At 41.2% G+C, this 42650-nt stretch carries 34 protein-coding genes and 2 tRNA genes; 18 read left to right on the top strand and 18 right to left on the bottom strand.

The genetic code is table 11. The features are described from left to right. Positions 1-113: 113 nt before the first annotated feature. The 5 genes from FWE23_06370 to FWE23_06350 all read right to left on the bottom strand — a co-directional run bounded on the left by FWE23_06370 (position 114) and on the right by FWE23_06350 (position 6442). On the bottom strand, positions 114-299 hold the full coding sequence (locus FWE23_06370) for a hypothetical protein (GenBank protein ID MCL2845058.1): 186 nt from the start codon (positions 297-299) through the stop codon (positions 114-116). 177 nt (positions 300-476) lie between these two features. Beyond that, positions 477-4370, bottom strand: a complete 3894-nt coding sequence (locus tag FWE23_06365) for a hypothetical protein (GenBank protein MCL2845057.1) — start codon at positions 4368-4370, stop codon at positions 477-479. Positions 4371-4667: 297 nt separating this feature from the next. After that, on the bottom strand, positions 4668-5108 hold the full coding sequence (locus FWE23_06360; GenBank protein MCL2845056.1) for an Hpt domain-containing protein: 441 nt from the start codon (positions 5106-5108) through the stop codon (positions 4668-4670). A gap of 72 nt (positions 5109-5180) precedes the next feature. Further along, complete coding sequence (locus FWE23_06355) at positions 5181-5885, bottom strand: DUF1573 domain-containing protein (GenBank protein ID MCL2845055.1); 705 nt, start codon at positions 5883-5885, stop codon at positions 5181-5183. A 35-nt stretch (positions 5886-5920) separates the two neighbouring features. Then, positions 5921-6442 carry an adenine phosphoribosyltransferase gene (locus FWE23_06350; GenBank protein ID MCL2845054.1) on the bottom strand — a complete coding sequence of 174 codons (522 nt, stop codon included), beginning with the start codon at positions 6440-6442 and terminating at the stop codon, positions 5921-5923. 99 nt (positions 6443-6541) lie between these two features. On the opposite strand from FWE23_06350, the gene FWE23_06345 reads away from it, so the two are divergent. From FWE23_06345 to FWE23_06325, 5 genes are all read left to right on the top strand, one after another. Further along, the gene (locus FWE23_06345; GenBank protein ID MCL2845053.1) at positions 6542-7663 is read left to right on the top strand and encodes a 4-phosphoerythronate dehydrogenase; all 1122 of its coding nucleotides are present in this window, start codon (positions 6542-6544) and stop codon (positions 7661-7663) included. A gap of 93 nt (positions 7664-7756) precedes the next feature. Then, positions 7757-9841, top strand: a complete 2085-nt coding sequence (gene pnp, locus FWE23_06340) for a polyribonucleotide nucleotidyltransferase (GenBank protein MCL2845052.1) — start codon at positions 7757-7759, stop codon at positions 9839-9841. Between the two features lie 81 nt (positions 9842-9922). After that, positions 9923-11347 carry an aminotransferase class I/II-fold pyridoxal phosphate-dependent enzyme gene (locus FWE23_06335; protein ID MCL2845051.1) on the top strand — a complete coding sequence of 475 codons (1425 nt, stop codon included), beginning with the start codon at positions 9923-9925 and terminating at the stop codon, positions 11345-11347. Further along, the gene (lptB, locus tag FWE23_06330) at positions 11347-12078 is read left to right on the top strand and encodes an LPS export ABC transporter ATP-binding protein (protein ID MCL2845050.1); all 732 of its coding nucleotides are present in this window, start codon (positions 11347-11349) and stop codon (positions 12076-12078) included. The genes FWE23_06335 and lptB overlap by 1 nt, the downstream gene beginning before the upstream one ends. Before the next feature lie 13 nt (positions 12079-12091). Beyond that, positions 12092-13381, top strand: a complete 1290-nt coding sequence (locus tag FWE23_06325; GenBank protein MCL2845049.1) for a VWA domain-containing protein — start codon at positions 12092-12094, stop codon at positions 13379-13381. Positions 13382-13418: 37 nt separating this feature from the next. On the opposite strand, the gene FWE23_06320 is transcribed toward FWE23_06325, so the two are convergent. The 7 genes from FWE23_06320 to lepB form a co-directional block, all read right to left on the bottom strand. Beyond that, positions 13419-14186: a 16S rRNA (uracil(1498)-N(3))-methyltransferase gene (locus FWE23_06320; protein ID MCL2845048.1), complete on the bottom strand. Its 768-nt coding sequence runs from the start codon at positions 14184-14186 to the stop codon at positions 13419-13421. An 18-nt stretch (positions 14187-14204) separates the two neighbouring features. Next, positions 14205-14289, bottom strand: a tRNA-Ser gene (locus FWE23_06315). Positions 14290-14305: 16 nt separating this feature from the next. Further along, positions 14306-14388, bottom strand: a tRNA-Ser gene (locus FWE23_06310). A gap of 73 nt (positions 14389-14461) precedes the next feature. Further along, the gene (locus tag FWE23_06305; protein ID MCL2845047.1) at positions 14462-16069 is read right to left on the bottom strand and encodes a methyl-accepting chemotaxis protein; all 1608 of its coding nucleotides are present in this window, start codon (positions 16067-16069) and stop codon (positions 14462-14464) included. 135 nt (positions 16070-16204) lie between these two features. Beyond that, positions 16205-18139, bottom strand: a complete 1935-nt coding sequence (locus FWE23_06300) for a methyl-accepting chemotaxis protein (GenBank protein MCL2845046.1) — start codon at positions 18137-18139, stop codon at positions 16205-16207. Positions 18140-18400: 261 nt separating this feature from the next. Next, positions 18401-19513, bottom strand: a complete 1113-nt coding sequence (hemW, locus tag FWE23_06295; GenBank protein MCL2845045.1) for a radical SAM family heme chaperone HemW — start codon at positions 19511-19513, stop codon at positions 18401-18403. 25 nt (positions 19514-19538) lie between these two features. Then, positions 19539-20615 (bottom strand): signal peptidase I, encoded by a 1077-nt coding sequence (gene lepB / locus FWE23_06290; protein MCL2845044.1) that lies wholly within the window; start codon positions 20613-20615, stop codon positions 19539-19541. Between the two features lie 80 nt (positions 20616-20695). Between lepB and nadA the strand changes: the two genes are divergently transcribed. The 9 genes from nadA to FWE23_06245 all read left to right on the top strand — a co-directional run bounded on the left by nadA (position 20696) and on the right by FWE23_06245 (position 31734). Beyond that, positions 20696-21625: a quinolinate synthase NadA gene (gene nadA, locus FWE23_06285; protein ID MCL2845043.1), complete on the top strand. Its 930-nt coding sequence runs from the start codon at positions 20696-20698 to the stop codon at positions 21623-21625. Between the two features lie 312 nt (positions 21626-21937). Then, positions 21938-22741 (top strand): glycosyltransferase family 2 protein, encoded by an 804-nt coding sequence (locus FWE23_06280; protein ID MCL2845042.1) that lies wholly within the window; start codon positions 21938-21940, stop codon positions 22739-22741. After that, positions 22728-24269 (top strand): lipopolysaccharide biosynthesis protein, encoded by a 1542-nt coding sequence (locus tag FWE23_06275; GenBank protein MCL2845041.1) that lies wholly within the window; start codon positions 22728-22730, stop codon positions 24267-24269. Before FWE23_06280 ends, FWE23_06275 begins: the two co-directional genes overlap by 14 nt. Further along, complete coding sequence (locus FWE23_06270; protein MCL2845040.1) at positions 24266-25285, top strand: hypothetical protein; 1020 nt, start codon at positions 24266-24268, stop codon at positions 25283-25285. Before FWE23_06275 ends, FWE23_06270 begins: the two co-directional genes overlap by 4 nt. After that, complete coding sequence (locus tag FWE23_06265) at positions 25282-26205, top strand: hypothetical protein (GenBank protein ID MCL2845039.1); 924 nt, start codon at positions 25282-25284, stop codon at positions 26203-26205. Before FWE23_06270 ends, FWE23_06265 begins: the two co-directional genes overlap by 4 nt. A gap of 9 nt (positions 26206-26214) precedes the next feature. Next, the gene (locus tag FWE23_06260) at positions 26215-27459 is read left to right on the top strand and encodes an O-antigen ligase family protein (protein ID MCL2845038.1); all 1245 of its coding nucleotides are present in this window, start codon (positions 26215-26217) and stop codon (positions 27457-27459) included. Then, positions 27429-29894, top strand: coding sequence for a glycosyltransferase family 2 protein (locus tag FWE23_06255; protein MCL2845037.1), 2466 nt, complete (start codon positions 27429-27431; stop codon positions 29892-29894). The genes FWE23_06260 and FWE23_06255 overlap by 31 nt, the downstream gene beginning before the upstream one ends. Next, the gene (locus FWE23_06250) at positions 29887-30720 is read left to right on the top strand and encodes a glycosyltransferase (GenBank protein MCL2845036.1); all 834 of its coding nucleotides are present in this window, start codon (positions 29887-29889) and stop codon (positions 30718-30720) included. The genes FWE23_06255 and FWE23_06250 overlap by 8 nt, the downstream gene beginning before the upstream one ends. A gap of 21 nt (positions 30721-30741) precedes the next feature. Beyond that, positions 30742-31734 (top strand): NAD-dependent epimerase, encoded by a 993-nt coding sequence (locus tag FWE23_06245; GenBank protein ID MCL2845035.1) that lies wholly within the window; start codon positions 30742-30744, stop codon positions 31732-31734. Between the two features lie 47 nt (positions 31735-31781). On the opposite strand, the gene FWE23_06240 is transcribed toward FWE23_06245, so the two are convergent. Then, positions 31782-32672, bottom strand: coding sequence for a hypothetical protein (locus tag FWE23_06240; protein ID MCL2845034.1), 891 nt, complete (start codon positions 32670-32672; stop codon positions 31782-31784). A gap of 250 nt (positions 32673-32922) precedes the next feature. Here FWE23_06240 and FWE23_06235 point away from each other — a divergent pair, with 250 nt between their 5' ends. Further along, complete coding sequence (locus FWE23_06235; GenBank protein MCL2845033.1) at positions 32923-34350, top strand: capsule assembly Wzi family protein; 1428 nt, start codon at positions 32923-32925, stop codon at positions 34348-34350. Positions 34351-34423: 73 nt separating this feature from the next. Here the strand turns inward: FWE23_06235 and FWE23_06230 are convergent, their stop codons facing one another. The 4 genes from FWE23_06230 to FWE23_06215 form a co-directional block, all read right to left on the bottom strand. Further along, complete coding sequence (locus tag FWE23_06230) at positions 34424-35767, bottom strand: FAD-dependent thymidylate synthase (GenBank protein MCL2845032.1); 1344 nt, start codon at positions 35765-35767, stop codon at positions 34424-34426. Between the two features lie 27 nt (positions 35768-35794). After that, complete coding sequence (gene panB, locus FWE23_06225) at positions 35795-36586, bottom strand: 3-methyl-2-oxobutanoate hydroxymethyltransferase (protein ID MCL2845031.1); 792 nt, start codon at positions 36584-36586, stop codon at positions 35795-35797. A 104-nt stretch (positions 36587-36690) separates the two neighbouring features. Beyond that, positions 36691-38094: a ribosome biogenesis GTPase Der gene (gene der, locus FWE23_06220; protein MCL2845030.1), complete on the bottom strand. Its 1404-nt coding sequence runs from the start codon at positions 38092-38094 to the stop codon at positions 36691-36693. A gap of 111 nt (positions 38095-38205) precedes the next feature. Continuing rightward, positions 38206-39576: a leucyl aminopeptidase gene (locus FWE23_06215; protein MCL2845029.1), complete on the bottom strand. Its 1371-nt coding sequence runs from the start codon at positions 39574-39576 to the stop codon at positions 38206-38208. Between the two features lie 106 nt (positions 39577-39682). On the opposite strand from FWE23_06215, the gene FWE23_06210 reads away from it, so the two are divergent. Both FWE23_06210 and FWE23_06205 read left to right on the top strand, forming a co-directional pair. Then, on the top strand, positions 39683-39874 hold the full coding sequence (locus FWE23_06210; GenBank protein ID MCL2845028.1) for a hypothetical protein: 192 nt from the start codon (positions 39683-39685) through the stop codon (positions 39872-39874). A 25-nt stretch (positions 39875-39899) separates the two neighbouring features. Beyond that, positions 39900-40049, top strand: coding sequence for a hypothetical protein (locus tag FWE23_06205; protein MCL2845027.1), 150 nt, complete (start codon positions 39900-39902; stop codon positions 40047-40049). A 596-nt stretch (positions 40050-40645) separates the two neighbouring features. Here the strand turns inward: FWE23_06205 and FWE23_06200 are convergent. Next, entirely contained in the window at positions 40646-41050 is a 405-nt protein-coding gene (locus FWE23_06200) for a hypothetical protein (GenBank protein ID MCL2845026.1), read from the bottom strand. 412 nt (positions 41051-41462) lie between these two features. On the opposite strand from FWE23_06200, the gene FWE23_06195 reads away from it, so the two are divergent. Continuing rightward, positions 41463-42500 carry a PDDEXK nuclease domain-containing protein gene (locus FWE23_06195; GenBank protein ID MCL2845025.1) on the top strand — a complete coding sequence of 346 codons (1038 nt, stop codon included), beginning with the start codon at positions 41463-41465 and terminating at the stop codon, positions 42498-42500. Positions 42501-42650 lie beyond the last annotated feature (150 nt).

The raw sequence follows: 42650 nt of genomic DNA, 5'->3' as shown, positions 1-42650 counted from the left end.
CGCTAACTTTGCTGCTTCTCTCTGTTTTATTTTTTTGTCTGCAATAATTGCGCAAATGCCAACTATAAGACCACCTGCGAATGTTCCGCCGCCGAGTAAAATAAATCCCTCCATTACTTACCCCCTTTCAATTTGAAGAAACACCCCAAAAGCAAGAAAGACAAAGAAAGCACAACGCCAAAACCAGCAAACTGTAAATCCTGTCTCATACCAATAGTGTTAAATAACACACCGCCAATAAAAGAACCTGCACTCATAGCATTGCACCACGCCGCCAAATGTTCAAATAAACTCTTCATAGTCATTCCTTTCCATCTATCTTAAAATACCATATTCCAACACGTATTTTCACATTTATCTGCAATTTTTCGGTTTTTTTACGAAACGCTTGCATTTTATTGTTGAACTCTAATCCAAAACAAAAGAGAGACAAACGAAGTTGCCTCTCTTTTTGGGTTAAAACTATTTTTTGCAAGTTATAGCCACGGATTGTAGCGTACAGGTACCTCCCAACTCTGCGTATAATTGACTGCATTTCCGTCTTCACTTATGCCAGTTATCATCGCCGTTATTGTAGCCGTTTCCATAGTAGTTCCGGCAGGAAGATTTCTCCAATCAATTGTTAGCGTTCCCATACCGTTGGAGGTGATGGGGGTGGACGTTATACTATGCGGCGAAGAAATCTCCCACAGAACCTGCAGATTAGTCGCATTGCCGGGTATAACTTGAAAGGTATGCGTAGTCGGAGTTCCCGTTACAACTCCACCCGGGAAATCGACATCTATAGTAGGGTCAGTCGGATCATCACCGCCATCACCGCCGCTGACTACCGTCACTGTCCAACTCTGCACGTAATCGATTGCAACTCCGCCGGACAGCGCTCCTCCCGCAATCGTCGCGGTTATTACAGCCGTTCCCAATCTGTCAAAAACTACTGTAGGATTATTGCTGCCTGCAACTTGATTTATGGTTGCATTGTTGGCGCTCCAAGAAATTTGTCTGTTCGCGCTTTGAGGAAAAACTTGCGCATTCCCAAGATGAAACGATTGATTTAATTGCGCTGTCGTCGGAAACCCTTGAAATAATATCGTATCAACAGGAACAACGTTCGGCTGACCACCGCCGGGAAGCGTTAAATTCACCACCCAATCCTGCGTATAATCAACTCGACTATTGCCGTCATCGCTCCATGTTCCGTTTGGTATTGTCGCTGTTATAGTTACAGGTCCTGCATTCGGCATAGTTTGCCAATTGACAGTAATTAAATTACTACCGTCAGCAGCCGGTTGTATAACAGCTGCGTTTTGCGGATTAACAGTCCATCGTATATCGCCTATAGTTGCCGCGCCTCGCGGTTCAATATTCACCAATATAGCCGTTGTAGAAGTCCCCATTTGAGCTTGCGTCGGGAAAGGCATTGCGGTAGTGGCTAATCGTATTCCTGTGACAGGAACAAAGCCCGTACCGCTACCTGCGTCTCGTACGGTTACATTCCAACTTTCCGTAATAGCATTATCTACCATTTCTCCGTCGGCTGTCGTTTGGTAAATGACTGTTGCTGTTATTGTAACATCTCCCGCAGAAAGCCAGCTGATACTAACTGCATTACCTGTGGCTCCGGGAATACCGGCAGGATTGGAAACTATAGCGGCGATACTCGGATCAGAACTCATCCACTCAATTCCAATATACGTCGCACCGGCAGGAAGAACAACCTGAAATGGATAATTGCCCGTAGTTCTCGGAGTTGTCAGAGTAATCGTGCTCGGAATGTCTGCAGTTATACTCGGTCTGGGATCCGTGCCACCGCCGACTACCCTCACTGTCCAAGTTTGCGTGAAATCTGTGTTTGCGCCTGTTTCCGCTCTTCCGTTTGCAATTGTCGCTACTATCATAAAACTTAGATTGGGAACAGCAACGGTGGCAGGTAAAACAACTGTTTCGTTGTTTTCGACTTGCGCTCCGACAAGCGGATTGTTATTCATATCGAGAACGCTCCAAACTATGTTTTTATTAGTAGCATTTGCCGGCAAAACTTCAGAACTGCGAACAACTATTCGGTGAGAACCGGGCTGAATTGTCTGCGGAATAAATCTTCCTGCGTCTATGCTCTCAACAGGAACAAACGTCGAATCATCGTCGCCGCCGCTTGGTAATACTCTTACAGGCAAGAAAGCTGTCATACCTCCTGTTTCGTCCCCTATTGAAGCGGTAATTGTCGCAGTTCCTGCCGCAAGCCACGTTATTATATTGGCGCTTCCACCTTGCACAAGTCGTCCTACAGTCTCAGGCTCAACCGACACTGTCAACAAATGAGCGTTTGTCGCATTTTCGGGAATAACTCTAACAATAAATGTTGATGATGTCCCCTGTTGCACTTCTGCCGGGTGATTGATTATTATGTCTTCAACGGGGATAAAGTCCGGATCGCCGCCGTCAACTATCGTTATCGACCAAGTCTGTATGTAATTGCCTGAAATTCCGTCGGTCGGTGTTCCGGTCGCAGTTGTTCCGTTCGCTATCATCGCTGTTATCGCGATATTCGTGTTTATAAGGAGAGGCGGCTCAAAAACAATTGCTTCACCTACTATCCGTACTCCCGTAATACCCGTCGGCACAGTCCAAACTATGTTTTGATTGGTAGCATTTTCTGGCAAGACCGTTGCGGTGCTAAGGTCTATTCTTCCTCCCGTGGACGTAATAGTTTGCGGAATGTCCGCTCTTATTTCTCTGACAGGAACGAAAGTCGGCAGAGTATCGCCTGCGACCACTGTCGCGCTCCAAGTCTGCGTGTAGTTTCTGCCTTGTGCAGTTCCGTTTACTATTGTTGCGGTTATTCTGGCTGTTCCCGCGGAATGCCACTGAATCACAATACCTGCGTTACCACCGGCAGTACCTTGAGTATTGATTATTGTACCGATGTCCGCCGGAGAAATTGTCCAAACAATTTCCTGATTAGTCGCGGCGGCGGAAATAACGGAAACATTTGCCGTAGATACGCTTCCCACAGAAGCTTCCGACGGAATATTTGCGTTTATGTTGGTTACAGGAGTTATTCTCTCCTCCACCAATATGTCCCAAGAAGGATGCACATAATCTCTGCCTTGCGCTGCTCCGTTGGCTATCGTTGCAGTAATTGTTGCTCTTCCGAGCGTGTCAAATAAAATTCCCGTAACTACACCGGCAGTTGTTTGCAAAGTTGCTCCCTCTGCAGTCCAAGTTATTTGCCTGTTTGTCGCGTTTTCGGGAAGAACTCTCGCAGGATCAAGCGAAAATACGAGAGTATGATTTTGCCCTACGATATCCGGAATCGGAAATCTTATAGTCTCGACAGGAACAAACTCGTTTGCGGCAACTACTCTTACCGGCCAATTTTGAGTATAATTGGCGGCTTCCGAGCTTCCGCTTTCTGCTCTTCCGTTCGGAATAGTCGCCGTTATCCTAACGATACCGTTTGAAGGCGGTACCTGACCAAAGGTAATTACTCCTTGCGCGCTTATGCTTGCGCCACCATCAACCGTCCAGGTTATTCTTCTGTTTGTCGCTTCCATAGGAGAAACGCTTGCAAGCAAAGCAAGAGTGCTACCTGCTCTTACCGTAGTCGGAATATCAGCATTAATCCTTGTCACGGGAACAAATGTCGGTTGAGGAATGTTCGGGGTAGTCTCAAATTCTTCCCAGAAAATAAAATCTTCAAGCAAATCGACAGGGAGATCTACAGTTGCGCCTCCGCTTATCAATCGGAATGTTCCGCTTATTAAACGCCCGTTTTCAACCACAAGGTTATTAAATGCAATTTCACCTCTGAACGCGCCGTTAAAGCGTACCGTTCCGTTAACTCTTTGTGTTGTTGTAACACTGCTCGCATTTTTTGTTTGGGTAATTAAATACCCAACCGAGCCGCCCAAATACAAGCCATCCGCGTTAGAAAAGTCGAAAAACTCGTTGCCGATACTTTCAAACTCGTAATTACCCGTATTGATAATACCCGCTTTTTCGTGCGTTACTCTCACGCCGCCGTAAATATCGCCTCTAACGACGTATGTCCTTTGAGCTGCGGAACGCGCCGCTCTCCCCGACGTACCCGCCGACAATCTCATACCACCCATACCTATGGTAGCCCTATACAAATCTAAAAACTCCTGCACTTCGCGAGTATTAACAGTCGCATTTGCAGGAATCACTGTTGTAGGAATGTCTTCACCCCTTGTTAATTCACCGATACCGTCCACTGTCGGCGGCGCTTGAGGAACAGTCATTTGTTCTTCCTGTTCTTTGTTGTCGCCGTCGTCGTTGCTGCATCCCGCAGCAATCAATAAAAACAAAATACTCGCCAATGCCAGAAAAGCCGTCAATTTCCACTTTTCCATAACTACAAACTCCTTTTTTTAAGTTTCTTTGGGACACGGAAACAAAACCAAAACGCTACAAAATAACCACCGTTTTTTTGTAGCGTTTTTTTATCAAGATTTTTCATAAAACCCTTGCTTTATTTACAGGCATTTAGTATATTATGAAACGACGCAAAAAAACGGTCGTTTTTTTGTAGCGGGGGTGGGGTTGTGGAAATATGGTATTTTAGAGATTTGGCAAACAATGTTCGCCAAAATTAAGAAACCGTTTTTTCGATTTTCAAGGAGTTAACTCTTCAAAAACTCAAATAAAAACTATTCTTTTTCTTTAAGCTCTGTAAACTCTTTAATTTGGGTAATCGTTTCTTCCAAGAGTTCGATAAACTCGCCGTTTTTGCGTAAGACCTCGTCCAGATTTCCTGCTTTTGCCGCAAGTTCCAATTCTTGAGCCCGCGCTACGCAAGTGTTTGCCGAAATAGCAAGGCAACCGCCTCTTATTCCGTGAACGCTTATTGCGTAATCCGACAGGTTTTCCGCTGTCGGATTTTTGATTTTTTCTGTAAGTTCGGAAATGTTTTCGCAAAACGACTTCAAAATCCTCAAATACGATTTGAAATTATTGCCGAAGCGCATTGTTCCCTCCCTAACATCAATGCAGTCGGGTTGCCAATCGGGCGAACGGCTTTCTTTATTGTCGAGTGGCGCCGACTTTTTGCCGTCGCATTTTTTTATTTTGTCTATAATAAAATTCAGCAATTTAACCGCCTTTCTTCCTCTGAAGTTTATAGTGAATGTATTCACTGCTTTAATTTTATGTCCTTAGAAAAATCAATATACTGCGTCTCTAAGCGGTTCAATCGAAATATTTGAAGACACTGTCGGTCTTGCGGAAACGTTTGTGTTAAAAGTCAAGGTTCCGTTCTCAAATCTATCGACATTTCGGACAAAATGAAAGTCAAAATCGTATCTGAAATTGCCGTTTTCATCGGGACCGCTTCTGCTTGTTTGGGTCGTACTTACCACAATAGCGTCGGCACGGTCGGTGTTAGCCGTATATTGCGCAGAATTTATGACAAAATTAGTCTGTTGCGTCAAAAATGACACAGTTCCGCGCACTCTGCCTCTGTCGGAATGCAAACTCATCCATCTCTGGACAATATCGAGGGGCGCTGTAATAAAAGTAGCCATAGTCAGACGAATTTGCGGCTCTTCGGGGTCGTTTGAAATAACGGTCAGCGAATTTCTTTGCATACCTGTTCTGCCTCTCATATTAAATTCGCCGACAATTCTGCCCGTTCTGCCGGGAGCGATTATCGAGTCGAATTTGGCAACCGCGCAACCACAGCTCGGACGAATACTGTTTATTCGCAGAGTGTCGGTTCCTTGGTTCACCACCTGAAACGTATGGCGTAAAATTCTGTCGCCCATCTCAACCGTTCCCCAGTCGTGATCTCTGTTTTCCGTAAAAAATCTCGGATTTGCGAGCAAAATTGTCGCCGCCGAAATTAAAAATAAAATAATTTTCTTATTCATAAATAATCCTCCTTATACCCTTTGCGCAAAACGCGTTATTCTCCGTGATATTCCTGCAATACTACAGTTTTATATTTTCCGATTTTCTTGTCGAAACCTAAAAAAGGAAGCGCGATTATCGAAAATATGCCTGCAACATTCGACCCGCTTTTTTCCACCATTTTGGCAACCGCCTCCAATGTGCCGCCCGTCGCAATCAAGTCATCTATAATAAGGTAATTTTTGCCTGCTTCAATATCTGCCTTATGAATTTCCAAAGTCGCCGAGCCGTATTCGAGTTCATAACTTTCTTCTATGGTTTCGCACGGAAGTTTGCCTTTTTTACGGGCAAGTATCATCGGAACTTTCTTTTCTTTGGCGAAAATTGAGCCCATAACAAAGCCGCGGCTTTCCACGGCAATCACCGCGTCAATCTTGTCGTTTTCAAATTCTTCAAGCATTCTTTTTGTTGTAAAATCCAACGCCTGCGGGTTCATAAAAACCGATGTTATATCGTAAAACAAAATTCCCTGCTTTGGGAAATCCGGCACTTTTCTTATAACCGAGTCAAGGTTCATTTGTGTTTCCTTTCATAAAAGTTCGCTTTAAAATACAATATTTCCCTCTCTCGGCGCAATAGATACTGCACATAAATTATTTTTGCCTCGGAGGAACTCATGCAAATCGCAATTGACAAAAATATTTTATTCGCAAAAGAGGCGTTTGAAACGCTTGGAGAAGCGCAATTATTCGAGCAAAAGGACTTAACTTGCGAAAACATTCGCGATTTCGACGCGTTAATTGTCCGCTCCACAACAAAAATCGACGAAAATCTGCTTTCGGGCACAAATATAAAATTCGTAGGAAGCGCGGTAGGCGGAACCGACCACATCGACACCGAATATCTGCAAAAAGCGGACATAGCATTTTCGGCGGCGACAGGCTGTAATTCAAGAAGCGTCGCCGAATACGCATTAACGGCAATTTACGCGTTTTGCGAAAAAAAAGGACTACTGCCTCAAAACCAAACAGTCGGAATTATCGGCGTCGGAAATATCGGCGGAATGCTTGCCGAAATCCTGAAAAATCTCGGAATAAAAACCATTCTCAACGACCCTATTCGCGAAAAGACAGGCGAAAAAGGATTTTCATCATTAGATTTCCTTGCTCAAAACAGCGACATTATAACCGTTCACGTCCCGCTGACAAAATCGGGCGAATACAAAACACAAAATCTGCTCGACGGCAAATTTTTCGCGAAAATCAAAGACGGCGCGCTCTTAATTCAGGCAAGCAGAGGCACGGTTTGCGACGAAGAAGCCCTTCTTAAAGCGAGCCCCAAAATGGAAGCGCCCGTAATCGACGTTTGGGCAAATGAACCCGACATAAATATAGATTTGGCAAAAAATTGTATGTTTCACACCCCGCATATCGCAGGACATTCGTTCGACGGAAAAATCAACGGAACAAAAATGATTTACGACGCGTGTTGCGCACATTTTTCAAAAATGCCGATTTTCGATTTTGAAAGCAAGGTTTTTGCAAAAATTGAAACGCGAACCATAGAATTCGGTAATTCGATAAGCGAAATTTTGCTGAAATGTTGCCCATTGGACTGTGATACGCGAAGTTTTGAGTGCATTTTGAGTGAAAAAGATGTCGAAAATCGCAAGAAAATGTTTAAAAAATTGCGGCAGAACTATCAAAAACGCCTTGAATTTAAGCATTACTCAATAAAAAATGCTCCCGAAAAATTGAGGAACGAGTTGGAAATCTTAGGCTTTAATGTTTTGAAATAGCATTATTTACATCACAACAACGCATTTCCCTTTGGCAAATATTATTTTTACCCCCGAAAACAGCAGTTTATATATTTAATTAAGGAGATGTGAATGGCTATTCACACAAAGACAGTAAAAATCGGTGATGCGGAAATCACCTTAGAAACGGGCAGAATTGCAAAACAAGCAGGCGGCTCGGCAACTGTACGCATAGGCGACAGTATGATTTTAACAACGGCTTGCGCGGGACCCGAGGCTACGGGGCAGGATTTTTTCCCTTTAACGGTGGAATACATAGAAAAAGCATACGCGGCAGGTAAAATCCCCGGTGGCTTCCTCAAAAGAGAAGGCAAGCCGTCCGACGACGAGGTTTTGACCGCAAGAATTATCGACCGTCCAATTCGCCCGCTTTTCCCTGCGGGTTATGTAAGAGAAGTGCAATTGGTAAACACGGTTATCTCGGTTGACGACAAATATAAACCCGACGCTTGCGGCGTTATTTCGTCGTCATTCGCGCTTTGCATGTCGAAAGAATTGCCGTTTAACGAGCCTTTGGCGGGTATAAACGTCGGAAAAGTTGACGGACAACTTATTGCTTTCCCAACTCTTGAGCAAATGGCAAAAAGCGACTTGGAACTCATTGTTGCAGGTACTGCCGACTCAATTATGATGGTCGAGGGCGGCGCTTACGAGCTCCCCGAAGAAGATTTGATTGAGGCGATTATGTTTGCGCATTCGCACATCAAAACTCTCGTTAATATGCAAAAAGAATTGCTCGCCGAAATGGGAGTAAAACCGACCGAATACACCGCGCCCGAAGGCAGAGACAAGCAAATCGACGCAGACGTTGCGGAATATGTAGGCGCACGTTTGCACGAATATTCGTTCTTGGGAATAAAAGAAGAGCGCTACGGAAAAGTCGGCGAACTCAAAAAAGAAACGGTTGCGGCTCTTGCGGAAAAATATCCCGAGCAAGAAAAAGACATTAAAGCGGCTTTTGAAGACCTCGAATATACCGATATGCGCAACACCATTTTGGATACGCGCGCACGTATAGGCGGCAGAGGTTTGGATGTCGTTCGTCCTATCAACATAGAATTGGATTTCTTGCCCAGAGCGCACGGCTCGGTTGTCTTCACAAGAGGCGAAACGCAAAGTTTGGCTGCCTGCACACTCGGAATTAAGTCCGACGAAAAAATTATCGACGGCTTGCAAAGAGATTATCGCAAAACCTACTATTTGCACTACAATTTCCCTCCGTATTCGGTTGGCGAATGCAAAAGACTGGGAAGCGTAGGCAGACGTGAAATCGGACACGGAAACTTGGCGGAACGCGCGCTTGCACCCGTAATCCCCGGCGAGCAGCATTTCCCCTACACAGTCCGCATTGTCAGCGAAATTCTGGAGTCGAACGGCTCTTCTTCGATGGCTTCTGTTTGCGGCGGTTCGCTTGCGCTTATGGCTGCGGGTGTTCCGATTAAAGCGGCGGTTGCGGGCGTTGCAATGGGTCTTATTAAAGAGGGCGACAAAACAGCGATTTTGACCGATATTTTGGGAACGGAAGACCATTTGGGCGATATGGACTTTAAGGTAACAGGAACTTCTACAGGTATTACCGCTATTCAGATGGACATAAAAATCGACGGAATTACGCCCGAACTTATGCGTGAAGCATTGGCTCAGGCTCGTGATGCAAGAATGCACATTCTGGACATTATGAACAAGACGATTTCGGCTCCGCGTAAAAACGTAAGCAATTTTGCGCCAAGCATATTGACAACCAAAATTCCGGAAAGCAAAATCGGCGAACTTATAGGACCCGGAGGCAAAAACATTAAAGCATTGCAAGAAGCGACGGGCGCAACCATAAATATTGCAGAAGACGGAACAGTGCAAGTTGCGGGCAAAACTCGCGAAAACGCAGAAGCGGCTCTCAAAATGATAGACGCGCAAATGGAAGAGCCCGAAATCGGCAGAACATACACCGCAAAAGTGAAGTCAATCGTTGATTTCGGCGCATTTGTGGAATACTTGCCGGGCAAAGAAGGACTTGTTCACATCTCCGAACTCGACGACAAGCGCGTTCAAAACGTGAGCGATTACCTAAAACTCGACGACATCGTCGATGTGAAATTGGTAGGAATGGATAAAGGAAAGGTTCGCCTTTCGGTAAAAGCAGCAAAAGAATTGCAATAAGTTTTTGTCGTTTAAGAACAAAGGGGCGGGAGTAATTGCCCGCCCTTTTTGCAATTTAACAACTATAACAGGAGAAACAATATGCCGACGCAAGCAAATACTCCGATTTTTACTGCGTTAAAAAATTATGTCGATACCAAACCGACATCGTTTTATATGCCGGGACATAAACACGGCAGAGGATTTCCGCAGGATTTTATAGATTACATTCCACAAATTGACATCACAGAAATTCCGGGAACAGATAACTTGCATTTTCCCGAAGGAATAATAAAAGAAGCGCAGGAATTAACCGCTGAACTTTTTGGCGCAAAGCACTCCTTTTTCCTGATAAATGGTTCTTCTTGCGGAATATTGGCAACTGTTATGGCTCTTTGTAAACACGGCGACAAGCTTGTTGTCGGACGAAATTGCCACAAATCCGTGATTGCCGCGCTCACTCTTGCAGGAGCAATTCCTGTTTATATCTCACCCGAATACAACGAAGAATACGGAATTTCGGCTCACATCACGCCCGAAGCGGTAAAAAAAGCGCTCGGCGAAAATCCCGACGCAAAAGGCGTTCTCATCACTTCGCCCAATTTTTACGGAGTATGCTCGGATATTCGCGAAATCTCTAAAGTTTGCCACCAACACAAATTGCCGCTGATAGTTGACGAAGCGCACGGACCTCACCTTAAGTTTCACGCAAAACTTCCCGAAAGCGCAATGGAGGGCGGATCGGACATTTGTATTCAATCGGCGCATAAAACCTTACTTGCTCTTACGCAGGCTTCGTTTCTGCACGTAAATTCCGAACTTATTAACCTTACAACCTTGAAACATTATCTGGTAATGCTCCAATCAACAAGCCCGTCTTATATTTTGATAGCGTCGCTCGATATTGCGCGGCAAATAGTTGCAGAAAAAGGCGAAAAATTGCTCGGAGAACTGCAGGAAAACATAGACGAACTCAAAATAAAAATGAAAAATTTACCTAAACTTTCAATTGCCGACCAAAACGCCGATGTTTTTAATTTTGACCCTACGCGAATTGTAGTTCACAGCAGAAAACTTGGAATTTCGGGCTTTGAATTAAGCAAACAATTGATAGAGAGATTTAATGTTTACCCCGAACTTTGCGACGCGTTTAATGTTGTATTTATAACAACAATGGATAACAATAAAGCAGACTTTGAAGCGCTTTTTAATGCGCTTTCCGTTATTCACGAAGAAAACAAAAATCGACCGGAACTACCTATGAAAGACTTGCGTTTAGATATAATTCCCGAACGAGCATTTTTACCAAAAGAGGCGTTTGAAATGAAATCTGAGCGTGTTTCGTTAAGTAATGCGGTAGGACGAATTTCGACTGCGGCAGTTGTGCCCTACCCTCCGGGTATTCCTGTTTTATGCCCCGGTGAAAAAATCAGCAAACATTCTGTCGAGTACATACAAATGATACTCGATTTAGGCGGCAACGTAAATAATATCGACGCGGCGCGCACTATCGAAGTGGTGGCATAATGGAAAAAAGGACGATAAAAACCGAAAGTTTGCTTAAAGTTTACGGCAGAAAAACCGTCGTAAACAAGACATCGCTCGAAGTAAACCAAGGTGAAATCGTCGGGCTTTTGGGACCTAACGGCGCGGGAAAAACCACCACTTTCTATATGATAGTCGGAGTTGTGCGCCCAAACAGCGGAAAAATTTTTCTTGACAACAAAGAAATTACAAAAATACCTATGTATAAACGAGCGCGCCTCGGAATAGGTTATTTACCGCAAGACGCATCGGTTTTCAGGCGACTTTCGGTAGAAGAAAACATAATGGGAATTTTGGAACAAACAAGCATTCCGCGAAAACGCCGAAAAGAAAAAGTAGAGCAATTACTCGAAGAATTGCGAATTACACACGTGCGAAAAAGCCAAGGCTATATGCTTTCGGGCGGCGAGCGACGACGCGTCGAAATCGCGCGAACTCTTGCCATAGAGCCCGATTTTATTCTCCTCGACGAGCCTTTTGCGGGGGTTGACCCGATTGCAATCGAGGATATTCAGTCGGTAGTTTACGAACTGAAAGCGAAAGGATACGGAATTTTAATTACCGACCACAGCGTTCGCGAAACGCTTCGCATAACCGACAGAGCGTATATTATGGCAAACGGCGAAATTCTTGTTCAGGGAAGCGCCCAAGACCTTGCTCAAGACGAACACGCCCGAAAAATTTATTTGGGCAGAAACTTCAAATTAGATTGAAGGAGAATAAAAAATGAAAAAAACTACAATTTTTTTAATGATTTTCGGCTTTTTTGCAAGCGCTTTTTCGCTGGAAATTATGCCGACTTCCCGATACCGCGAATGGACGCAAAACGCCGAAACATTCCCGTTAATGATAACCGTTTACACCGATACATCACGCAATCAGAGCGGTGCGGAACCGCTTCAGGTATTGTATGCAATCGATGTCAGCGAGCGATTTGCAGGCACAGTTCGCCAAGAAATGATTATGGGCGGACGACACCTTGTCAGCCAACTTTCCGACCAAGATTTTTTCGGCATTATTGTTTACAGCGATTTTGCCCGCCTAATTCTGCCGATTTCGCCAATCGGATTTACGGGACGAGAGCGAATTAACAGTTTACTTACGGAGTTAAGCACCGAGAGAGGACGCGATGTACAGCCTGCTCTCAGAATGATTGTCGATGAATTTGAGCAAAATCAAGGACGACGAAACGGCGGTCGCTCGCTTGTGTTCTCGGTTCTCGGCGAAACTTTGGAAGACGGCTTCGGCAATTCTTACGCTCCTAAAATGATTGAAGAAATGAAAAAACTGGGCGTACAAGTTTATACAATCGGATACGGCGACGACTTTGATGAAATTGCCGCAATTTCAGTCGCAGAACAAACAGGCGGACGTGCGTATTTTGTCGGCAGAGACAGAGCCGATTTACTTCGGTCGCGCTTTGAAAGAATGGCGCCGCGAATTGCCTCCCCCGTGCATTCAAGCAACATAGAAATAGAACTTATGACTCGCGACGGAATGGAAATAAGACGTTTCGGAGACAGCGTTTATGTGCGAAGAGTGTTTCTTCCCAAACTAATCCCCGGCGATACGGCAAATTTGTTTTTTGAATTAAGAAACCGCCCGCGAAGAAACAGTGATATCGAAATCGACTTTAATTACGAAAATATAGCTATGCGCTCAAATTTGTCGGGAAGCGCGTCTTTCAGAGTGAGTTTGGCGAGAGGCAACAGTAGCCATTTCGCCGACAGAGCGGAAGAAATTATTAAATTTCAATTACTTTGGAATATGGCACAGACAATCGACGAATTAAAAGTCGGCAACCGCGCATTTCGCAGAGCATACGCCGAAGGATTTCGCACACTGCTCGAAACTCGCCTCGGGCATATCCGCAACGACATAAACACACGAAGCATACAATTTTTCTGGAATGAAATGATAGCGCTTCACGATATAATTAACGGCGGAACAACCACAAACGAATTTATCGCAAAAACAGTGCGTTATCACTTACACAACGTCCAATTCCCCGACTAATCGTAGGGGCGGGTTTCAAACCCGCCCCTACAGAAAATTATTCGCGTTTTTTTAGATTATCGCAGTTAAACTGCGATAAAACAACGCTTACCGCTTGCTCAACCCGTAAAATTCTTTCGCCCAAACTTGCAATTTTGGCGTTATTTTTCAGAAACATATCTATTTCATAATCGGTAAAACCACCTTCGGGACCGATAACGACACCACGCTGTAGGGGCGTATTGCATACGCCCTCAATCTTCGCGCAATTTGGGCGTATGCAATACGCCCCTACGTCGTCGCTCGGATGAAACACCACGCACGGGAAACTTTTCGCCTTTTCTGCAAAAATATCTTCTACAAAAATCTTGAACGATTTATGAAAATAAATTTTTGGAAAAACTGTATCTACTGCCTGCATAAGCGCGTTTTCGACAATTTCGTCAAGTGATTTTTGCGACAAAAACGGACTTTGCCAATATGATTTTTCTACCTTAAATGACTGAAAAAAGTGAATTTCTTTTACACCGAAACACACAGCGTTAAGCAAAACCCTGCGAAAGACCTTTGGTCGCGGCAGAGCGCAAAAAAGCGTCGCTGAATTTTTGGCGGGCGGATTTTTATCGAAAACCGTCTCTAATTTTACGCTTTTATCGCAGATTTGCACAATTTTTCCTGTGCCAATTTTGCCGTTCAACTCCCCTATTTTGAGAATTGCGCCAATTTGCACTTTCAAAACTACTTTGATGTGCTCAAAGCGGAAATCTGAAATTTCTGCAATATTTTCTGCAATATAATCGCTTGGTTTTATTAGTATTAAGTTCATAAGCACAAAGAAAAAAAATGGCGGAGAAACCGGGAATCGAACCCGGAAACCGTTGCCGGTCACGGTTTAGCAAACCGCTGCGATACCATTACGCGATTCCTCCGTTGGAAATCCATTAGTGGCGGAAGACGAGGGATTTGAACCCCCAAGCCTTGCGGCGACGGTTTTCAAGACCGCTGACTTACCATTAGCCTAGTCTTCCACAAATAACGGGGCTAAAATAGTATTTTACCAACCCCTCTGTCAAGGGGGTGCGGAGAAATACTAATCTTTAATCAATAAGCTCCAAAATTATCGTCGTCAAAGGGAATTAAATTATCCGCTTTTGCAGGAGACTTTGTTAAATTTGTTGTCGGTTTATAGGCGATTTTTGCTACAGGTTTTTTAGCGGCAATCCTGCCGCCGCTCTTTCCGTATGCGGCTTCGCCATCTACTATTTTTACAAGGTCGCCGACCAAATTGTTCAAAATCATTGCTTGGTTGCTTAAATCATCGCTGTTTGTCGCCAAATTTTCGGACGTATTCGCATTCGATTGCGTCAACTGCTCCATTTCCGCTACCGCATTGTTTACCTGCGAAACGCCTTTGGATTGCTCGGCGGTGGCAGAGGAGATTTCGCTGACAATTATGTTTATTTTTTTGGACGCTTCCGTTATTTTTTCTATTGCCGATGCTGTTTCTTCTGCAGAACTAACACCTTTTAAACTGCTTTGTTGCGCGCTTTCTATAAGAACGGCGGTTTTCTTTGCGCTTTCGGCGCTTCTCTGCGCCAAATTTCGGACTTCTTCGGCAACAACCGCAAAACCCTTGCCCGCTTCGCCCGCTCTTGCCGCTTCAACCGCCGCATTAAGCGCCAAAAGGTTGGTTTGGAAAGCAATATCGTCGATGTCCTTAAGTATTTTGGCGGTATCGTCGCTTGATTTTCTTATTTCGGCTACCGCTTCCTGAAGACGACGCATTGCATCTTGACTGCCTATCGCTTTTTCTACGCTGTCGTCGGCAACGGAGTTTGCGTTTTTTGAATTATCGGCGGTTTGCTTTGTCATTGATGTTATTTCGTTAAGAGAAGACGAGATTAAATCCAAACTCGACGCCTGCTCGCTTGCGCCGCTCGCCATTCCTTGCGCGCCCTGCGAAATTTCGTCGCTTGCCGCCGACAATCTGCTTGCAACTTCCGAAAGTCCCGAAATCGCCTTTTTGATTGTTCCTGAAGTCGCGTCTATCACAATTTTCGAGAAAACAATCGACAAAATTACCGCAATAAACAAACCAATCACCAAAATCAAGATTGTAAAAAACAGCGCGTCCGAAACATATTTTGCGTTTTCACTGCCTGCCATACTCGACGCGTAATAAAACTCGTTCAAATCATACAAAATGTATTTAACTGCCGTAAATCTCTCATAAGCGGCAGATAGATTTGCGCTGAATTGCGAACTTAACTCGATATTTTGGGACAGAAGACGATGCTTCTCGGTCTTTAAAACAATAAGCTCGGCAAAATTTCTTTCGGCTTCGTCTAACCTTCTTGCAAAAACGTCTATATGCCCCCTAATTTTAATGTTTGGAGCGACCGCAGACAAATCGCGAAGTTCTTGGATATGCGTCGCAAAACCTGTCGCCATTTCCAATGCTTTATCGCGAAATTCTTCACTGCCGTCAGACAAATAAAAATAATTTCCGTAAGCGATAAACGATGAAAGTTCGTCATACAGCTCGCCCAAAATGAAAACTTCGGGATTAAACTCATTAGCGACAATGTCAGACTTTTTGACCACACTCGCCAACCTTACGCTGACCACAGCAACCTGCAACAGCATTAAAAAGACAACGGCAAAAAAACCTACTGCAATTCTTTTACCAAGGCTCATATTCTTGAACATAACCTACCCTCCACCCTCCTAAAAAAATATAAAACTGATTTTTTAACAATAAATTTCAATATAAAATAATAAATAAAAAATAAAAAAAAAGCGGGAGATTTGACAAGTATCAAATCCCCCGCGACATTTAACGGATTAGTATCCGCCGAAATTATCGTCGTCAAACGGAATTAAGGTCTCCGCTTTTGCCGCCGCTTTCGGAGCGGAAGCTGTAGGTGTGTAGGAAATTTTCGCGGGTTGTTTACGTACAGCGCTACGAGATGTTTTTGTCATTTTCGCTACCGCCTCGTATTCTTTCTCGCCTTTTACTATTCTTACCAAATCGCGTACCGACTGGTTCATAGACATTGCTTGTGAGCTCAACTCTTCCGCGCTTGCCGCCAATTCTTCGGACGCGCTTGCATTAGACTGGGTAACAGTATCCAAATCGCTGATTGCAACGTTTACTTGCGAAACGCCCTTAGATTGCTCATCCGCCGCAGAAGTAATTTCGCCGACTATCATTGCGATTTTCTTAGACGCTTCGGCGATTTTTTCGATAGCCTCTGCTGTTTCGTCAGCCAAATTTACGCCGTTCATACTGCTTTGCTGTGAGCTTTCGATAAGCGCCGCTGTTTTCTTCGCACTTTCGGCGCTTCTTTGCGCAAGGTTTCTTACTTCTTCCGCAACAACCGCAAAACCTTTACCCGCTTCGCCTGCTCTTGCCGCTTCAACCGCCGCATTAAGAGCCAAAAGGTTGGTCTGGAAAGCAATATCGTCAATATCTTTAAGGATTTTTGCCGTGTCGTCGCTTGATTTTCTTATATCCGCTACCGCGCCTTGAAGACGGTTCATCGCTTCTTGGCTGTCTTTCGCTTTTTGAACGCTGTCCTGAACAATTGCTTCCGCGTTTCTTGCGTTGTCGGCGGTTTGTTTTGTCATAGATGTAATCTCGTTAAGTGAAGCGGAGATTTCTTCCAAACTTGCCGCTTGTTCGCTTGCGCCGCTCGCCATTGCCTGAGATGTTTCCGAAATCTGCCCCGAAGCCGCATTAACTTGGTCGCCGCCCGCAAAAAGTTCCTGAATTGAGAGATTGATAGGTCCTACAATTGAGTTTATAATAATCATACTCAAAATAATTCCCAAAATAACCGCAATAATCAACAATGTAAACGTTATAAAAATACTTATGTCCAAAGCCGTTGCCGCCGCGCTCGTGTCGCTTTGCGCTTTATCTTTTGTTACGTTTACCAAATTATCTATAACGTTGCCCATTTCTTCAAGGTTTACAAATAATCTGCCGGCAACGCCGTTTCTTTGCGCTTGTAATCTGAGATATTCCGCCAGAGCCGCTACGTATGACTCTCTTATGCTTATCAAACTGCCGACAGAAGTTCTGAATTCAGCTGAAAGCGTGGGAGAAGAGTGAATTTGTCTGCACAAAGTAAGATCACCGACATCTCTGAGCAGAGCCGCGGCGCCGGTCGTATCCGTATTCTGAACGAAAATATTTACATTGATAATATTGTCGGCGTTTCTGTATAAAGCGTAGAACACAAGGTCTTTGTCCGCCTGCGAAGATTGTCCGCGAGTATCATTATCCATTGCTGTTCTCAGATTAAAAATCGACGTCATTATATTTGCGCCGATTGTTCTTACCAAAGCGCGTTGCTGAGTTTGTCTTTCTCCCAAATCAAACATTGTATCGCAGCTTGCCCTTAATCCTCTCAACATCGCCTCTAATTGAGCGACACTGCTTTCAAGAGTCGGAAGGTCGTTTGCATTTCTGAGCAATTCGCGCGCTCTGCCCATTTCTCTTTCGATGTCGCCTAAGCTGTTGCGAATAGCCTCGGTATATTTCTTATCGTTTGTGTACGAATAAGACGTAAAGTTCAAAAGAAATTCATCGGAAGCATCCATCATAGGGATTGAAATGCCCAACGACGGAATAATTTCATAAGCGATAAAGTCCGACGTTCTTCCCGCCGAATACATATTAATCGCCGCCACAACACCCAAAATTGCCGTAATAAACAACAGCACCCCTGCCAGCAAAGTTACCTTTGCGCTTAATTTAAGTTTGCTAAACATAGCATACTCCTTTTTTGTTAAGTAATTTATTTGAATAAAAAAACGAATTGTTTTCTTTTAACAAGACGATAAAACGCCGCCCATAAAAAATATCAAAAAGCATTCCCATAACTCTTCGACCAACCTAAATAATAATTAAATATTAATTGGGCAAACTCAGTCTAATTTGCTCAATTAATATTTAGCATTGTAATAAATATACTATATTATCAAAACGAAAAGTGAAATAAACTGCATAAAAATGAATTTTTCGCCTTTTTCTCATAAACGCGCGGCAACCCCGTCGGCTATGTCCAAGCCTTTATCTGTAAGTTTGCAGATGTCGCCGTCAATTATCATATAGCCGTCTTTTACAAGGTTTTGGACATAATTTTCATTCTGCAAAAGAATATCTTGCTTAAATTTCCTGCGAAAACCCGACACCGAAAAGCCGTTGACCGTCCTTAAGCTAAGCATTAAAAATTCCAACCGCCTGCGCTTGCTGTCTAATTTTTCACAAAAAACAATCGGAAGAATGTTATCTTCCAATGATTGCTCGTATTTGTGCAAATCCGAATAGTTTGCAAAACGGTTTTTTCCGTCAAATGAATGCGCGCCCGCCCCAAAACCCATATATTTACTGCCATTCCAGTACTGTTCGTTATGACGGCAACGTTTGCCCTCTTTCGAAAAATTGCTAACTTCATAGCGCTCATAGCCGAACTCTTTCAAAAAATGTCGCGAATATTCCACGATTTTTTCAATTTCTTCTTCGGCAGGAAAGCGATATTTTTCGCGCTCAAATTCAAAACGCGTATTCTCGGCGATTGTCAATTCATAAAGGGAGATATGATTTACCGCCGGATACCCGATGACTGACTGCAAACCCGATGCAAATGTTTTCACTGTCTGCTCGGGAAGTCCATATATCAAATCCACACTTACGCTCGCAAATTTTTGCAGGATTTCACTTTGCAAAATCGCCGTAGCCTGCTCTGCTGTGTGGGGTCTGCCGCAAATTCCAAGCTCCGCGTCTATCAACGACTGAACACCCAGCGAAAGCCGATTTACGCCGTGCTTCAGCCAATTTTCTGCTTTTTCTTCCGTAAAACTTTCGGGATTTACCTCGATAGTCCATTCGCAATTCGGCGACAATTCAAAGTTCGCCTTAATAAAGTCGGCAATCTCGGAAAATTCGCTTTCTTTAAGAATGGACGGTGTTCCGCCGCCGAAAAATATGGTTTCGACTGTTTCGTTTGTTTTTCTGAGCGCTATTTCTTTTTTAAGCATAGCAATATAATTTCTGATTTGCTCGTCGTCGGCGTTTACAGAATAGAAATCGCAATAATTGCACTTTTTTTCGCAAAAAGGAATGTGGAAATATAAAGAAATCATACAAGGCTCCCCTATTTTTATTGCGTTATTCTGTGTAGCCGTCCCAATTTCGTATTAGTTTTCCGAGACGGTTCCATCGGATTTTCAACGGCAAAAGGAAAGCGGGAACTTTTTCGTCAAGCGAAAAATAAATAATAAACGCTTTCGCTTTCACAAAATTCCTGTTAACAAATCCCCAATATCTGCTGTCTGCCGAATTGTCGCGGTTGTCGCCGAGCGAAAAATAGTTGTCGTAGCGGCAAACATACAGCAAAATTTCTTGTCCGTTTTTGAACAATCTTTGCTCAATTCGCACGTTGTCTTCTTCGCTGAACTGATTCAGATACAAATTAAAGTGGCTTTGGTATAAAGTCCAGTCCGAATGCCTGTCCAACGTAAGAAAATCGGTCGAAGAAAAAATACCGCGGTGAAGTCGTCCGTCAATATTCAGTATAATTGTGGAGTCGCTGTAATCCTTGTCGTTCACCAAAAGCCTAAACTGCGATTGCACGTTTGCGCGAGGGTGTTCTTGGCGGATAAGCAATTTGTAAAAGAAAAATTCCCGCAAAGGCGCATTTGCAATGTCTATGGTATCGCCGCGTCGGGGAATATACAGATTATCGAAATAACGAACGCTTGGTCGCAGATTTCCGCCGAATTCCCACTGTGCGTTAGGCGGAGGCGTTAGTCTGCGACTGTTTACAAACACGTCTTTTCCGTTAATGCTTACCGTGTCGCCCGCAACTGCGACAAATCGCTTAATGTAGTCTTTTCTTTCAAAGCCGGGAAAGCGGAAAATCACAACATCGCCGCGTTGCGGGTCGCGAAATCCGGGAAAGCGCAAATAGTTTTCGTACACAAAAGGAATATCGGGAAAAACGGGCGCGCCGTAAATAAATTTTAACCCCAAAAGAAAATCGCCCACCAAAAGCGACCTCTCCATAGACCCCGTCGGAATTGTGAACGCCTGTATCACATATACAATAAATACGAACGCCGTTATAAGCGCCGAAACCATTTCTTTGCCGAAGTTTAGAATGCCTTCTTTCTCACTGCGGGCTTTTTTTTCGCTATTTTCAGCCACTTTTTCACTGTTTTTTACTTTTTTGATGTCTTTTTCCACAAAAATCTCCTGTAATTAACTAAAAATATGTTTTGCCGAGTGATAAAATTGTATTTTCTACGAAAAAAGAAGGGATTTTAATGGAAAATATTGAGTTAATCGAAAAAATACAAAAGTTGCGCAAAGAAAAAAATGCAATAATCTTAGCGCACAACTACCAGCGCCCCGAAATTCAGGACATTGCGGATTTTTCGGGCGACTCTTTGGAATTGTCTGTTAAAGCGGCTGAAGTCGAGGAAAAAGTTATTGTTTTTTGCGGCGTTGTATTTATGGCAGAAACCGCAAAAGTGCTCTCCCCCGACAAAATAGTTCTGCTTCCCGACCTGAAAGCAGGATGCCCGATGGCAGATATGATTACCGCCGACGACGTGCGAAAACTTAAAGCACAGCATCCAAACGCCAAAGTTTTGTGCTATGTAAACAGTTCGGCAGAGGTTAAAGCAGAGGCGGATTTGTGCTGTACTTCGAGCAACGCCGCAAAAATTGTAGATTACGCATTCGACAGAAATCAAGAAATAATTTTCGTTCCCGACCAATGGCTTGCACGGGTAGTAGCCCAACGCACAGGCAGAAAATTTATAGTATGGGACGGATATTGCCCGTCTCACGCAAGAATTTTGCCCGAAGAAATCATTGCACTCAAAAACCGCTTTCCCGACGCGGCGACTATGGTTCACCCCGAATGCCCCAAAGAAATCTGCGACCTCGCCGACGAAATTTTATCCACAGGTCAAATGAGCAAATTCGCAAAACAAAGCAGTGCCAAAACATTCATAGTAGGCACAGAAGACGGAATGCTTCATCGTCTGCGCAAAGAAAATCCCGATAAAAACTTCATTTTGGCAAGCAAAAACGCGCTCTGTCCGAATATGAAAAAAATAACTCTCGAAAAACTGGCAAGTTCACTCGAAACCTTGTCGCCCGAAATAATCTTAGACGCACAAATTATGAAAAGTGCCGAAAAATCCATCAGAGATATGATAGAAATCAGTAAAAAAGTTATGCTTTAGGGGAAAAATTCTTAGAAATTCCCCATTCCGCTACAGACAAATAGTATTTTCCCAGTGCCAAAAAAACGTCGACTAGTGGGCTCTGCCCGCTTTTCGTCAAAAAAATGTTAGAGAGATTGGGCTAATAACTTCTTTGTAGGGTTGTTCTGCCCTGCCTGTTTCTCTATATAATTTGTATTGTAATGACGATAGGTATATTCGACGTTTTTTTGGCGAAAAGTTAAGAATTTTCGGCAGAGCAACCATATACGTGTTCCTCTGTTTAAATACAAAAATATGGGCGAAAGATAGGGAGGACAGGGAGGATTTAGGTTGAGTATAAAAAAAGTCTTACAAAAAGCGGAAAATGTGCGGTTTTCTGTTATTATACCACACAAAAACACGCCGGATTTATTAAAGCGTTGTCTTGGATCAATTCCTCGAACGCAAGATATTCAAATAATTGTCGTTGATGATAACAGCGACGAGCAATTTGCCGATTTCAATGATTTGTCCGACTTAAAAGACGAATTTGTAGAAATATATCTAACATATAAAGAAGGCAAAGGCGCGAGCTATGCACGAAACGTCGGAATGAAACACGCCAAAGGAAATTGGCTCTTATTTGCCGACGCCGACGATTTCTTTACCGAAAATGCGTTTGAGCATTTATTTGCACAAGCTGACGCCTCTGAAGATATTGTTTATTTCAAAAGTTGCAGTTGTTATTCGGATAATACAAACATATCCGCAACGCGTAATTTTAAGTTTAATAAGCTGGTGGACAACTATCTTGCAAAAACCAAAGACGCCGAAGATTACATACGTTATTTATGGAGCGCCCCGTGGGCAAAAATGATAAAAAGAGAACTTGTAGAACGTCAAAACATTCTTTTTGACGAAACTTCTGTCGCCAACGATGTAATGTTTTCCTGCCTGCTCGGACACTATGCCGCAACAGTTAAGGCGGTCGATGAGATTATTTACACACTAACCCATATCCGCCCGTCTTTGCTGGAACGACTTTCTCAAAAAGTATTCGGAACAGAAAAAATACGCAAAGAAAAGGTAATTATAAACGAGACTACTCACTTAAACAAACATAAGCACAAAATTGTGCGTTATGAACGAGGTTAATTTGCCGACAAACGCTGAAAACAACAAGAGAATTGCGAAAAATACGCTTGCGTTATATTTTCGTCAGATAATAACGATGTTTGTGTCGTTATTTACGACGCGAATTATTTTAGAGCAACTCGGCGTTGAAGATTTCGGAATAAAAAATGTTGTCGGCGGTGTGGTGGCAATGTTGTCGTTTTTGACGAGTTCTTTAGCAAGCACAACACAACGGTTTCTCTCTGTGGAAATGGGAAAAGGCGATTTTGCGAAATTAAAACAAATTTTTTCAAATTCGCTTTCTTTGCACGTTATTTTTATAGTTTTAGCGGTAATTCTTGCGCAAACTGTGGGATTGTGGTTTCTGCAGAATAAACTTGTTATTCCGCTTGAAAGAGCAAATGCGGCGTTTTGGGTTTATCAGTTTTCGGTGATTTCGTTTGTGGTGGCGGTGTTTTTTGCTCCGTTTGATGGGGCGATAAGGGCGCACGAAAAATTTAGTTTTTATGCTAAGTTGAGCATTTTTGATGTTGTTGCAAAACTTATTGCTGTGTATTTGTTGGTGGTTTTGCCGTTTGATAAATTGGTGGCGTTGTCGGGTTTGTGGTTGGGTGTTGTGGTTTTGGGGAAATTGATTTTGTTTGTTTATTGTCGCCGGAATTTTGAGGAGTGTAGGGTTCGGTTTGCGTGGGCGAGGGAGAGTGTTCGGAGTTTGATGGGGTATAATTTTTATTCGATCATTGCTTCTGTTTCTTATATTATTAGATTTCAAGGGTTGAATATTGTATTGAATTTGTATTATGGTCCTATTGTGAACGCGGCGCAGGGAATTGCTAATCAAGTATTTATTGCGATTTCTTCTTTTTCGAATAATGCGTTAACGGCAACTCAACCGCAAATTGTTATGAGTTATGCTAAAAATGATAGGCAAAGACTTTGGAATTTAATTACAAAATCATCGAGGTTAAATTTTTATTTGCTTTTAATATTAACACTCCCTTTTATTTTGGAAATTGATACAGCGCTTTATTTATGGCTTGGAGATTATCCTAAATATGCGACGATTTTTGCACAGTTGTTTTTGTTGGAGGCGTTGCAAAGAGTTTTAGGACATCCGATAAGTCAGGCGAATGCGGCTGTGGGGAAACTGCGGGCGATAACTGTTGTTAATATTGTCAGCAGATTGCTTATTTTGCTTTGTGCTGTTTTTATCGGCGTAAATAAATTATCGCCTGTGTATATTTTTATTACGGCAATTGTTTTACAGGCAATTGTTGTGTTTATTAACTTGGTAATCGTATTAAAAATGCAACTTGGTTTTTCGCTTCGGAAATATTTTGTGAATGTTCTTTTGCCAATATCAAAAACTACTTTCTTTGCTGTTTCGCTTCCAATTGTTTTGCATTATTTCTTTTCAAAATCAGTTTTTTCTTCTGTGGGAGTTTGGGCGTTTGCTTTGGTTTGGGCGGCGGGGAGTGTTTTTGTTGTAGGGCTTAGTAAAAGTGAAAAGCAAATGGTTGTAAATAAATTAAGGAGTAAAATAAAATGAAATATTTGTATGTTTTATCATCAACTGACAAAGATTATTACGCCGAACAAGCGTTTGTCAGCATAACAAGTTTGCGTATTCACAATGAAAACGCATTTGTATCGTTGCTTATTGACGACAAAACCGATAAAAATCTTAACGAAAGAAAATTTAATCTTAAAAATGTCGTAAACGAAATTGTTGTAAAAACATTTGACGAGAATGTAAGCCAAAAGAACAGAAGCAGACGGTTAAAAACAAGTATGAGAAATTTAGTCAATGGAGATTTTTTATATATTGACAGCGATACAATTATTTGCGAAAACTTAGAGAGTATTTGGGATTGCGGCTATAAATTGGCGGCTGTGCCTGACAGACATATGGAATTTGAGCATTTAAGAACAAACAGAGGTGTTATTAGTAAATTTAGAAAAGTATCTAAGAATAATATACCGATAGAGAAATATTATTTCAATGGAGGTGTTTTGTTTGTAAAAGAATGTAGAGAAAATTCTGATTTTTTCTATAAATGGAATGAATACTGGAACTCATTTGAAGACGAAAAATCTTTTGGGGATCAAATTTCCTTAGCTTTCGCAAATGCATATTTTAAATTTCCAATTTCAGAGTTAAACGGCATTTGGAATTGTCAGGTAGAAAACGGATTAAATTATTTGTCAAAAGCAAAAATTCTACATTACTTTGCTACTACCAAATTTGAATACGGAAATTTCAGTAAAAACTTACCGCTTTCACTAAAAGGAAACGGAACTTTAACAGAAGAAAATCTATATGAAATTAAATCCCCCAAGCACGGATACCCGACACCGCATTGGGTTATTTCAGGGAATGATTACACCGTTTTTACTTCTGAATCGTTTTATGCATTCTCGAAAAGACCAAAGTTGTTTTCTCCATTTGAAAAGATATTTAGCATTCTAAAAAAAACAATAAAAACATTATTACTCAGTATGAACTATATAAAACAATCTATTTTGTTTTATAACTATAAAAAAGAAAAGGAGAATTACCTATGAAAGGAAAATTTATGCGCATTATTAAAAACTTCGTTAAACTTATTTTGCCGCCGAAATTGCTTGATGGCTACAGAAATATTTACGCAGATTATACAAAACGGCAAAAACTAAAACTTATTTCGACACTTGAATCACTTGAGTGCACAAATTCTCCACGATACATTGTTTCACTGACTTCTTACGGGAAACGTTTAACGGAAACTGCGCCTTATGCAATAATTACACTTCTGAATCAAAGTATTAAACCCGACAAAATAGTCTTATGGGTAGGATATGATGACAAAAAAAATCTTCCGCCAATTATGGAAAAATTAACCGCCAAAGGGCTCGAAATACATTTTTGCGAAGACATAAGGTCATATACAAAACTTATTCCTGCTTTGCTGGAATTCCCCGATGACTTCATAATTACAGCTGATGACGACATTGATTATCCGCAAAATTGGTTTAAGCAGTTGAAAGAATTGCATAAGAAAAATCCTCGAAAAATTATATGCCACGGCGCAAGAAGAATGAAAGTTGATGAAAATCACAACCTGCTTTCGTTTAATCAGTGGGGGCATACAGTGGACAAATTTGAATGCGCTAACCCACTTGGTTATACAGGTGTTCTATATCCGCCAAAATGTTTTTATAAGGAAATTACGAACAAAGAATTATTCTTAAAACTTGCCCCTTGTGCTGATGATATTTGGTTCTGGGCTATGGCAATATTAAATAAAAGTTCTTTTGAAGCAGAATGTCCATATGTTGTTATTTCGGACAGTTGTTTTCGCAGTCGTCCTATTGACCCTATACTGGCAACAGAAACATCTCTTTGGAGCTATAATTCACAAGGCGGAAACGATAAGCAATTAAGGGCTGTTATTGAATATTTCCCGGAAATCAGAGAGTTTTTAAAGAAAATTAAACCGAAGTAAGAGTAAAAAATGTTAGCTTTAGAAAAATATATAAACAAGCAAATTGTATATTTCTACAGAACTATACTTCCTGCAGTATCGATGTTTCTTCTGTTTTCGATACCGTCAGTAAAACTTATTCATTCCGGCACAATTATTAATGTCGGTGTTTTAGGCTTAATAGTTGTCGCAATGCTTTTAAACCTAAACAACAAGAGTAGTATTAACAATTATTGTTCAAATTGCTTTTGTATAATTTTTTTGTTTTTTTTAATAATGACTTTACAACTGATAAACTATACAGATATTTCGCTAAATGAATTTATTGATTATGCTTATTTGCTTATTGCTTTTTTTTGCATAGCTCACCTTGCTAACCTCGAAAGATTAAAGGTTGTTGGAACACTTATTTTTATTTGGGGTATATTGTTAGCAGTTTGGCAACTGACAATAGGAATACCTACAAGCCGAGAATTTGGACAACATTATTTGACTGTTAGCCTACCTATCGGCGCAGCCCTCGCATATAGTTTATCGATTTTATTTTGCTGTAGCAGTCAGATTTGGAAAAAAATCTTTTATACATCAGGCAGTTTACTTTTATTACTTGCGATTACAACATTACTAAGCAGATCAGGCATTATTTTTCCTTTATTGGTGGGCTTTCTTTTTATTGCAGGTAATATAGCATTCAACAACAAGATAAAACTGTCAAATAAACTTTATATAATTATGTTTGCAATCCTTGTTGTTGTTTTTTTTGCTATTTTTATTATGCCTTCTGTTGAACTTCAACAATTAAACAGGCTTACAAGACTTACGGAAAACACTTCGACAGAACCTCGTATTGTCGGGTATAAACGGGCAATACATCTCATATTGCAACGTCCTTTTCTTGGTTATGGAACAGGTTCTGCATTTGGGCATGGTTCCACATTTTTTTATTTTCACAATATTTTTTTAGATGTCTTTGTTATGGGTGGTTTTGTTGCGCTGGTGCCGTTTTTGCTGTTTGTTTTTAATTACTTTTCCGATTTAATATACATTTTTAGAAAATATTCGCATAATCCTGCTATTGTTGGCTTTGCGGCGGCTTCGTTTATGTTTTTTCTCCAATTCAATACTTCGTTTTCGTTCAAAAACGCATACATCTCCGTTGGAACTATGTTTTTTTTATGCCTTGTAATTCGCAATCTAAAACTGTATAAATTGCCAGTTTCACAACAAATAGAAAGGAAAATAAAATGGAAAGAAAATCCTTTGCAATTAAAATAAGGTATAGCTCTAATCCGATTGCTATGAATTTTATTAAGAAACCTATGTTTCTTTTAATATGTGTTGCAAGAATGTTCAGATTGACAAAAAAAAGCAAAAGTGATTATAAGGCGATACACTTACATAATGAAGATATTAAGGATTTTAAGAACGCACTTTATCAATTTTCATATAGTCGCAGTGGATTTGTAAGTGCTTATCTAAATGCTTACCGGAAAAAATTGGTAAAACCTGTCAAATCTTCACTGCCAACATTGCAAGAAAATGACCCAATATTGCTTTGTGCGGTAAAAGACGATTTGGAAAAGATTAAATTACAGGTCGAACATCATAGAAAAATAGGTGTTAAACATTTTGCATATATAGATAATATGTCAAAAGACGGAACATTTGAATGGCTTAAAGAGCAAGCCGATGTTTCATTGTTTGTTGTAAATGAAACCTTTAATGCTACGGTAAAAGATGCGTGGAGAAGGCAAGTAGCAGATTTTTTGGGGTACAACAGATGGTATTTAGTGCTTGATTCAGACGAATTGTTTATGTATCCGAGCATAGAGACAAAAAACATAAATTCATATATTGATTTTCTAGAAAGTTGCAAAATAAATAGTGTATTATCTCCGATGATAGATATGTATCCCAAAGGCAATTTAACTGAAAAAGTTAATAGCATAAATGAGATATTGAACACTTATTGCTATTTTGATACAGACACATATTATTTGGCAAAATATTTTTCTAGTCAATGGGTAAATGGAGGTCCGAGAAAGCGTGTTTTTTCCAACAGCCCACAACTTGCGAAATATTCACTAATTAAACTTTCTAAAGAAATGTTAATTGGAATACACCAAAATTATCCATATAAGTATAATTTTGAAACAAAAGGTGCTGCCGCTTTTTTACTACACTATAAATTCTTTTATGACGATATTGCAAAATATAAGGAACGCGCTATGTTGGGTGTTATGAATAGCGGGGGGCTCGAATATAACCAATATCTTGACGCATTGAATAAAAATCCTTGCACATCATTTTACTATGAAAATTCTCAAAAACTGAATAGTTCTTTTGACTTAATGAAAATCAATATAATTGATAAGAACTTCTTTGAAAAATTTTTGGGAAGAGAGGTTTTACCCTCAACCTTAACAACAAATACCGGCGAATTCGGAAAAAAAGAACGCATTATCGCACGATGGCTTGCCGATTATCCGCAGATAAAACAGTTTGTGAAAAAAACATATCAACTCATATCTTGGCTGATGTATAAGAAAAACTATAACCACAAAACAGATTATTCCATTCGGGTAATCAAAGACGGGAACAATGAATCGTTTTGGGGGTATTACGACAAGACGCCGCTCAGTCCGGATGGAAAATATATACTGTTTTATAGTTGTAAGTGTCCGACAAATACCGCCCCTAAAAACAACAAAGGCATTTCTGTTATATTACAGGAATTTAACACAAAAAAAACATTGCTGGAAATACCTGTACAAACGTATAATTGGCAACAGGGTTGCCGAGTGCAATGGCTGTCGAACGACATTTTTATATTTAACGATTTTGATGCGGAGAAAAACATATATATCGCTCGTGTATGGTCTGCGGTATCTTTGAGTGAATTGAAAAGCTTTGACAAACCTGTTCAGGATTCGTATAAAACCGAATATTATTTTTCATTAAATTATCGTCGCCTTATGTCATTATGCCCTGATTATGGTTATCGAACTCTACCTATGCTTAACACCAAGGAATTAACCGATATTGCCAATGACGGTATATGGAAAGTAAATTACAACAATGGCGAAACAACGCTTCTCGTAGATATGAAAACTGTATGTTCCATAGGTCAGAGCAATAACATTAGCGACGCTCTTCACTCGGTTAATCATATAATGATTTCTCCCGATGGTGATAAATTTATTTTTATACACCGATACTACGTCAGAAAAAAACGCTTTGACAGATTGTTTCTTGCGGATTCAAAAACAGGAAATTTAAAGTTATTATCCGATTACGGGATGGTAAGCCATTGCTTTTGGGCGGACAATAAAAATGTGCTTGCTTATTTGCGCTCTCCCGACGGAACAGACGCCTACAACAAAATTAATACCGATACGGGAAATTTCACGAAAATTATTGGTAATCGCTTAAATAAATTGGGAGACGGACACCCGAATGTGTTTGGGGAATGTTTTGTCGCAGATACTTATCCCGATAAAGCAAGAATGCAACATTTGTTTTTGTTTAATCTGAAAACAAGTGAAGAAAAAGAATTAGGGGAGTTTTTTCACGGGCTTAAATATTCAGGCGAAACTCGTTGTGATTTGCATCCCCGTTTTTCGCCTGACGGAAAATACGTTTTCTTTGATTCCGTTTATTCGGGTAAACGCCAACTTTACTGTATTGCAATAGGAGAACACAATGCCTAACCACCTCCCGACAGTCGCCGTAATAATGTCCGTTTACCAAAACGACAAACCCAACCTTTTGAAAAAGGCATTTAATTCAATCGCCGAGCAAACTTATCCTCGCGAAAAAATCCGAATATACCTCGGAATAGACGGCGAAATTCCGCAAGAATTGGAAGAGATAATTACAGATTGCAAATTGGTCTATAAAATCGAAAGAAACGAAAAAAACATAGGGCTGAGTTGCACTCTGAATAAATTGGTAAATGTGCTCGAAAACGAAGATTTTGTTTTCAGAATGGACGCGGATGACATTTCTTTGCCGAAGCGTTTTGAAGCGCAAGTAAAATATATGCTCGAAAATCCCGATGTTGATATTCTGGGAACAGCGATTTTGGAGGTAAATGAAAACGACGAAAAAATTGATATAAAAAGGTATCCGCGGCAAAATATTAAAAAATATATTGCTAAAGGCTCTCCGCTGGCACACCCGACGGTTTGTTTTCGTAAAAATGCTTTTGAAAAGATAAATTATTCTTTGAAAATGCGCTTAAGCCAAGACATTGACTTGTGGTTTCAGGCGTTAAAAAAGGATTTACGGATAGATAGTTTGCCGGAAATTTTATATTGTCTTTTAATAAATTCAGCGTTTTTCAAAAGAAGAGGGTATGCAAAAAGTTTCAGAGAATTCGGTATTTATATGAAAGGGATTTGGTCTTTGCATAAACTTACACATTTGTATGTTTACCCTATTTCGCGACTGACTTTACGTCTTCTGCCTAAAACGCTTGTAAAATTTGCATATAATTCAAGATTGCGCAAGAAATTATTAGATAAGCAGGAATAAAAGAAATACGGAGGCAAAGAAATGACTGTTTTAATCACCGGAGCGGCAGGTTTTGTGGGTTTTCACTTATCCCAAAAGTTGTTGGAAAGCGAAATTACGATTGTAGGTTTTGATAATCTCAACGATTATTACGACGTAAACTTAAAGTTGAGCCGTTTGGAAATTTTGAAAAAACATAAAAATTTCACTTTCGTCAAAGGCGATTTGGCAAATAATGACGACATTGCAAAATTATTTTCGGATTATAGCCCCGAAATAGTGGTAAATCTGGCGGCACAAGCGGGAGTGCGATATTCAATTGAGAATCCGAGAGTTTATTTGGAAAGCAACATTACAGGTTTTTTCAATATTTTGGAAATCTGCCGTAAATATCCCGTTAAGCATTTATTGTATGCTTCTTCGAGTTCTATATACGGAAATCAAGAAAAAACGCCTTTTTCGACGAAAGACAATGTCGATAATCCTATAAGTTTATACGCCGCAACCAAAAAAAGCAACGAGCTTATGGCTCATACATACAGCCATCTGTATGATATTCCTACTACAGGGCTTCGTTTTTTTACCGTTTATGGATCTTATGGCAGACCTGATATGGCGTATTTCAGCTTCACAAAAAAAATCATAAACGGCGAACCGATTAAAATTTTCAACAACGGTGATATGTATCGGGATTTTACTTATATCGACGACATAGTATCGTGTATAGAGAAAATGCTTTTTTGTCCGCCTAAAAGAGAAAACACCAAACCGCCGTATAAAATATATAATATAGGAAACAACAAACCTGAACGGCTGATGTATTTTATAGAAACTTTGGAAAAGATTATCGGCAAACAAGCCCCGAAAGAATTTTTACCGATGCAACCCGGAGACGTATATCAAACTTTCGCAGACGTATCCGATTTAACAACCGATTTCGATTTTAAACCGAATACTCCCATAGAAACAGGATTACGAAAATTTGTAGAGTGGTATAGAGGGTATTATGGTAATTTGCTTTTAACAAGAGATTGATGTCGAAATCTTGTTGCTGTAGAATATCAAGCATTTGTTGTCTTTCTTTATGGCTTTTCCTTGCCTAATTTCGCCTGCAGTTCAGCGCGCAATCGGGCGATTTCTTCGGCTTGGTTCGCAATTTCAGCCTCTTTATCCGCAATTTCAGCCTCTTTATCCGCGATTTCAGCCTCTTTATCCGCGATTTCTTCGGCTTGTTCGGCAATTTTCTTATCTTTTTCTCCGTAAGTTTGCTCTAAATAACGCTGATAATATAATTCCTTTTCAAGTTCCTTGCGCACTTTCTCATCCGCCGCCACGTGTTGTAAAACAGTCAGCAATTCCTGTATTTCGGGAATATTTTGTTCTGCAGGAAAGCTTTTAGTCGTCTTATCGCTCGAAGCAAAATTTTCTTGTGCAAATATCGACAACACGGCATCAAGTTTTGTGTTCAAACTTTGTTTTATTCTTTTCGTCTGCACAAAATACGCTTTGTGAGTTAAATGTTCCACAAAATTGTCGTTAACAGTTAAATTTTGATTTGTCTGCAAATCCTTGTATTCGGGAAATGCGACAAAAGCAGGCGAATTGACAGACAAATTAAATCCTAATATGTATATTGCAATAATCGGATATCCTGTTCTTGCATATTCTACAGCTAAATAATCTCTAAAACGTGGAATGTCGCCAAAATTTCCTGCTTTTTGTATTTCTATAATCACTGTTTTTTTATTACCGTTTTTATCTTGTATTTCAGCGGAAAAATCTTTGCGATAAAGAGTAAGCGCCCCGCTTTTTTTGTTCGGGTCGGTATGCTCTTGAATAGTTGCTTTAAGAGATATTACCTTACAATCCAATATAGTCCCGACAAGAAATTTCGCGATTTTATTGTTTTCCATAAGACGTTTGAACACCGCGTCATATATCGGATTGGCAATTACTACATTTTCTTTTTCCATAATCTCCTCCATATTTATTAGGATAATATACGTTTTGCGCCGCCAACAAAACCGCAAGAAGAGGAAAAATGCAAAAAAATTTGATGTATAAATAAGAATATACTAAATCTCCAAAATCGAAAACTTAAAAAGACAAATATTGGCATAAAAAACATTTTTACCATTTTTCCTAAGGGCGCAGAAATACGCCCTTTTTATTTACGGCAAAATGTATTTTTCTAAGGATTTTTGTATTTAAGGAGTAAATAATATGTATATAAGAAAAATCGTTTTGTTTTTGGCGCTTTGCGCGGCAATGTCATTCGCAAATTTGCCGCTACCTTTACAGCCAAATATTCACAGAACTGCTGACAGAGACAGCGTTTTCAGATTAGAATTGCAAACAAATTCAGCGTTTTGGGAACCGCAAAATTTAACTTTTCGGGCAAGAATGGACGCTGCTTTCAGCGAAAATGTTGACCAAAGCGGACGAGTAATATTGTATTTTATAGACTCCATAGGCAACGATTACTTGCAACTTGTATTCAGCGGTTTTTTCGATAATCGGGCGGTTCACGGCAGAACGGTAGATTGGGCGCGCCCGGGGGACAGAAGCGATACAGGGTCAAGAAGCACATTTGATTTATATCGTGCATTTTTAACATTTACGCCAAACGAATACATTAAAATAGGACTCGGAAAAGAATACTATAATTGGGGACCGTCGGAGCTTGGCGGGCTTATGCTTTCTGACTACAATACTGGTTTTGTCGGACTTTATCAACAATACCAAATAGGACCTTTTACCATTCGCGGACTTGCAACGCAACTCAGTAGCCAAGAATGGAGAGAGCCGCCCGGCAACGGTTATTTGGATAACCATATAATGCCGATACACAGATTTTTTTCAGCAGGCAGAATAGAGTTTTATCGTGAATTGTGGGGACTTGCCTTAAAACAAGCAATAATCTACGGAGGCGTAAACCGCTCTTTTGAAATTCCTTATTTAATTCCGATTTTCCCGTTTCACTATGCGCAAATGTCCAATTGGCGATACGGAAACTGGGGTAGCAATACCTTGGTCGGACTTGATGCTTATGCAAATTTCTTAGACAAAAACCTGCAAATTTACGGCGAATTACTTGTGGACGACTTCCAAATGGACGAAGACGACGCGTCCAAAAGCATACAAAATCTTATCGGCTTTGTCGCGGGAACAAGATTTAATATCCCAAATATTCTTTACGGATTTTTTGAGGGCGGACAAATAAACAGCTTCGTTTATAACAGTATGTCCGGCGATCTCGGAAGATACCTGAACAGAGACGCGTTTATAGGCAGTCCGCTCGGTCCCGACAATCAGCTTTTCTGGGGAAAACTCGGTCGTCATTTTGAAAGAATCGGTCTAAGAACAGAGTTGTATTTCTGGCTTCTTCGTCAAGGAGAGCGAGATATAAACTTGCGCTACAATCACAACTACCTTTTAGGAACGCGCAACGACAGAATTCCCTACGGAAACGTTCGCCGCGAAACAGCCACGTGGCTTTCGGCAATTTACGAATTTAAGCACAACACGGTAGAACTTTACGGCGGAATACAGAATTTCAGAACAGAGGGAGTTTCCGGAACGTCAAAAACTTCGCCGTTCTTTGGACTGTCCCTGAATGCCGCTATCGGACTTGGCTGGAACGCAAGATAATTACGAATTAAAAATTACGAATTACGAGTTTTTCCCTTTCGTAATTTTTAATTCGTAATTCGTAATTGAATTATTACTCCGGCTCCGCCTCGCCAATCTGGATATATGGCTTTAACTCGGGAGATTTTTCTATCAGTTTCTTTGCTACCGCTTCCAAGTGTTCGGCGTATCTGAAATGCGCGCCTTTTCCTGTTCGCAATTCGATTTCGTAAATCACTTTGTCGAGGTGCGCACTGTGTTCAAACGCAACTTGCGTTCCGAGTAAATATCCGTAATAATGCAAGTTGCGCTCGGCAAGTTTTTTAAGCAGATTTGAATATTTTTCAAAGAATTCGCTGTAATTTTCGTTTGCCAATTCGGGCGGTAAATAAAAGCCTACAGGCGCAAGAGGCGTAAATCTATTTCCGCAACGATGGCGGTTTAGGTCGCGCAATTCTGCGATTGCAATATTGTTGAACGCAAATTTCACCACCTGTCTTTTTATGTCGCCGCCGACAACGCTGTATCTGTTAGTCTTTTCGGCAAACGAATTTTCGACGGTGTCGATTTTCGGCATAAACGAGGGATTTTCGTCGAATGTCTGCACAAAAACCTCGTCGGGAATATTCTTTGTCTCAACGCCGTTTTTTTGAATATATTCGGCGGAATAATTAAGCAAACGCTCCGCCTGATACTTGCTCGCACCGTCGGCAAACGAGTGTCTTATCAAATTCGGCGCGATTTTCGCCAATTGTTCGCGAATTCCCTTAGCGGCAGTTTGCACTTCAACAAGCGGAAGCGCTTCCAATTCCTTGAGCGTTTGACACCAAACCCGCGCCGTCATAAGATACGCGGCGGAAGTTTTTGTAGCAAACGGAATAAACCCGCGACTTCTGTCGAGCGCATAATTTTTGAGTATTCTTTGACGGAATTTTTCGTTTTCATTCGGAGAAATCCGTAGTTTTTCGGGATATTTTGTCGCAAATTCGTCTAATTTTTGATATTCGCGATTATAAATTTCAAACGCCTCGCTCAAAACTTCACTCCATTCGCTTTGCAAATCTTTGGGAATACCGATTTCGTCGGGCGAAATTAAACTTTCGGGCGCCATTTTTATGTAGCGGGTGCTGGATTCCTGCCCATCGACCAATTGCGCGATTTCAAAAATCTTATAAGCCAAAAACATAGAACAATCGTCGATACAAATTGCGATAGAGCCCGTCATTCCGCCGATACTCGCGTGTCCGTAATCGACAAATTTAAATATTTTTTCAACGCTCGCGTCGGGATTTTCCTTGTCTACGCCTTCCAAAATCTTGTCTATTCCTAAATTAGAGCGGGAATATTTCGCCAAAACGCTCGCCAAAAGTTCGGGGGGGACTGCAGTTAAGTCCTGCGCCGCTTTGGGAGGAATTATCGGTATTACAGTTATTTTCATTTTTTTCTCCTTTTGATGGGTAAAATACTATTTGCGGCAGAGAGTGTGAAAGAGTATTTCATCATCAACAAGCGTGGAATTCGCCTCCGTCGGAAACTCGCCGCTTTTCACCTGCGTCGCATAATCCGAAAATGCCGCCGAAAGCGCGCTTTTTGCATCTGCAAACAAATGAGAATGTTTGTACGTTTTCTCAGAAAAGCCCGCAATGTCGCACCAAACCTGCACTTGACCGTCGCAAAATTGCCCTGCACCTATGCCGATTGTGGGAATTTTTAAAATTTCGCTTATGTATCTTGCCAAATTTGCGGGGATTAACTCCAAAACAAGCATTTGAGCGCCGTAAAGTTGCGAGGTTTTTGCAAATTCTACCAATTTTCTTGCGCGAACGGCGTCTTTGCCTTGAACGGAAACTTCAAGATATGATGTTTGCGGAGTATAGCCGATATGCGCGCAGACAGGAATGCCCGCTTCCGTAAGCGTTTTAAGCAATTCTTGAGTTTCTTTTTCTATTTCGAGTTTCACCATATCTGCGCCTGCTTCAAGCAATTTTTTTGCGCTCAGAACTATGTTTTCGCTGTTTTCGTAAACCGCCTCAAACGGTAAATCCACAATTATTTTGCATTTTGTGTTGGCGCGCTTTACCGATTTTGTCAAGAATATCATATCGTCGAGTTTTACCTCGTTTACGCTTTTGTAGCCCAAAACATTTGTTCCCGCGCTGTCGCCTACAAGCAAATAGTCGATACCCGCGTCCTCGGCTATTTTTGCCGTAAGCGCGTCATAACAGGTAAGCATTGCTATTGTTTTTTGGTTTTTCATCACTATGCGTTCCTTTCATTATACGTAGGGGCGGGGTCTGCCCGCCCTGCATTCGTTCGATTCTGCGTTTTAGGGCGGGCAAACCCCGCCCCTACGGAAATTTTTTAATCGTCTCCCTCATAATCATCGTAATCACCGCCGCCGTCTCGGTAGCCGGAAAACTGCTCTCTGTTTTTTGCGCCGCTTCTGCCGGGTCCCTTAAAATCAATGACGACAAACGAGCCCTCAAAACCGTAAGCCGCGTAAATTCTGTTTTTCAGGTAGCGAATATAATCCTCCGAAACGCGCTTTGGATTTGCGCAGAAAATTACAAAATGCGGATACGGGCTTGGCTGTTGCTTTATACCCAAAAAGCGCACCGATTGTCCTACTATATATGGATGCGGATTTCGGCGCGTCCAAGAGAAAAATTGGTCTTCGAGTTCGGTTTTTGCTACAATTTTTTGCGAATTTTCTTTAATTCTCAGCGTTAATTTCATTACCTCGGCGACCCGTTGCCCTGTCATCGCCGAAATCGAAAGCATCGGAATATTTTCCAAGTCCTTGTATTCGTCGCGGGTGGCTTTCACCAAAGAATCGAAGGTTTTGCCGTCTTTTTCGATGATGTCCCACTTGTTCCAGCAGATAATTAAGCCCTTGCGCTCTTCTTTTATGTGCGCCACGATTTTCATATCCTGCTCGCTCAGTTTTCGCGCGGTATCCACCAATAAAACCGCTACGTCGCAACGTCCGATACTGCCGATAGAACGCAAATTTGAGTAGTATTCCACGTCGTCGTTTACTCGCGCTTTTTTGCGAAGCCCTGCCGTATCAATTAGTTTTATCGTTTTTCCGTTGTAGTCAATGGTGGTGTCTATGCTGTCGCGGGTTGTGCCTGCAATTTCGCTGACTATCATTCGTTTGTCGCCCAAAATTTTGTTTATGAGCGACGATTTTCCTGCGTTCGGACAACCGACAACAGCTATTTTTACGGCGTAATTTATCTCTTCTTTTTTCTTTGTTATGCCTTTTATTTTTTCGACGATTTTATCGAGCATATCGCCCACGCCTTTTCCGTGAAGCGCCGAAATTGCAAGCGGCTCGCCCAATCCCAAACTCCAATAACTCTGCATAACCAGCTCGGCAGAGGGCGCTTCGGTTTTGTTTACCGCCAAAACCAGTTTTTCACAGCATTGTTTTCGCAGGCGTTTGGCTATTTCGCAGTCAAGGTCGGTCGGCTCAATGTCCGCCGAAGCCAAAAACAAAACAACGTCCGCCTCATTTATGGCGATTTCGACCTGACGGTTTATTTCCTGCTCCATTTTTTCGCCTGACTGCGGCACCATTCCGCCCGTGTCGATTATGGTAAAATGCGTGCCGCACCATTCTGCGTCCATATAATTTCGGTCGCGGGTGACGCCCGGTCTGTCATCAACAACCGCGATTTTTCTGTTCAATATCCTGTTAAAAAGCGTCGATTTTCCGACATTCGGACGACCTACGACCGCCACAGTTGCAAGTTGAGCCATTTTTGTTTCCTTTGAAAATTTGCATTCATCAGTTTTAGGTAAAATACTAAATGCCAACAAAAAAAAGGCAAACCATCCGGCTTGCCTTTGAAAATAATCGAAAAAGTAAATTTATCTGTTATTCAGATACTCCCACAACAACCGAACACAAACACCCGTCGCGAACTTCGGGCTCATTCCTTTGGCGGCGTTTTCGTTCCACGAAGTTCCTGCGATGTCCAAGTGGCACCAAGGCAAATCTTCCACAAAACTTTCGATAAAAGTCGCCGCTGTCGTCGAACTTGCGCTACGCTTCATTGTCGAGGTGTTTTGAATATCGGCGATGTCGCTTTTTACCGCTTCTCTGTGCTCTTGTCTTATCGGCATTCTCCAAACGGGCTCGCCTGTTTTTTCGCCCGCTTCAAAGATTCTTTTCGCCAAATCGTCGTTGTTTGAGAACATTCCAGCGACCGTATCGCCCAAAGCAATGACTATCGCACCCGTAAGCGTGGCAATATCGACAATTTCTGTCGGAGCGTAATTTTTTATTATATACGAAATCGCGTCCGACAAAATTAAGCGCCCTTCCGCGTCGGTGTTAAGCACTTCGACCGTCTTTCCGGAATAACCTTTATAAACGTCGCCGACGAAAAACGCGTCTTTTCCGATTGCGCTCTGAGCAGTGGGAACTACCGCCAAAAAGTTGATTTTCGGATTAAGCGCCGCCACCGCTTTCGCAACACCCAAAACCGCCGCCGCACCCGCCATATCGTGCCGCATTGTTTCCATTGAGCCCGACGGTTTCAGATTGAGCCCTCCCGTGTCGAAAGTAAGTCCTTTTCCGACGATTGCACTGTATTTGTCATTCGTTTTGTCGCCGTTGTATTTGATTATTGCAAGCCGCGGAGGAGTTGCCGAGCCCTTTCCGACCGCCCACAAAAGCCCAAGCCCTTTTTCTTGGATTTCTTTGTGGTCAAGGATTTCCACTGTCATATTTTTGTTGCTTTCGGCTATTTTTTTCGCCTCGTTCGCCAAATATTCGGGATTGACCACGGCGGCGTTATCGTTGGTTATATCACGCGTAAAATCCGCGCATTCGCCGATAATTTTTACGGAATTCAATATATCCGCCGCGCCGTCAAAATCTATGTGCAAATTTTCAACGCGGGATTTTTTCTCGCTCAAATATTTGTCGTAAGCGTAATTCCCCACCACCGCGCCCTCGACTGCCGCCGCTGCATATTCCGTGTTTTTTTGCGGCAATACGATTTCTACGCTTTTTCTTTTTATTTTATTTACGGCGCGCACCGCGTCGGCAACAGCGTTTCTAAAGACCTGCATATCGCTATTATCTTTGCCGAGCCCTGCGTAAATTATAACGTTTTCGCCGTCATAACGGGTTGCAACCGAGCCTGCTTTTGCTTCAAAATCGACGGGCTTTTCATCGTCCTCATACAAAAACAATATGCGTGCTTCAATGTTTTTTGTGTTAAGAATTTCCATAATTTTTTCCTTTCGCTTTATTTTTTGCCACAAAAATACTTTCTTGCGGCGGCAAAAACTATTTTTTCATACAGAACATTGAATTTTGAATTTTTTTGAGGTAAAAATGACCCAACACTTTTTGATAAGCGGGCTTGTCCTTGTAGGGCTTTTTCTGACATTTCAGGTCTTGAGCAAAACGCTCAACAACATAATAAACTACCTGTTGCAAATCGAATTTTTGCTACAAACCGAATACGATTACCGCAAAGAAGAACTCGACGTCCAACGAATTTTGAATTTGGATGATTTTGAGTGAGAGTGTAAAAAATGAAAGAGGGCGTATGCAATACGCTACCACAACTATTCCCTACCTTTTCTCATTTCTTCAAAAAATATCTTCCGATGACGAGAAAAAATTCCTCAGTTTTTTAATATCCGCAACAGGCGACTCAACGCTTTCCAAGAAATCGTCGGGAAGTCCGAGAAAATGAGTGTATTTTTGAATTAAATTCGGTAAAAAATCCATTGTCAGCTTGATTTAAAATCCAATCGTCATTCTCTAAGTTATTTTTGTAATGCTCATTTATAGCATTTCGCAAAGCCACTTCAAATAAACTCAGCGTGCCGTAAAAATTCTTTGAGGCTTGAATATTTTGTATGTATAACTCAAACGCTTTTTCCTCGTTTCCGCCGCAAGCCCGCTTATATTTTTCCATTCTGGACTTAGATAAATGCCTTTCACAATCGCCGTAATTCACTTTAAAATTTCCCTTCTTTTCAAGAAAACAATGTTTTTTTTTGCACAAAAATAATAAAATGCTTGCATTTGTTGCGGGAAAAATAGTATATTTGTAGTGTAGAGCCTGATTGTCCCTGTTGAAAAACAAACTTTCAGTGCGATGTCAGGGAAGATGCTATTAGTATCTTCCCGTTCTATTCTCTTCCGCAAACCGAATACAATTACCGCAAAGAAGAACTCGACGTTCAACGAATTTTGAACTTGGATGATTTTGAGTGAGGCGCAAATAACTGAAAAAGGGCGTATTTTCTACGCCCTGCAAAAAAACTAATTGATACTCAAAACACATTACGGTAATGTTGGCAGAGAATTAACTCTTTGATATATACCACCTTTAAAAATCCAATCACCGTTTCTTATATCGTAAGAATTACAGCCATCAAATTCAATCTCCCCAATAATACAGATTTGATTTCTGGATGGTACCCACCATTCAAAAGGTATTTGTTCTATTCTTCCTGCTTCAAAATCAATATAGTGTTCAATTCCTTTTCCGTCAGAAAAAAACTCGAAGAAATAACCTGCTTCCGGTGTGTTTTCTGCCCAAATCCCTACGAGCGAATTATCAATATTACCGCCACCGCCATTACCTCCACCACCCGACCCTCCGCCGCCTGAACAAGCTACAAAAAAACTCGCCAGCAAGGCAAACACCACAACTAACGCCATTTTAAGAAACCTAATTTTTCCCATAATACAACCTCCTTAAAAGTTGAAAAGTTAAAGCAAGAACAGAGGAAAAAGGCTGTCCTGCCAGTAATTCATATTTTTTGCGAAAACAATGAATAAATCTGTATTGGTTATATCAGAAGTTAGGCAGAACAACCTGTAAAGGCAGTTCTCCTTCCGAGATAACCAGAAGAAATATACACAGAAAGTGGGATTTTGCCCACAATCATTGTTTTCGCAGTCAGTAAAATAATATTTGTTTGATAGTAGTTTTGTTATTTGATGTTTTTTTGTGGAATATTAGCAAAAAACAAGAAAACCTCGCGTTATTATTAATGTATATTTTAATTCCGCTTTCAAAAAAAGAAAAATAACGAAAATTCGCAGAGGTGATGTTGTGCAAAACGTATTTTTGTTGCAGAAAAAAGGAGACAAAATGTCAAAAAAAGAAATCCAAGGCAACTTATTTGCCGACATAAAAACGCTGATAGAACAAAGCAAACTTCAAGTTGCCGTTGCGGTTAATTCGAAAATGACTATGCTGTATTGGCAGGTTGGTAAACGCATTGCGGCAGAATTGCAAGACAAAAGCCGTTCAAGCGTTTACGGCAAAGAGGTAACATCTAACTTATGCAAAGAATTGTCGGAAGAATACGGAAGCACATTTGCAGAGAAAAATGTTCGCAGAATGATGCAGTTTTACAACGTTTTCCCTGAAGAAAAGATTGTCGTATCGCTGATACGAAAATTAAGTTGGACGCACATTTTGGCAGTAATACCCATTGAAGACCCGTTAATGCGGGATTTTTATATTGAAATGTGCAGTATGGAAAAATGGAGTGTGCGAGTGTTTAGAGAACGCATAAACTCGATGCTCTACGAACGAACTGCCATAAGCAAAAAGCCCGAAGAAACTATAAAACACGACTTAGAAATACTGAAAAACGAACAAAAACTAACGCCTGATTTGGTGTTTAGAGACCCGTATTTTCTTGATTTTCTGGGTTTGCGAGACAAATATTGCGAAAACGATTTAGAAACGGCAATAGCGGTAGAATTGCAAAGTTTTATCGCTGAACTCGGCAGTGATTTCGCATTTATTGCCCGTCAAAAAAGAATGACTATAGACAACGAAGATTATTACCTGGACTTATTGTTTCTTCACAGAAAACTAAAATGTTTGGTTGCAATAGACCTGAAAATCGGAAAATTCAAAGCGGCATATAAAGGTCAGATGGAACTTTATTTAAGATGGCTTGAAAAATACGAAAAGCAAGATTGGGAAAATCCGCCGATAGGACTGATTTTGTGCGCAGGAAAAAGCGAAGAGCACATAGAACTTTTGCAATTGGAAAACAGCAATATCAAAGTTGCCGATTATATGACGCAATTGCCCGATAAAAAATTGTTGGAGCAAAAATTAAGAATTGCTGTTGAAGTAGCGAAAATGAGGTTGGAAAAGACAGCGAACTGAAAAACAGAAAGAAGGGGGAAAAATATAATGATAGACAAAAAAACAACCAAAGCCGAAACGGTCGTGCTGGCGGGGCTTCACATAGCAAAAACGCCGAAAATTATTTTTGAAGAGGACTTGGCGGAAATGCTTATGCTCTGCGAAACGGCG

The organism is Chitinivibrionia bacterium, from assembly GCA_009779925.1.
Lineage (GTDB): Bacteria > Fibrobacterota > Chitinivibrionia > Chitinivibrionales > Chitinivibrionaceae > WRFX01.
Note: the sequence above shows the minus strand (reverse complement) of the source record. Positions and strands in the feature narration are given on the sequence as shown.

Excerpts from the sequence above, each read along its gene's own strand:
- FWE23_06210 (MCL2845028.1), top strand. The coding sequence starts at position 39,683 with ATGACCCAACACTTTTTGATAAGCGGGCTTGTCCTTGTAGGGCTTTTT.
- FWE23_06265 (MCL2845039.1), top strand. The coding sequence starts at position 25,282 with ATGAAAGGAAAATTTATGCGCATTATTAAAAACTTCGTTAAACTTATT.
- hemW (MCL2845045.1), bottom strand. The coding sequence starts at position 19,513 with ATGATTTCTTTATATTTCCACATTCCTTTTTGCGAAAAAAAGTGCAAT.
- FWE23_06200 (MCL2845026.1), bottom strand. The coding sequence starts at position 41,050 with ATGGGAAAAATTAGGTTTCTTAAAATGGCGTTAGTTGTGGTGTTTGCC.
- der (MCL2845030.1), bottom strand. The coding sequence starts at position 38,094 with ATGGCTCAACTTGCAACTGTGGCGGTCGTAGGTCGTCCGAATGTCGGA.
- FWE23_06305 (MCL2845047.1), bottom strand. The coding sequence starts at position 16,069 with ATGTTCAAGAATATGAGCCTTGGTAAAAGAATTGCAGTAGGTTTTTTT.
- FWE23_06350 (MCL2845054.1), bottom strand. The coding sequence starts at position 6,442 with ATGAACCTTGACTCGGTTATAAGAAAAGTGCCGGATTTCCCAAAGCAG.
- panB (MCL2845031.1), bottom strand. The coding sequence starts at position 36,586 with ATGAAAAACCAAAAAACAATAGCAATGCTTACCTGTTATGACGCGCTT.
- FWE23_06345 (MCL2845053.1), top strand. The coding sequence starts at position 6,542 with ATGCAAATCGCAATTGACAAAAATATTTTATTCGCAAAAGAGGCGTTT.
- FWE23_06240 (MCL2845034.1), bottom strand. The coding sequence starts at position 32,672 with ATGGAAAAAGAAAATGTAGTAATTGCCAATCCGATATATGACGCGGTG.
- FWE23_06270 (MCL2845040.1), top strand. The coding sequence starts at position 24,266 with ATGAAATATTTGTATGTTTTATCATCAACTGACAAAGATTATTACGCC.
- FWE23_06355 (MCL2845055.1), bottom strand. The coding sequence starts at position 5,885 with ATGAATAAGAAAATTATTTTATTTTTAATTTCGGCGGCGACAATTTTG.
- FWE23_06370 (MCL2845058.1), bottom strand. The coding sequence starts at position 299 with ATGAAGAGTTTATTTGAACATTTGGCGGCGTGGTGCAATGCTATGAGT.
- FWE23_06320 (MCL2845048.1), bottom strand. The coding sequence starts at position 14,186 with ATGAACTTAATACTAATAAAACCAAGCGATTATATTGCAGAAAATATT.
- FWE23_06250 (MCL2845036.1), top strand. The coding sequence starts at position 29,887 with ATGCCTAACCACCTCCCGACAGTCGCCGTAATAATGTCCGTTTACCAA.
- FWE23_06230 (MCL2845032.1), bottom strand. The coding sequence starts at position 35,767 with ATGAAAATAACTGTAATACCGATAATTCCTCCCAAAGCGGCGCAGGAC.
- lptB (MCL2845050.1), top strand. The coding sequence starts at position 11,347 with ATGGAAAAAAGGACGATAAAAACCGAAAGTTTGCTTAAAGTTTACGGC.
- FWE23_06235 (MCL2845033.1), top strand. The coding sequence starts at position 32,923 with ATGTATATAAGAAAAATCGTTTTGTTTTTGGCGCTTTGCGCGGCAATG.
- FWE23_06335 (MCL2845051.1), top strand. The coding sequence starts at position 9,923 with ATGCCGACGCAAGCAAATACTCCGATTTTTACTGCGTTAAAAAATTAT.
- FWE23_06300 (MCL2845046.1), bottom strand. The coding sequence starts at position 18,139 with ATGTTTAGCAAACTTAAATTAAGCGCAAAGGTAACTTTGCTGGCAGGG.
- FWE23_06205 (MCL2845027.1), top strand. The coding sequence starts at position 39,900 with ATGCAATACGCTACCACAACTATTCCCTACCTTTTCTCATTTCTTCAA.
- FWE23_06255 (MCL2845037.1), top strand. The coding sequence starts at position 27,429 with ATGGAAAGAAAATCCTTTGCAATTAAAATAAGGTATAGCTCTAATCCG.
- FWE23_06245 (MCL2845035.1), top strand. The coding sequence starts at position 30,742 with ATGACTGTTTTAATCACCGGAGCGGCAGGTTTTGTGGGTTTTCACTTA.
- FWE23_06260 (MCL2845038.1), top strand. The coding sequence starts at position 26,215 with ATGTTAGCTTTAGAAAAATATATAAACAAGCAAATTGTATATTTCTAC.
- FWE23_06195 (MCL2845025.1), top strand. The coding sequence starts at position 41,463 with ATGTCAAAAAAAGAAATCCAAGGCAACTTATTTGCCGACATAAAAACG.
- FWE23_06325 (MCL2845049.1), top strand. The coding sequence starts at position 12,092 with ATGAAAAAAACTACAATTTTTTTAATGATTTTCGGCTTTTTTGCAAGC.
- FWE23_06365 (MCL2845057.1), bottom strand. The coding sequence starts at position 4,370 with ATGGAAAAGTGGAAATTGACGGCTTTTCTGGCATTGGCGAGTATTTTG.
- pnp (MCL2845052.1), top strand. The coding sequence starts at position 7,757 with ATGGCTATTCACACAAAGACAGTAAAAATCGGTGATGCGGAAATCACC.
- nadA (MCL2845043.1), top strand. The coding sequence starts at position 20,696 with ATGGAAAATATTGAGTTAATCGAAAAAATACAAAAGTTGCGCAAAGAA.
- FWE23_06275 (MCL2845041.1), top strand. The coding sequence starts at position 22,728 with ATGAACGAGGTTAATTTGCCGACAAACGCTGAAAACAACAAGAGAATT.
- FWE23_06215 (MCL2845029.1), bottom strand. The coding sequence starts at position 39,576 with ATGGAAATTCTTAACACAAAAAACATTGAAGCACGCATATTGTTTTTG.